Origin of the sequence: Mycobacterium mantenii, from assembly GCF_010731775.1 — a bacterium.
GTDB lineage: Bacteria > Actinomycetota > Actinomycetes > Mycobacteriales > Mycobacteriaceae > Mycobacterium > Mycobacterium mantenii.
The window spans coordinates 4,586,326-4,642,899 of sequence record NZ_AP022590.1 but is presented as its reverse complement, the minus strand read 5'-3'; the positions used below and the strand labels follow the sequence as shown (position 1 = coordinate 4,642,899).

Sequence of the window (56,574 nt, the reverse complement as noted above, 5' to 3'; positions counted from 1 at the left end):
GCCGCGTGGAAAGCAACCTGGGCCGGCGTCGACCCCGACGGGCCGGAGTTCGGGGTGAGCGGTCACGTCGCGTTGCCGCCGCCGTTGACGACGGGCGGTCCGCCGATCTGGATCGGTGGCAACGGCGCGGCCGCGCAACGCCGCGTCGTGGAGGTTGCCGACGGCTGGATGCCGATGGCGGCGTCGGGCGAGATGGCCGCGATCACCCGCGCCCGCCCACTCGAAGACATCGACACGCTTGGCGACTGGGTGGCGAGGGTGAACAAGCGACGGGCGGAGATGGGCCGCGGCACCGCCGACGTCGCCTTCGTCCCGTTCGAAGCAGACCTGCTCGCGAGCGGTGACTGCGAGAGATTCTGCGCCGCAGTGCAACCGCGGCTGGATGCTTACGCCCAAGCGGGCGTCACTTGGATCACCATTGAGCCGGCCAGTCGGAGCTTCAGCGACTTCCGTACCGACATCGATATGCTGAGCTCCCAGTTGATCGACGAATGAAGGGCTCGACGATGGCGCTGCCCGGCCTCGTGCTCGTCCACGGCGGCGAACACGCCGGTGACTGCTGGGACCTCGTCGTCGCCGAATTGCGACGGGAAGAGCCGGAATTGCGCACCCTCGCGGTGGATCTACCGGGCCGCGGCCGCACGCCAGGCGACTTGGCGACCGCCACTATCGGCGAGTGGGTAGATTCGGTCGTCGCCGACATCGAGCGGGAACGTCTGGGCGACATCGTGATCGCCGGCCACTCGATGGCCGGCGTCACAGTCCCCGGCGTCGTCACCAAACTTGGCTCCGCCCGAGTACGCGAGATGGTTCTCGTCAGCGCGTTCGTCCCGCGCCAGGGACAGGCGATCGTCGACACCCTGGGCGGTCCGCTCGCGTCCTTCGCGCGCTTCGCCGCGCGAGGCGGCAGACCGTTCAAGGTTCCAAGCGTGGCCGCGCAGTACGCGTTCTGCAACGGCATGACGAGGCAACAGCGCCGGCTGGCGATGTCGCGGTTGTACACCGAAGCGGCGCGAATTCCCGCAGAACCGGTGGACCGTAGCGGATTTCCCGGCGACGTGCCGCGCACCTGGGTGCTGACCACCCGAGACCGGTGCCTGTCGCAGAGCTCCCAGCACGCGAGCATCGCGGCGCTCGGCGGCGTGCAACGGGTGATCCCCATCGACGCCTGCCACGACGTGATGTTCAGCCATCCAGAACGCCTGGCGCAGATCCTCCTCGAGCGATGCCGCCTGCGAGGGAGCGTCCAATGACAGATTCATCGGCGGATCCATCCGCCTCGGCGCCGACGAGCTTCTTCGTCACCGACGGAAAAGGCTATGTTCCAACCCTTTTGGCGAGAGGACCGTGGGGTCCGTCGCTCAGCGGTAATTACATCGGCGGGTTACTCGGGCGAGCGGTCGAGCAAGAAGTCGACGATGTCGACCTTCAGCCCGCCCGGCTGACGGTCGACCTGCTCAGGCCCGTGGCGTTGCAACCCCTGCAGGTGCACTCTTCGGTGGTGCGCGACGGCCGCCGGCTGCGACTGGTCGACGCGGTCATGACGCAGAACGACGTGATGGTGGCCCGGGCCGGCGGATTGTTCCTTCGCCGCAGCGAGCATGCCGTGGACACGGTGTGGACGTCGCCGGTCGCCATGCCCCCAGTCCCGGCGGAGCCCGATGTGTTGGCGGCCGATGTCCCGATGGTCTTCCACTCGTTCGGCCGAGACCCGGTCGCGGGCAGTCCGGGTGTCGGCGTCAAAGAGTGGCGACACTACGGGCAGAAGTTCGCGTGGATGCGGGAGACCAAGTTTCTCGTCGACGACGAGCCGCTGTCGCCCTTCACTCGCGCCGTCATGGCCGGCGATGTCACCAGTTCGTTGACCCATTGGGGCACCGAGGGACTGCAGTTCATCAACGCCGACTACACGATCACGCTCAGTCGCTTGCCGGAGGGCGTCTACATCGGATTGGCCGCGGTCACGCACTACGGCCACGCCGGCGTCGCGACCGGCGTGGCGACGCTGTTCGACGAAACCGGGCCAATCGGCAGCGGTATGGCAACGGCATTGGCGAACCCCGGATTCACGCCACCGCCGTCAATAGTGTCGACCTGACCGGCGCTCAGGTGATGGCACCTTCGATCTTGAGTTCGATCAGGTCGTGGTCGCCGATGCCCAATTCCCGCAATACCTCGTCGGTGTGTTCGGCGAACATCGGCGCCCGGGTCAGGTGGGCGGCCGCCTCATCGAACTTCACCGGGTTCGCCACCAACCGCTGTTCATTTCCCTGAGCGTCCCGGACGTCGGCGATGCGCCCGTTGGCGACCAGCGATTCGTCATGGGCGACTTCCCAGGCGTCCTGCACTGGAGACCACTGGCCCCTTAGCAGACTCAGCAGCCGCGTGCACTCCCCGAAGGTCCGCGATGCGATGGCGTCGGCGAGCAGCGCGGTGGCCTCATCGGCGTGCGCCGCCAACGACTCGAGCGAGGCGAATCGCTCGTCCACGGCGGCCGCCTCGAGTCCGAAGAGCCGGCAGACGGGAGTCCAATAGCGAGTGGGCTGAAGCATCGAAAGCTGTATGAAGCGTCCGTCCGAGCATCGGTAGGCGCCGGTGAGCGGATTGCCTGGCGCCTGCGTCCGCTGGTCGATCTTCGGCAGCGGACAGCCGTAGAGCATGGCAAGGTTGACGCTGGACTGGTTGGCCCACGCCCCGACCGCCAGCAGCGAGACGTCGATGACCGACGGCTGCCCAGTCGTTTGCCTGCCGTAGAGGGCGGCGGCTACCGCGCCCGCGATGGTGATGCCACCGATGTTGTCGCCGAATGCGCCCGCCGGCATGCCCGTCGGCACCTCGGATTCCGTCGGCGTGACTCCGTCGGCGTTGCCTGCGCGCGCCCAGAACGCCGTCGCGTCGTGCGCTCCCGTCTCGCGGTCGGGACCTTCGCTCCCGAATCCGCTGCCCGCGACGTAGACGATCGACGGATTGATACGCCGTACCTCATCAAGGTCGATCCGCAATTTCGCCCGCGCCTGGGGCAGCAAGTTGGTCAGGAAGACGTCGCTGCGCCGGACGAGTTCCTCGAACACCGGCCGAGTCTGTTTCAACGCCAAGGACAGTCCGACACTGCGCTTACCGCGGTTGGGGGCCTCGATCGTGGGCGAGAACGAGACTCCCGGTGTGGTGGCGGAGCGACCGGCGACCGTGACGAGCCCCCGTTGTGCATCTCCGGTAACCGGGTTCTCGATCTTGATGACGTCGGCGCCCCAGTCGGCGAGGACCGCACCGGCGGTAGGCACGAAGGTGAATTGCGCGACTTCGAGCACGCGCACACCGGTCATCGGTTTCTGCATCTATCCGTCATTCATCGTCGATTCTGACTGGATCCGCAACCACAAACATAGGTTACTAGGTTAGTTTTGTCACGTCATCTGCGCTGAATTCCGCGAGTCGAACATGCTAGGGCCGGTCCGTTCGAGCCATAGTCGCACCGACGCGGATAGGTCGATGACGATGGCGATCTCGCGCCGCTTGCAGTGGTAATGGCCGCCCGGGTCATCGGGTGCGATGCTCTCAATCAGCTCTACTATGTGGCTCCCTCCCCGTCCTAGTGCTCAGCGCCAGACGTCGAAATTCGGGCTGCGCTTCTCGAGGAAAGCGCTGGCCCCCTCGGCCTGCTCACCGCTGGCGAAGAAATCCGGCTTGACGATGGGCAGGTAATCCTTCTCCTGATAATCCCGCATCGGCGCGTACTCCTCGTCGAACGACATCTTGAGCAGTTTGAGCACAGTGGGACTCATCGAAAGCAGTTCGTCTGCCCACCGACGAACTTCGGTATCGAGATCAGCCGCGGGGACCACCGCGTTCACCAGACCCCAGTCCAGGGCCTGAGCCGCCGTGTACCGACGGCACAGAAACCACATCTCTCTGGCGCGCTTGGCGCCCAATACCCGAACAAGATACGAGACGATCCAGCCCTGGGCCGGGCTTGCCACGCGCGGTCCGTTCTGGCCGAATATCGCTGCTTCCGAGGCAATGGTGAAGTCACAGAAGTAGGCCATGTGGTTTCCGCCGCCGATCGCGTAGCCGTTGACCCGGGCGATCGTGGGTTTCAGGCTCTGCCGAATCGCGGCATACACATCCTTGACGTAGTTCTCGAGGCCGCGATCTTCCTCGCCGCGATTCTCCAAAGCTCCGTCGGCCTCCGAGTTGACATCGCCGCCGGCACAAAAGGCGCGCTCGCCTGTTCCCGTGATAACGATGACACCGACTTGCGGATCAGCGCCGGCCTTCGAGATCGCCTCGACCATCTCAAGCAATGTCGTTCGCGTGAATGCGTTGAGCGACTTCGGCCGATTGATAGTTACAGTCGCGACGCGGTCAGTCACGTCGTAGATGATGTCTTCGTAGTCAACCATGTGGGCCTTTCGGTTTGGGGACCAGCCGGTCCAGATGTGTTGGGAGATCGATGTCTATCCGTGCGGTCGCCATCAGGCGGCCCAGCATCATGTACTGACCGATGACCAGGATGAGTTCCACAATCTCTCGGCTGCTGAAGCGCGCCGCGCAGGCCGTGAACGTTTCGTCGTCGGGCGGCGCGCGCAGAACCACCTGCTCGGTGAAGGCCAACACCAGCGCGTCATCGGATTCCGTTACAGCTTCGTATCGCGCCGCGGCGATCCGCGCCGGCTCAACACCGATCTCCCGGGCGATCGCCTCGTGCTGAACCCATTCGTATTCTGCGCCCGGTGTCAGATACGCGACCCGCAGAATCGCCAGTTCGCGCAGTTGGTCGTCCAGCGTGAGATCGGGAAGAGCCGCCAGCCGCTTGGCAATCGCCTCCGGCGCTTCGGCGGCAGCGAGATACGGGATGCGGCTCGCCGGCACCCTTCCTGAGATGGAATCCACTGTTGACGAATCAGCCGGTTAAGCAGGTTGGGTTTGCGCGGCGACCAGTTGGTGCAGCCGGCCTTTGTCCACTTTCCCACCCGGGTTGGTGGGAAGCTCGTCAACCAAGACAAGCTGTTCGGGGAACTTGAATTTGGCGAGGCCCTGCGCGTCAAGGAAAGCCGTAAGGTCATTTAGCGTTGGAGGTTCACCTGCCGGCACGACGACGGCGCAGGCCCGCTCACCCAGCCGATCGTCTGGGACCGGGATGATCGCGACCGCAGCGACGGCGGGATGCTTGATCAGCACGGTCTCCACCTCAAACGGAAAGATGTTCATGCCGCCCCTTAGGATCATGTCCTTAGCCCGCCCCACGATGCGCAGGTAGCCGTCCTGCACGCAGCCCAGATCCCCAGAGCGATACCAGCCGTCGGTGTCCCAGTTCGCCTTGTCGTAGTCGGCTTGATTCAGATAGCCCCACGTGTTGTTGGCACCACGCCAAAACACCTCACCGGTATCCCCCGGTATTACCAAAGTCCCGTCCGGAGCCCGCAGTTCAAGCTCCTCACCCGCACAGATCTTTCCAACGGTATTCCATCGCGCCCACTCAGAATCGTGGACCGTGGTCATCGTGGGCACACCGCCATCGGTGGTGCCGTACACATTCTGCACAACGCAGCCCATCCGCCGCTCGATCTCTTCGGCGACCCGTGGGGGCAAAGGAGCGCCAGCGTTGTTGAAGCGGGTGAAGGCCGACAGGTCCGCGGACTCCAGGTCGAGGTCGAGCATCATGACCAACTGGGTCGGGATGGCGGTGGCGTACGTGACCCGTTCGCGCACAATGAGATCCAGCGCGGGCTGCGGCTTCCAATGCTCCAACATGACACTTGTGGCACCGGTGAGCAGCGGCATCAGAATCGGAAAGACATAGCCGGTGGAGCCCTGTCCGGCGGGCGCGATTGCGCCGGCCACGTCATCGGATGTCAGTTTGAGCGCTGGCGCCGTCTGATGAACGAGGAAGGCGATCATGTCGTTGGCGCTCCACAGCGAGGCCTTCGGCACACCGGTGGTTCCCGACGAGCACATCACATGCGCCGGCTGATCCGGGTCGCACCGCAGCCCGCGTGCGGTCCGGGGATTGATCGGCTCGGCGGCCCGCACGCGCGATTCGAACGAGCCCACCGAACCTGTTCGCGCGTACAGCACTTCACGCAGATCCGGCAGTGTGGGGCGCAGCTCCTCGTGCAGTGCCCGAACGTCGATATCCCTGTCGGACTCGACACTGATCAGCACCTCCGCACCGATCGTGGCGAGCAGTGACCCCACTTCGGCCCGGCGCCACCGGGTGGGCATCGCGACCATGTAGGCACCGATGCGGTTCGCCGCGAGGTTGATCACCGGCAGCAGAGCGCAGGTGGGTAGCTGGGCGGCCACCGGGTCACCGGGACGGACGCCCAGATCCAGCAGAAGTTGGGCGCCGCGTTGCGTGAGATCCGCCAATTCGCCGTAGGTCCATCGGACTTCGCCGTCGATCACAGCCAGCTTCTCGGGATGTGCTGCAACGTGCTCGTCGAACATCTCTGGCAGGGTTTGGTCACTCCAGATACCAGCGTCCCGGTATTTCTGCGCCTGCGCCTCGTCGTGCCAGCGGCGCATCACCCTCGTTCCCGGCATCTAGCGGGCCCCGCCAGGCAACATCTGGTTGCGCATCCGTCCGACTCCCTCGACTTCGGTCTCGACAATGTCGCCCGGTGCCAGATAGCGGGGCGGTTTACGGATGAAACCGACGCCGGCCATGGTCCCGGTAAAGATCAGATCGCCGGGATAAAGCGTGCAGTAAAGCGATAATTCGGCGACAATGTCCGGTACCGAATAGATCATCCGCGATGTGCGCGCGTGTTGCACTTGCTCACCGTTGACCCAGCAGGTGATGCCAGCATCGTCTGGGTTGGGTAGTTCATCCGGTGTCACGAGCCACGGTCCGGTCGGACCGAAAGCCGGGTACGACTTTGCCAGACCCCACTGGCTGGCGGCCATCTGCCGCTCCCGTTCCGAATAGTCTTGGCCCGCCATCACTCCGGCGATGTGATCCCAGGCGTCCTTCTTCGCCACGCGATGCGCTGCTGTCCCGATGACGACGACGAGTTCGGCTTCCCAGTCCACCGTGTCCTTGGGGAGCGGAACGTCGGCGTTCGGCCCGGCGATCGAGGAAGGGAACTTCGAGAAGACCTCCATCACCTCAGGCAGGGTGAAATCGGCCTCTTCGGCGTGGTCCGGATAATTTGCGCCGATCGAGAAAACCTGGCGCGGCCTTGGTGACGGCGCTCCCAGGCTCTGCTCATCGATCGGTTCGGCGGGAAAGTCGACCCCTGAGGAGGCCCAGCGCCGAAACTCCGTCCACCGGTCGTAGACGGCTGCCGGATCGGCTGAAAACAGACCGTTGCTGGCCTTCTCGACGTCGATGCCATCGCCCTCGACAACCAATGTCAACCGGCCACCGAAATTGGCTACACGCACCAGGATTCACCTCCGCGGCCGATTGGCCGATCGATTTGGGCCTTCACAGAATGAAACTGACTTTTCCTTGCGGCCGGAGGTCCTCGCAGTCCAGCGTGGCCCGGCGCTCCCGGATGCGGAAGCGGCCGTCCGCCCCGCGTACCAGCACATGGCGGTACTCACCGGTGAACAGATGTGATGCGCTGCGCCGATACCGGTAGACGACGAAGTTCGACCGCACCTCGAAACCATTCCCGGCGTTGTCGTGGACGCGCACGTTGGTAATCAACCGGCGGGTGCGTGAGCGTGGTCGCTCGACGAACGCCATCTCACTTTCCAGGCGTTCCACCCGCCCCACGATCTGAGGGTAGGAATCGGCGATGATGAAGACGGTCTCGTCAGGAGTGGTGGAATCGATTGCGTCCGTGGATGGTACGAGGTATGAACAGTCCTCGGTCAGCAGCTCTAGCCATTCCGGCAGCTTCCAAGTATCCAGTAACTCGGCCTCGTGATAGAGGAACGATTCGACTTCGTATGCGGTGTCGCGGTCAACCGTCGCCGGGTGGGAAGACAACATCTTGGTCATGACTCCTCGGCTCCGGCCATCGCAGCCGCGTCCACGCCGACAACGTCGGTCTGCCACTGCCGCCAAAAGCCACGTATCTGCTCTTCGTCGGTCATGCTCGGAACGTCCTTGCCTATTCCCTTGGAGACGATGTTCCACTCCGTGCCGCGCACGTGTCCGTAGGCTTCCTGGCAGGCTTCGATGACCTCGTTGTCGTCCGGCGTCGCGAAACCACCCGGACCGAGGAATTCCAGATACCCCTGAATGCGGTGTTTGCGCAGTTCGGAATCCTCGCCGACGGGGGCCAAGCACCAGGCCGTGACATCGGTGTGGTCGACGGCGACCGGGTCGAGCACCCGCAATTGCAGCGACGCGCCGTCGATGATCAAAAGGTTGGGATAGATCAAGATGTTCTTGGAGGTCTGCCCCACAAGTTGGGCGGTCTCCTCGCCGAACTTGTCCACCAGTTCCGCTGCGATGGTATGGACCCGCTGCTGGGCCCGCTCGCTCATCACCGGAGCGGGTTTGGCAACCGACCGGCCGAAAGGCGCCTTGTAGCGCATCATTACGTGTCCGTTGCCCAGGCTCAGGCCTACTCCGTCCAAGCCTCCGCTGAGGTCGTAACCCCGGCTGTTGAGGTAGGCGAAATACGTCTTGTGCACGGCCATGCCGTGGTAGCCGTCGAGACTGTTTTCAACGATGAGCTTCCAGTTACCGCCCATCCGGTAGATATGTGTTCCCTCAACCACTTCCATCTGCCCGGCCAGCGATTGATCGATGATGGAATCCAGGTACGGCAGCACCGGAGCGAGGTAGTCGCGCAACGGCCGGGCGTCACGGTTGAACGTGGCGAAGACGAAGTCCCGGTACACCTCAAACCTGGGCGAATCCAAGCCGAAGTTCGCGGGGTCGAAACTGGGCGGGAACGACGCGCGCTCGGCGACACCGACCAACTCGCCCGAATTCTTGTACGTCCACGCGTGATACAGGCAACGGAACCGCTCGGCATTTCCCTTAGGCTCGCGACAGACCAGCGCACCACGGTGACGGCAGGTGTTGAAGAAGACCCGAAGCTCACCGCTGTTGTCCCGGCACATGATCAGCCGCTCGCCGACCACCGTCCGCGTGACGAAGTCACCGGGCTGGGCCACCTCGGTGGCGTGACCGACGTAGAGCCACTTACTGGCGAAGATCGTCTTCTGTTCGCGTTTCAGATGTTCCTCGTCGGTAAAGACCGACCGATGGACCCGAAAATCCACACCCGGGGTTTCGACGACCAGATCCTTGTATCCGTTGACGGTCACGCGAGCGTCGACCCTCCATTCACGCCGACCACCTGGCCGTTGATGAATCCCGCCTCGTCGCCGGCGAGAAACTCGACGAGAGCGGCGACCTCACTCATCTCCGCAGGCCGGCCCATCGGGATCTGGGACAGGAACCGCTGGGTCAGTTCGGGCTGTTCCCGCAGGAACCGCTCAAATTCGGGCGAGCGGACAGCTGGAGGCGCCACCACGTTGAAAGTGACACCCTGCTTACCGAACTCACGGGAAAGGCTGCCGGCCACCGCATGCACGCCACCTTTGGCGGCGTTGTAGATCGCATGGTCCTCAAGGCCGTTGCGCACCGAATCGGCGCCGATGAAGATCACCCGGCCCTTCCCGGCCTCGAGCATCACCGGGAGCGCGGCCAGCGTCGACCGCAGCGCGGACCACAGGTTGCGGTTGATGGTGGCCTGCAGGGTTTCCTCGGTGTGGCGCAGCGTCGGCCGGATGACGCCGCCGCCGGCGTTGTTGACCAGCACATCGAGGCGACCAAACACCGAGACCGCCTGGGCCACCATCTGTTCGGCCGCTTCCCGGGTGCTCAGGTCACCGACGCTGGTAATGACCGGCGCGGTGTGATCACCCTCGAGCTTGGCGGCCAGTTTGGCCAGGCCCTCGTCGTTGGTGTCGGCCAGCACGAGCGACGCGCCGGCGGTAGCGAATCGCTCACTCAACGCCGTACCGATTCCGCCCGCGGCCCCGGTGACGATGACGCATTTGCCGGTGAATGCGCCCATCTCAGTTGCGCCCCGCCACCTGGTAGACACCGAAGACCTTGTTCGAGGTGAACAGATCGGTCTCGATCATCTCCATCCACTCGGGACGCACACCGAGGTGGTCGACGGCACCGGCAAGACAGAACCAGTTCAGCATCTCGTGCTGCCCGGCCTGCTCGACCTCCTGGAGTGTTACATCGCGCCAGGCGGCCGGCTTGTCACCATGGAGCTGCGCGAACAGCTCCCGGTCCCGGGCCGTGTCGGGGAGCAGGAATCGGCTCGCCTCGTTAAGGAAGGCGTGCGACCAGCTCGATGACGCGACCAGGGCCACCCGTGATTTGCTCTGCAGGCAGATCTCGGCAATTGCCGCACCGAGGTCGAAGCAGCGGGCCGGCGCGGGCGCAGGCGGATCCAATTCAGAGATGTCCTTGGGCATGCTACTCAGATAGGCCAAGCCACCCTTGTGTTTGACCAGTCGACGGCCATAACAGTTGATAGAGAAGAACAACGAGGGATAAGGGAAGCCCTCACCGCTCCAGTCGAGGTAGCGCAAAGTGTTCGCGAACGCGGCCGGCATCGGCCGGTCGGGCAGCGGCCGGTAGCTATAGGCGATATCGAAGCCGCGGCTCAGCAATTCGGTGGTGAGTTTCTTGCCGGCCCGGGCCGCGCCCTTGATCGGGTACGACGTGTCTTCTGGCTCGCCCCAAGCATTCGGCCGGCCCTTGTAGAACGGCCGTTGCCACAGCTGCGTTTCCAGGTCGTCGAAAGCACATACCGCGAAGGGCGGGACGCAGTCCTCGTGGAACAGCTCATACTGATCGTCACCCCAGATCAGCACGACATCGGGTTGGAACTCGTCCAGGGCATCGCGCACTCGTTGGAAGTTCTGTCGCAGTTCTTCGCGGTGGGCTGCCGCCGCGGCCAGGCCGTTGTCGTCGCCCAGTTCGCGCACAAGCAGGCTCGACAGCGCGGCAGGGTCGCGCTTCTCCTCGGGCAGCTCGGGATCCCGCTGCGCCCAGCGGAACACGTCGGCCATTCGCTCGTCGGGTAGCGCCAGCGGCGGGAAATGTGTGGCACCTAATGCCAGTACTGCACCCATGGTCCGGTGATCCTCCTCGATCGCTGTTCAAGCCCTGCGCGAGCAAGGTCGAAGCTAATGCACTGATAATAGAGAAATTACACATTTTATTCAATATGTTCGATTAGCGGGATTGCGTTACCATTGTTGTTAACGAGCACGCCTGTCGAGCCGAACGACGGAGCTCCAAAAAGGAAGGCATAGCGTGGCGACCAGGGCGACCACCGAGGCGAAGATATTCAACGGCGCCTTGCGCGCCCTCGCGCGTCAGGGTCCGAAGAAGCTGGCAATGAGCGACATCGCGGCTGAGGCTGGGGTCTCGGGCGGCACGCTTTACAGGTACTTCAAGAACAAGGAGGACCTTCTCGAGGCGCTCGGGGATCACTTCATGATGAGGTTGCGCGGGATCCTGCAGGACGAAATCGCCGAACAGCCCGATCCGGCGGATCGCCTGCGCGTGGTCCTCGACGTCATGCTGCGCTACTGGCAGGAAAACCCGGCGACTGTCCAGCTGGGCCAACTCGAACCGGGTTTCGTGATCGACTACATCAAGCAGGTGACACCCCAGTTGTCCGCCGTTCTGCGTGACGAATTGGAGCCGGCACTCGCCGACAGTCCGGCGATCCGGCTCGGATTGGCGACGCACGAGGAGATCGTGGATCTTGTTGTGCGGATGGCTTTTTCGCATTACTTCATGCCTGCCAAAGACTATTCGGAGCTGCGTGATCTGCTTGTCGCTCTCGGGGGTGCAGCAGGACTGGAACCGAAGAAAGCCCGGTCCAGGGCCGGCCGCAAGGCCGCAAGCTGATAGTTACGACCGCTTCGCACCGACGACATTGCGCAGCACCCCGATCCCTTCGATCTCAGCCTCCACCACATCGCCTTGCCGGAGGAACCGGCCGTCCTCCATACCGACACCATTCGTAGTGCCGGTGAACACGATGTCGCCGGGCCTCAGCGCTACCCTCGCGACGACATAGTCGAGACATTCGTCAAGACTCCAGATCATCTTCGCCGTCCGATCATGTTGGCGCTCTTCACCGTTCACGCGCAAAGAGATCCCGACATCGATCTGGCCCGATCCGCCGAACTCGTCCTTGGTAGTAATCCACGGCCCCACCGGGGTCGCCCCGGTGAGCGCCTTCATCGTGAACAGGTCCAGCCCGCCCATAGGCGACGGCGCATCACGCGCACTCACGTCGTTGCCGACGGTGTACCCCAAGACGGCGTCGGTGAGGTGCCCGTCAGGCTTGCTCACGGCTCGCGCCATCACCGCCACCAGCTCGACTTCGAAGTCCAACTGGTCCGTGATGGCGGGATTGGCTAGTTCGTCGTCGTGACCGATGATTGCCACCTGCGGTTTGATGAAACCCACTGTGCTTGGCGGCCTTTCGGTGACGCCGAGCTTCTCCAGGTGCGTCCAGTAGTTCATTCCGACCCCCACGACCGTGGACGTCGGGGTGATGGGCGGCAAGAGGCGCACGTCCTCCAGCGCTATTGGTGGGCCAGCGAACTCGAAGGTTGCCCGACCCTCAGCCGCAGCCGAGCCCCAATCGGTGATCTCACCGCCGATGGGCCGCACCGTGCCTTCCCCGGCATCGACCACTGCCCACGAATCATGGTCCTGGAAGCGGATTCTCGCGATTTTCAGGGTGATCCCTCCAACCGTATGTCCACGTGCACTGTCTGTCCGATCGCTCGGTCGAGGAGCCGTGGGTGGACGCGATAGACCAACCCGAAGTCGTTGCGGGTGAACTGCCCCTGCCCGGCGAGGATCGGCCTCGTCCCGCCCCCGTCTCGGATGAATCGCTCCAGCTGAATCCGCAGTGGCAACGGCCGGGTGACGCCCATGAAGGTCAGCTCCCCGTCCAGCAGGAACCCTTGCGGATTGCCGCCGGCGGCATCGGGGCTGATTCCCGTCGAATGATATTCCGCGGTCGGATGGCTCGCAATGTCCAGCAGCGAAGCCGAGCGAATCGCTTTGTCGCGTCCCTTGCTCTTCGTATCGACCGAGCCAAGGTCGATCGTCGCAGCCACCGTCGAATCCGCCGGTTGATCGGCCACGACGATCTGCCCCTCGACCCTCAAGATGCCGCGAACGTTTTGCACGCCAAGGTGCTTGACCCCGAACCTTAGCGTCGACCGGACCGGATCGATCGCCCACGTACCTGCCGCATAACCCGGAATCTCGGTCGCAGAAGACAATTCGTGACCCTGCCTCACAGATAAACGGCGAGGTTCTGCACGCCAAGGGTGGCCTGCTCGAAATAGATTGTGCGCGAGGCGATCTTCCACTCATCACCCACCCGGATGGTGTCCACTCGCCGGGCCGGGAGGAAATCCAGCGCGGGATCGTCGTAGCGGGACCGCAGCAGCAGGATCGAGCTGTATACCTGGTATTCGTTCGGCGTATCGGTCTCATACGCCCTTACCTTGTGCACAATTCGCTGCGTTCGCGACAGCGGATTCTCGGCCCAGGCGCTGTCGGTCTGCGTCATCCGCATGACCTTCAACATCAGGGTCATGATGTTCTCGTTGAAGTGGAACATGTCCGCCTCGTACACGCCCCGAGCGCGGTGATCGCGCGTAGTCCGGACCGGTGCACGATAGATGATGTCGGGCGCAAGCAGACCCAACCAGGCGGTCAGGTCGTCGGAGTCCAGCAGTGCGGACTCGTCTTCCAGGAACCCAACGATCTCGAAGTGACGTGGATCGGTCACCGGGACCCGAGAGCCCCGCGGCGTCGGATAGCTGACACCCGAGTGGGTCTGGGCGTCGATGTCCGGTGTGGCATCTGCAGTCACCACGGTCTCCCTTCCATGAACTCGCTGTAGCGCAGCCAGAAGTTCCACTGCGTGTCATCTTTCGGGAACCCTGCGTACACCTGTCCGGGACCGGGCCAGTCGGCGGGCTTGTTCTCGCCGGTGATCGCCTGATAGCGAAGCTTCTGCCGGCGCCCCAACGCGCCGCGCGCGGCCTGGCTTTGCATCGGCCAGGTGTCGGTGTCGTCGGCCTCGACGAATCCGCTGATCCCGAATGTGGCAGCGGTCATCAGATTCATCGATTCCGCGAGCTCTTTCGGCGCGTCACGCTCCACCAGGCTCCAGTGGAACAACTCGAAGTGGTCCGGCCCTTTCGGAACCCACACCCGCCAGCTGAAGAACGCCGACGGGGTGCCGTCGGGGAACTGGAACGGCATGGCCAATGCGCCGACGTTCGGGAACAGCTGACCTACCTGCGGGGTGAACTGTGTCAACACCTGCAGTTGGCCCTCGTCGAATCGTTGCGGCAAGTCTTCGACCATGTCGGGCGACATGCCCGGCGGTGCCGCCAGCCGCAGCCGTTCTATCGGGGACAGTGCGGTCAGGTTCTTGCCCTTGAGTGCGGTGATGTAGTGCTCTTCTCTGAGGTCGAAGCACCGCACGAAATGGCCTTTGTGGCTGGCGCTCACTCCGGCCATCGCGGGCTCTTCGGCCGCCGGTCCCAACAGCTCGAACTCCTGCATGGACCGGTGCAGCGTCAGGGTGTGGAAGATGTCTCCGGCAAACTGCTCGGCGGCGCACTTCCAGTTGGCGGGGATGATGAAGCGTTGCGGGTGTCCCAGCACCGTCATCCCGCTTCGGGTGCGGTCGAACATCAGGTCCCAGTACCAGGTCATCGGGCCGAGGTACTCGCGCAACGTCGGTGCGTTCTGGTCGAAGGTCACGAAGACCATGCCTGCGTAGAGCTCAACCCGCCCGCGCTGCAACCCGAGTTCGTCCTTGGTCCGCAGGTGGCCTTGCATGGTCTCCCGGGCGATGGGGGCCGCCTGGAAGGCGCCATCGGACTTGTAGACCCACCCGTGGTAGGGGCACTGGAAATTCTTGGCGTTGCCGGCCTCGAATCGGCACACTTTCGCTGCCCGATGGGCGCACACGTTCAACGCGGCCGTAATGCTTCGGTCGGCCGCGCGGCTGATGATGACCTGATCCTCACCGACATACCGCAGGACGTAATCGTCGACGTTGGGGATCTCATCCTCATGGGCCACGGCCGTCCACGCCTTGGCGAACAGGTGTTTGAGCTCCAACTGGTAGAGCTCCGGATCATTGAGGACGCGCAGCGATACCTCGCGGTAATCCTTGTCGATCAGCTCTGACAGCGGGGTCCCGTCCGCCAGGACCGGTCCGGTCCGAGCGTGCTTCACTTCGTCGATAGTCACGACGCTCTCCTTACTTGTTTTCCGACCCGGCGCTGCCGGGCAGTGAGTCGAAGACCGAGGGGTCCGGTGGTCGGGTGTTCAGCCGCGGTACGTGCAGGCCCCCGTCGACCGGGATGGTCGCGCCGGTGATGAAGCGTGCCTCGTCGCTGGCCAGGAACGCCGCCACTGGGGCGATGTCCTCCTCCGGGTCACCCATCCGTCCGCAGGGGATCATCAACGGAACCGCTTCGAGCAGTGCAGGATTGGCGGACGCCATCTCCTCGAAGGCAGCCGATGCAGCGATCGGTGCGATCGCGTTGACCAGGATGTTGTGCCTGGCCCACTGGAAACCGGCCGTGCGGGTCAGAGCCTGCACACCGCCCTTGGCGGTGTTGTAGTCACCATGAACCCAGTTGCCGTTGTCAGCGTCGATCGAATAGAAGTTGATGATGCGTCCACCACCGTGAGCTTTCATGACGGGGAACGCGGTCTGCATCCCCCACCACACGCTCCACAGGGCGACTCCGAGCATCTGCTCGAACATTTCGTCGGTCTTCTGCTCCAGCGGAACTTCCGGGGTCAGCGAAATCGCGTTGTTGACGAGGACGTCCAAACCACCGAAGGATTCCTGGGCGATCGCGATCGCACCTTCGATGTCTGCCTTGCGGGACACGTCGGTCTGGACGAACAAGCCCTCGCCGCCGAGCGTGCCGAGGTCCTCGGCGACCTGCTTACCCGCGTCGGCGTCGAACTCGGCGATGACCACCTTGGCGCCCTCGCGGGCGAACCTGCGGGCGATTCCCCGCCCGATACCCTTGCCAGCGCCGGTGACGACGGCAACCTTTCCGTCCAGACGGGCCACCAGTTACGCCTTGCTCTTCGCGTCAAGGACCTCACGGACGCGCGACCGGAAGTTGGGGTCATGGGTGTGGCTGAAGTTCACGTTGCCGCCCTCACCGTCGAACTCGTGCAGACCGGTGAGATCGCGCTCGGGGTCCGAGAAGTCCACCGCGTAACCGCCTTCGCGGACCGCGACGATCTCCCACCAGTTGCCGTCGGGGTCGGTGAAGTAGAACGAGGTGTCCCCGTGCATGTGGCGCACGTCGGTGATCGTCTTGAGGCCCCACTCGTCCTTGAGCTCGACGAGCCGGTCGTGGGCGGCGTGCACTTCTTCCTCGCTGCCCACGTCGAGGCCATTGTGGGCCAGCATCGGCATGGAGCTCTCCTTGCCGGTCTCCACCACCGCGTAGGCGTGGTTGGTGTTGAGCCGGATCATCATCGAGCGGGCGCTGGGTTGAATCACCTCGAGCCCGAGGACCTCTTCGTAGAATCGCCGTGACCTGGCGATGTCGACGACCTCCAAGGTGCCGTGACCGAGCCGTTGGACCTTCAGCACAGGTTCGCCGGTGAACTTGTCTGTGATTCCGGGCATTACAGGTTCCTTCCTAATTCCTCGCCGAGATGTTCGGGTCGGTCACACGCCGGCTTGCAGTGCTTGCATCGCCGCGGCCATTTGGGCCGAATCCATGTACTCCTCGATGCGTCGGATCCGGCCACCCGAGAGGGAAATGCGCTGAATCGCCGGAATGGCCGCCGTGTCGCCGTTCGGCAGTGTCACCCGCACCACGTGCCGCTGAACGCAGGTATCGTCCGTGAAGTCACGCCCGACGACGTAAAATTCGGCCTGCATTTGGGCCAGCCCCGCGAGGGCGGCAAGTGCTTCGCTTTTCGGTTGTTCTTGTTGGGTGTAGTTGTGCCATACCACTGCGTCGTCGGTGAACAGTGCTTCGCAGGTCGCCTGGTCCCCGGTTGCCAGCGCGGTGAAGAACTTGTCAACGGTGGCCTGCACGTCGTTGTGTTTGTCAGCCATGATTTTCGCCTTCCTTGATCAGACCTGTCACGGCCACACCTTCGGCGTGAAGATCGCCCGCGCGATTCGTTCTGAAATCCGCCATCCTTCAGGAGTTTTGACGTACTTGTCGTGAAACTCCATGACGCGGCCATTTTCCGTCGCATACACCACCGGCTCGCCTTGCTCCGATGGCGGTCCGTGATAGACCATCGAGCAAACCACCGCCTCGGCGGCGTCGTTCCCGACATTGGCGAAGTGGAAATTGGTGACCAGGTGCCGCGTAGTCGCCTTTGGCCGGTCGCGCATGCCCTGGCGCAGCTCGTCGTGGCCGTGGTGGACGTTGCCGGCACGATCGAAAACGGCGTCCGGGGTGAACAGCCCGATCATCGACTCGAAATCGCCTTGGTCCACGTAGTAGGCGAAGTCGTTGTTCAGCCGGACCAGCTCCCACTCGGCCGTCATCGTCTCGGTAGAAGTCATGTGCTCTTCATTCCCCCGAACTCAGATCAGGGCCGACGGCGGGACGTCTTCGTCAACAAGCAGCGCACCGACGATTTGGTAGATCTCCGGGCTCGCCGCCACATGCTGTGCCGCGGTGCGGATATCGCGGAAGCGTCGCTGCAGCGAGGAGCTGCTGTACATGGCATTGCTGCCGGCCAGGCCGAAGGCCTCGTTGACGATCTCCACGCACTCGGTGTGGGCCCGCGCCACCATCGCGCGCTGGCGCACCGCAGCCATCGTTGTGATCGGCTCTCCTGCAACCGCGGCGTCCCACATCAGCTGGGCCTCCTTCTCGGCGAGCGCACGCACGGCCGCCAAGCGGGTGTCGAGCAGACCTAGTCGGAATTGGAAGACGGTGTCCTCGGCCAATCGCATGCCGGGGTTGAACGCCGGCCGCTTGGTCTTGGCGAGCTTGCGCACGTCATCCAGCGCGCCCTCGGCGATGCCTAGCACAACAGCGACGTGGGTGGGCCCCAGCGCCAAGCGGGTCGGTAGCCGGAACATCGGGCTGTCCACACCGGAAGCCCCGAAGAACTCACCGGTGTGGTGCTCGGGCACGAACACGTCCTTGAGCACCAAGTCATTGCTGTTGGTCGCCCGCAACCCCACCGAGTCCCAGGTATCCAGGAACTGGGCCTGCGCCGTCGGCACCACGGCGAGCTTCATCTCGGGCACGCCCATCTCGGTCATCCGAGGCTGCCCGTTGTCCAGGACAATACAGTTGCCCATCACCCACTGGTGCTCGTAGCTCCCGCTGGCCAGTGGCCACTGCCCGTTGACGATGTAACCGCCCTCGGCCGCGACGGCAACACCCTTTGGGGCAAAAGCACCCCGCGCCATGGTGTTTGGGCCATCAGGATAGATCTCGTTGTCGAGCACCTCTTTGGAGAGACGGGCGAATACCGGCGCGAAGTCGGCGCCGATCATCACGGTCCATCCCGTAGAAGCATCCGCCCGCGACACCTCCTCGATTACGGCCATGGCCTCCGGCAGGCTCATCTCCTCCCCGCCGTATTGACGCGGGACGAACATGCGGAAAGCACCGGCATCGGCGAGCCGCTCGAGCAGGTCGGCGGGCACCACCTTGGCCTTCTCGATCTCGTCGGCCCGCTCGGCGATTTCCGGGGTCAGCGCCCGGACGGCTTCGAGCACGGTAGTTGTACCCGCCGCAAAGGTTGTCATGCAGCACCTCCAGGTTGACAAGGTCCGACCCAGTTACCGCCAACGGAGCCGCGGCAGTTATTGAATAAATATGTTTCGTTGCACACTTAACGTATTATGTGTTCCGGATCACCGCGCGGTCAAGTGGCAAGAGCTCGGGGCACTGGCCTGATGCCAGTGGCGGGCGGCACATGGCACTCTGGCACAAGTTGGTCATAGAACACATAATCGTTTCATTCTGTCTCACAAATTCTCGACCTCACCGGTCGGGCCGATCGCGGAGGGACCGTCACCATGGCAGACAATGAGCAGGCCTTGACGATCAGCATCGACCGGTCGAAATGCTGCGGCTATACACTTTGTGCCACTGAGGGGGTCGATGTGTACTCGATCGACGACGAGGGTTATGCCGTCGCACCGGCGAGCGTGCCTGCGGAACTCGAGGATCAAGCCCGCCGTGGTGCGGCCGCATGCCCTGAAAGGGCGATCATTCTCGGCCGACGGGATGCGACCGGCGACGCCACTGACGGCGTATAGCGCGATAGCGACCGAAGAGCTTGCCTCCATACTCCATCGCCCGCCGCCCAAATCGCTTCGATGGTCGGCCGACGTCCGGGTTCCCGCCCGATGTACTTTTTTGGCCACCCTTGCCGCTCGAACCTGAGTCGTTTTATGTTGGGCGTCAGGCAAATCGGAGATATCAAGTCAATAGCATTGATTTGCCGTAAGTCGTCTTGTTTGTGCAACTATGAAGATGTAACCTCGACCACAGTGGTGGGCGCTCCCGACCAGCCGCGCCGCAGCGAGCGCGGTTTCCTTCTGACTTGGCGGCCGCGCTAGACGGGTCAAGTCCTCAACCAAGGACATCGGATATGACGACGACACGCGAGCCGGGCCAGACGCTTGCCGAGTTCGACGAACACCTCAATGAACTACATCTGCGCGGACAATGGCAGTACGACGCGCAGTTGGTGCAACTGACCGACGGTCCGCGTCCCGCCGGTGTGCCTTTCCTGTGGCCACGCGGTTTGGCCGAGCAAGCGCTCGAAGAGATGTGCGTCGTCAGATCCAACGACATCGCTAGGCGCAACTTCACCTTCATCAACCCCGGACCGGGGGTCGACGGGACCACCCCCACCCTCGCCATGGGGATGCAAATCACCTTGCCGGGCGAAATCGCCTGGGCGCATCGCCATTCGATCAACGCACTGCGGTTCGTCGTAGATGGCAGTGCCGACCTCTACACCGCTGTCGACGGCGAGAAGCTCGCGATGGAAGATGGCGATCTCGTCATCACGCCGGCCTATACGTGGCACGACCACCACAACGAAAGCGACAAGCGCGGAATCTGGATCGACATCCTGGACGTGCCGGTGATGGGCTATCTGCGGCAGATCTTCTTCGAGCCCTACGGAGCCAGTACACAGCCTATTCGGGAGAAGCGTGCCGACTTCATCAGCAACCGTTCAGCTCCGGTTCAGCCGGCATGGGAACGCCGTGATGGCTCCCGCATTCCGTTCCGGTACGCGTGGCGCGACGTCAGAGCATCGCTGTGCGACTTCACCGGCTACGAGGGCAGCCCGTTCGACGGGGTGATAATGCACTACGCGCATCCCATCACCGGCGGTCCAACTCTGCCGACCATCGACTGTTTCGCCCAGCTACTGCGTCCGGGGCTGCGGACGCAGCAGCACCGGCACACCTCCAGCGCGGTGTACTACGTGGTTGAAGGCGAAGGCACCACCCATGTGGGTGACCACCGGCTCGATTGGTCGGCAGGCGATTCGTTCGTAGTCCCGAATTGGATGTGGCACCAACACATCAACAACTCGCAAAGCACCGAAGCGGTGCTGTTCTCCGCGACCGACGCCCCGCTTCTCGCCGCGCTGGGAATGTACCGGGAGGAACCGCATGACTCGTTCGGAACCGGTCCTTATCCAGCGGTACCGGCCGACCTGACACGTGGAGGCCAGTCACAATGACCATCACCCGAGCCGACGTCCGAGGGGTGGTGGGCATCGTGCCCACCCCGGCCACCAGTGACGCAGGAAGCTGGCGCGCCGACAACACGGTGAACACAGCCGAGGCCGAGAAGATGATCGAGGAGGTCATCGGCGCCGGCATCGAATTCGTGATGTCCACTGGGACTTTCGGCGAATGCGCGTCGCTCACCCATGACGAGTGGCTCACCTTCACCACCTGCATCGCCAAGGTCATCCGCGGTCGGGTCCCATTCTTCGCCGGTGTCACCACCTTGAATACCCGCGACACCATTTCCCGTGGGCGCGAAGCGATCCACGCCGGTGCCGATGGGCTGTTCGTGGGGCGCCCGATGTGGCTCCCGCTCGACGACGACGCGATCGTGCGGTTCTACGGCGATCTCACAGAGGCACTGCCTGGTGTTCCCTTCGTTGTCTACGACAATCCCGCCGCGTTCAAAGGCAAGATCAGTGTCGAGGCCTACCGGAAATTGGCCGATCTGCCGCAGATCGTGGCGACCAAACACGCCGGCGGGCCGACGCTGCAACGCGATATCGAAGCTGTTGGCGACAAGGTTGCCGTACTGCCCCTCGACAGCGACTGGTATGCCGCGGCAAAGCAATCCCCTGACCTGGCCACCGCCTGCTGGTCGGGCAACGTGGCCTGTGCCCCTTCACCATTGGCGGCACTCTCCAGGGCCGTGCTCTCACGGGACTGGAACGCGGCAGCAGCGATCTCCGAGAAGGTCAACTGGGCGCTGGCGCCGCAATTCGGTGGCGATATGTCGCGCTTCATGGACTACAGCATCCCGGTGGGGCGGGCACGATTCCGCGCCGCAGGGTTGATCGACCCGGGCCCCAGCCGACCGCCCTACACCGACGCTCCCGCCGACATGATCGCCGGCGGCGAGGAAACCGGCCGGCGCTGGGCGCAGCTGGAATGCGAGTACCGCGACAAGCGGTAGCCGCCTGCCGGAATCTCCGGCGTCTGGTTACGTTTGGGTCTTGCTCAGCGCCATCCTAGGTAGCTGTTCGACTTCGTCGAGCGTCGCAGGGGTGTGGCTTCGGCACCGATGAGGCTGAGGAAGAATCGAAATGGCCATCGAACCTACCGCCGCCGATCGACCTCGACGCCGCGCAGCATTCCGCTGTCGTCGCTGAATACCGCGGCGACACGCGGCTTATCAACGTGCAGGTCGTGCCCACCAGGCGCTTGGGCACCGAGTAGCGGGCTGAGCCGTATCGGATGCAGGACAGGCTGTCGACCTTGCGGCGCACCGACCCGGCACCGATCTCCAGCCGCAGCGACGGCAGCGCTTTCAGGACGCGGCGTTCCTCGGCGAGTCGCTCATCGGGCACTGCGCAGATCTCCGCATGCACCACAGCGTTGACCTGCGCACACCACGACGCGGCCTGGCCGTTGAGAGCACGCAGATCAACCATTTCGCCGGCCAGGGCGGCTTCGGTCAGCAGCGGGATCGCGAGGTCGTCCTGGGCGTAGCCGCACAGATGCTCGACGATGCTCTGCGATTGGGGATCGGCAGCGTGGCAGAAATCTGGGTCGAAACCGTAATGGGAGGCCAACCGCACGTAATCCGGTGTCGGGACAACGACATTGGCGACCACACCGCCTTTGAGGCAGCCCATCCGGTCAGCCAGGATCTTGGCCGGAACCCCGCCGATCGCCTCAAAGGGCTCGGCAATCATCGCCAGCGTGGTCGAGACCTTCTCGTCAGCGGCGAAGCGCACGAACCGCCACCGCGAATACGCCAGCACCGCGCAGAACATCATCAAACCCGGTGCGGCTTGGGCCCAGTCCATCACCAGATAGTCACCCGGTGACCACACCGCAGGACGCCGCTGATGCCGGTTAGCGTTGCGCCACAACACTTTCTGCTCGGCCATCACCGGCGGAAGTTACGTGCCGAGTCCTGATAACCGGCCGCACGGGCAATCGGCAACATCCGCTTCGCCGACATCTTGCCCTTCGACTCTCGACCCGAGTCGCGACCGGCTCGACAAACGCATCGACATTGCGTGGTCGCGGTTCCCGTGGCCGCGGTCCGCCTTCCTCGGCACGCTCGATGACCTGCTTGGCCGTCTTATGCGTCGTGCCGCACAGCTCGGCCGCGCCGCGATACGACCCGACCTGGCGATACGCAGAAATGATGTTCATACGCTCCCTTGCAGACTTCAATAGAGCTCCCTGGGCGGTGTGGTGACAGTTGGCGCTATCACCGTCACCGCCCAGGCCCACAGCTCCCGGAAATGACACGCGGGCCCGCAAAGGAGTGGGGACTTCCTACTGGCCACAAACGGGGACCTTCTCATGGCCACGGACATTCATCTGCGCCCTACAGCAGTTCGACAGCATAAGCGACGGGATCGCAAAGCTAATGACGAATGGGTCTGCTGCATGAATAGGTGACACCTTGACCTGACCTACCTGTTGGGTTCCAGTGGTGGTAGCTAACTGACGGCGGTGAGGGTGTCGTTGGCAAAGGATAGTTCGTACTCGATCGGGGTGCGATAGCCCAGCGCGGAATGGCGTCGGCGGCGGTTGTGGAAGATCTCGAGGTAGTCGAAGATCGCGTTGGCCAGCTCTACCCGGGTCTTCCACTTCTGGCGGTCGAGAAGCTCGATCTGCATCGAGGACCAGAAGCTCTCCATCATCGCGTTGTCCAGGCCGTCACCGATCGTGCCGAGCGACGGCACCAGCCCGGCAGCGCGGATCTTCTCACCGAAAACCCAAGAGGTGAACTGGGTTCCATGATCAGCATGGACAATCCCTCCGGCGGCTGGGCGGCGGTTGCGGATCGCCATGTCCAGTGCGTTGACCACCAAGCTGGAGTCAGCCCGCGAGTCGATCGACCAGCCCACGATCCTGCGGCTGAACGCATCCAGGACCGCGCAGCAGTACAGCCACCCTTCACGGGTTCGATGCTGCGTAATGTCGGTTACCCACAACTCATTTGGTGCGAGACGGTGGAACTTGCGATTGACCAGATCATCAGCAGTGACCACGCCGCGTAGCCGCTTGACCCGGACGGGCCCGGGGAGCCCGTAGATGCCGGCGCGGGTCATGAGCACCGATACCGTGCGCGGACACACCGTAATACCCATACCCAGGGTGAGCTCGGCATGCACACGGCGATACCCGTAGGTGCCCCGAGAGGCTACGTGCACTTCGCGGATCAACCCGGTCAACCATTGCCGCCGCAGCGCCGTCGGCGTGGTCGGCGTGCGCTTGTGTTTGTAGTAGTTCTGGCGCGTCACACCGAGAATGAGGCAGCAGCGATCCACGGACGCCCCGGCGTCGACGAGTCGATCGATCACCGGGTAGATCCTTTTGGGCGGGGCTTGTCCTCCCCGAGAAACGTCGCGGCCTGGCGCACAATCGCCAACTCGGTTTCCAGCTCGCGGATCCGACGGCGAGCCGCGCGTAACTCAGTCGATTCACTCGACGGCACACTGACCTGACCTACGGTTTGGTTACGACTTTCGGTTGCCGTTGACAGCATGGGCGGGCTGGAGGAGTGCGGAGTTGCGGGAGCTGCGACCCAATGTGCGGTCCTGGTCGCGCCGACCCGAAGCAAGGAGTCAGCTGGGCGGATCTCGTTGTCGACGGCACAGGCGATCCATGGCCCGTCGCGCGGTCACCGGTCTGCAGGAAAACGATTGCGTTCCGAGGGGCGCAGCTTGGCTCGACCTCCACACATCATGCATTCGGTTGACCAATATCGAGCGACAGCCATCCTGAACCGGCCCCGGCATGTACGGAGACCTGTCGCCTGTTGGCGAGTTCGTCAGTGGCGGCGGCCTTGTCGCGTGGCCGCTCAGTGACGAAGACACTCCCCCGTTAACCACGCCGGGGCACCCACACTGGCTCTAGAGCACCCAATCCGCCGCTCAAGGTAGATGTGATGGCTGGCCTCATTTCGACACGCCATCTCGCGTTCTTCTCCCCGATCCCGGAAGGGCTTGTGCCGCAAGATCATTCAATGTCAATACATCACTGGACCAAACAGGGTGGCTACGCGGGTCTCGGGAGTCGCGGTGCTGTCCGCCGTGGGGGTCGTCGAAGAGGACGGTGCCGTCCTTGGACGCAGCGGTTAGGGCATTCGCTAGAGCACGCCCACCTGGTCGAGGTGCTCAGCTGCCGCTGGTCTCGTTCCCGAAGATCGACGTGCAGTAGTAGTTCTCGCGAAGCAACAGTGCGTCGTCATTGTCTGGTAGCGGCGGTAGTCCGTTGTCGGCCAGCAACTGGCTCAGCGAAGTACGGACCGAACGCCAGCCGTGGCTGTCCAGATAGGTTGCGACATCGTTGCGTTCGCCGTCATAGCCCAATTCGATGGGGTCGAGGTCGAGTCCATGGTCACGCCACCGCTGAGTAGAGGTTCGCAGCATCTCGGCTAGTGCAGCGCCGTCCGGCGCGTTCATAAAAATCTCCGCCGCCAGCCGGCTGCCGACAGTGCTGAGTGCGGTGATGTTGTCCAGCAAGCAGTCCTGAGCCTCAGGCGGCAGGAAGGCGAGCAGACCCTCGGCGAGCCAGGAACTGGGCAGGCTAGCATCGAAACCGGCCTGCACCAGCGCGGTCGGCCAATCATGGCGCAGATCAATCGCAACCGCCCGCAAATCAGCCGTGGGTTCGGCGCCCATGTCGGACAGCGTGGCCACCTTAAATTCGATAACCTGCGGTTGATCAATCTCAAACACCGCCATGTTGGACGGCCACGACAGCCGGTAGCCACGTGCGTCCAAGCCCGAAGCCAAGATCACCGCCTGACGGATGCCTGCAGCGGCCGCATCGGAAAAGAACGCGTCGAAGTAACGGGTGCGCGCCGCCATCATGTAGGTCATACGCTGCAGGCCCCATGGGGCGTTCGGGAGATCAACCTCGGCGGCGTCAAGCTCACCAGTAGCCCACCGGGTGAAGAACTCGATGCCGACTGCGGCCACCAGCGGCTCAGCGAACCGGTCCTCGATCAGCGGATCCTCCGCATTGGCGGCACGGGCCCTGCCCGCAGCCACCATCGTCGCAGTCGCTCCCACACTAGATGCCAGATCCCAGGTGTCGTTGTCTGAACGGTTCATACTTTTGCCCTTTCCACTGCCCTAGTTCCATTCCCATTGCCGGCCGTCACGCCGGGCCGGGTTCATCCATCCCCATTGCCCTCATCAGGTCGATGAAGTCCTGTCCGACCTCTGGTTGCGGCTCACCCAGTTTGGCGGCGAGCATCCTCATGAATGGAGAATGTGTACGGGCAGTGGTGCTTTCGGGAATGCGGCCCAAGCCGATCTGGCGGTCGGCGGCGCGCATGCCGATAATCGCCATCCGCAGGGCGGCCAATACGTCGTACCAGTGCAGGTCTGCGAGCTTGGTCCCCGCATACGTTTCGTACCAAGCGATCGTGGTGGCGCGGTCCGGAAGCCCGGCGAGACGGGACACACCCATTCCGAGGCTGAAAAGATCATCGAAGAACAGCCACCAGGCGACGTCGACCTCGGGTGGGCCAAGAGCGGCCATCTCCCAATCTATTACGGCGCTTACCGTCAGGTCGTCGCGGAACAGCATGTTCGCCGACGTCGGATCACCCCACAGGACCCCAACCGGGGCATCGGTGGGACACTCGCGCATGAGAAAATCGATAGCTGCGTCAGACACGGGGTGTTCCCGGTTGCCGCGCGCCCACCGATACCAATCGGCAACCATGTGCAGGTATTGGTCGAGTCCAGGGGCTCCGCGTGCGGGCTGGTTCAGGAAGTCGAATCCCTGAGTCCAATCAAGTTGGTGGATACGGACAAGCACGTGCAGCCCATTACGCCAGACTGTTCCGCGCTGATCTGTGGGCAGGTCCTTCAACCATCCTTGCACGTTGTAGTTGGGGGCCTGGTGAACGACGCGACCTCCGCACTTGTGCATAACCAGGAAAGGCGCACCGAGCACAGCCCCGTCCCGCTCGATGCCGATCATGCGCGGCACGGGCACATCGGAGCATTCCGCGACGACGCGCATCATCTGGTAAGGGAGATCAAGGTCTGCGTCGAGGAAAAAGTCGCTGCCCTGATTCTGTCGGCGGATGACCAATTCAAGCTCGGTTGGTGTGCCGCCTTGGACGCAGCTTACATCAGCGAAGAAAGTCTGCGCGGAATTGCCGGTGCCAGCGAGAGTGAGTGCGGTGACGCAGATATCGGTTGCCGGTAACTTGTCCGCCAGCCATGCCGCGAGGGCTTGATACGTGTGGTCTGGAGTGATTTCGTTCATGATTTCGCGTAGACCTTCAGTAGCGGGCCGAGCCGGTCGGTCGTCGTTCCGTGCAGCACAATCTCGTCGGCTCCTGCTGCGCGGTACTCATGCAGTCGCGCGGCGACCTGTGCTGCTGATCCGATCGCCGCGCCCGTGGATATCCAGCCATCTGGGACTAGAGAGACCGCTTCAAGTGAGCGGGCGCGCAACTGTTCGGGGGTACCGGCTTGTAGTTCAAGGTTCGCGAAGCGTGGATCTGCCAGGAGTTGGTGCACTGGCGATGGATCCCATCGATTTGCGGTGATGATATGACGGGCTAGGTCCCGCAGGGTGAAGTAGGTTGCGGCGCGAGCACGCACGATTTTGGTGATTTGGTCGTCGCTGCAGTCGGGCGCGACGACGACCTCGGCGTAGATTTTAACCGTCGCCGGATCTCGGCCGGCTTCCTTGGCCGCATCGCGCACCATTGCAACAGACCGGGCGACTCCCTCGGTCGTCAGAAAAGGATGCAGCACTGCACCGTCGAAGTGTGCGCCGGCCAGATGCAGAGAATTCGGCCCGATTGCCGCCAGGATCAGCGGAGGCGCCACGGCGGGAGTGTCAGTCAAACGTATTCGGGGATAGCGGCCGGCTGGGCCGTCATAGGTAACGGTTTCACCGCGCCACAGCGCACGATAGATGTCGGCATAATCCCTGATCGCGGCACCGACCGGCGTGGGGATCCCGAGGTCCCGCCACATGCCCGCTACGTTGCGCCCAAAGCCGAGTATTAGGCGGTTGTCCGACAACGCCTGCAAGGTCGATGCCATTCCGGCCAGAACGACGGGGTGCCGCGTACCGAAGTGCGTGACCCCGGCCACCAGCCTCACGCGTGACGTGTTTTGGGTGAGGGCACCCAGGGTGGCGCCGATCTCTTTGGTTTCCCAGCGTTCAGAAACCCAGACACTGCCCAGGCCGATGCGCTCGCCGATGGCGGCTTGCTGTAGGCCTGGCCGCACATCCGTAATCCGTCCTGGCAGAACGTAAGCGCCCAGCTCCGGAGTTACGCGTTTCGTCCGGCTATAGCGCATGTTCAAGGGAGTGTCGCGCGCGGCCGGCTGGGGCGATACTCCACGCAACCGGTCATCGCCGGTCATACCCTGCGGGCTCTGTCGTGCTCTTCGTGGCGAGTTGTAACTATTACGTTCCGATGACGACGGGACTCTAACAGGCGGAGCCATCGGCGGTGCCGATGGTGCTGTGGTCGGTGTCTGCAGGCGCCGTTGATCGGCGAACTCGTGGTGCGGCGCCTCCGCGTCCTACAACGATGAGCGCCCGACGCATTGAGGGGATTATGAGGGCGTAGAACCTGCGTCTGCATGCCCTCCTGGCTCCACCTGGGACCGTACTCCGTGACGGTGTGATTGAGCCGGTGGGACTGCCAGTTTGGAACGCTGTGACGCATCCTTCGCTCCCCGCGCCGCACGACGGTCGCACCCGAGTCGCCAAACACCGTCGTCGCGCTGTGCACCACGGTGATATTTTACTTTCATAACCAAATGACGTCAAGAGTCGAAGACGACCGTCAACTACCCCGCCGAATCGGCAAGTGGCAGCCCGCCACGTTCAGACAATCTGCCAGCCCTAAATATTCAAAACTCTTTGACCTCAACGGTACCGGGGCCGATATAGTTCAGAAAGATAACATTCTAGACTCCACGCTAGCTACAGGGATACGACTGCAAACGTCGCCCCAGTTTGACGGTGACACACGGAGACGCCCTAACCGGTAGATGTGATGAACGTGCTGCTGGACAGGGAAGAGCTCTGTAGATGATCGAAGTGCACGGCATCGCCCATGTGCGCTGAGCTAACAGATAACCCGGGAATGCTTGACCCAGACCGGTTCAGCGCCGAGTACTTCTCCGAGGCCGGCGAGGGTTGGCAATACGTCCCAATCGGTGGCGGACCGCGGTCTCGGATCCGGGACCACTTCGCCATTCTCGAAGCGATCCTTGCGCTTGACGCCATTATCGGGCGCTTCGAAATCTGCTTCCCAGAACACGAATTCCGCAAGCCGTTCCTTTTACCTTGATAGTCGGTGGATTCGTCCGCGCTCACGGACAAGCGCGAGAACCAGCCACGGCACCCAGAAGGGGCGCCAATGCCGATGTCTAGCTTCCGAATCGGGCTTGCAACCGAGATCTTCAACGCTCGTCATTCGCCGACCGCCTTGGTCCGAGCGGGTTATCTGAGTGCTCTGGCAGCGGCATTGACTCCTTTTGGGTGCCCGACCATCTCAACGCCCTGCTGCCTCGGGCGATCGCCACCCCGCACTATCTCGGCGCGGCTAGGCTCGTACCCAAGGTCGACGCCTACCTCGAACCGTGGACGATGCTCGGGCATATTGCGTCGTGGAATCGCCTGGGGCGGCTACGACTCGGCGTGAGGGTGACCGATGCCGGGCGCCGCAACCCGGCCGTTACCGCGCAGGCGGCTGCCACCTTGCATCTTCTCACTCGCGGACGGGCGATACTCGATCATCCGGTGGCCTCCTTTCTTTTCCGGGTGGTCACGACGCCGGTGGCCGGTAATACGCCGCGGAGTTGCGCAGCTGCCAGATCAATGCGGGGCATAATTCGTTGACCGACTGGGCGATCAGATACGACGCCTGGTATTGGTCTGCGGTCTGGAAGTCGGCTTTGACATCGCCATGATCTGCGCATAGGTGCGGCCCTGGGCGACGTTGTCGCAGATGCCGTGCCCATAGGCCAGTGCGTCGTCGGCATTGGCAAAGTTGTAGCCGGGTCGCACGGTGACGTTGACCAGAAACGCCACCGCATCGGCGTCGGCAAGGGGAGCACTCGGGACGGTGCCGACGCACGCGAGCACTGCAGGTGCCGGCATCAGGCTTGGCCAAGGACTTCGGTGTCTTCACGGCTTCACCACCTGACCTCAGCCCTTAGACCGGATCGAATCCGGAGATCAGCCACCGGTCCCCGATTTTGTCCAGCGTCACCCTGACGCTGGAGGCCATACCGGTGGGAGCGTCGTTGCCGACGATCACGGTCTGATTGACGAAAACCAGCACCACGGCATGGTTGGCAGTCGCCGACACCGACGCCGCAGCGGGCACGCTAGCCGCCGCCGATATCTGCTTTTGCTTGGCCCCGGGGATCACCACATCGCGGGTGAGCGACGTGTATGCGTCCTTGAAACTCCCGGTCAGCCGGTCGCGGACGCCGCCCAGATCCTTGTCGACGGTGTCGGGCTTGTAGGACAGCAGCGCCACCGTGCCGTCGGTTGCCGCGCGCACCGATTCGATACGCGCCTCCTGGGGATCACGCACCAAGGAGTCCAGCCACTTCAGGTAACCCGCCGCCATCGCGAGCAGCAGCGCCAACGCGGGCAGCACCCCGTAGGCCACCACCCGACCCCACCGCGCACCGCGCAAAACCGCCGGACCTTCGGAGCTGCGGTCGTCAGCGTCGTCCTCAGAGTCCCCGATCGGCGCGGGGTCGGCTTCTCCTTGGATGGTCTGCCCTTGGGTCACCGGTTCGGCATCGACCGCGGCGTCCTCCTCGGTGCCGGTCGCGGTGCCGTCGGTGATCTTTGTCTTGCTCATGGCACGCACTCGACGCTGGACACCTTGGCGCCGTCGCCGACCTTTTGCACACTGATGCGCATGCGCCAACGCCGCGGCTGCTGCTCGGCGGCCCCAGCGGTCGAGGTCTTCACCGTCACGGCGACAAGCACCTGAGCCTGATTATTGTCGTCGGACTCCAAGCCGGCCTCGGTGACGGTGCCCTGGGACTTCGAGTGGGCCTGTTTGACCACTTCGCTGAACGCTGGTGAGCGTTTCTTGAAGTCGTCGTAGAACGTCCCGGTGGCCGAATCCAGGATCCGCTGCACATCGGGGTCCGCCTCGGTGTAGCTGGCGGTGGTCAGATTCAGTGCCCCCTGCCGGCCGACCTCCAGGAAGAGTTGGCGCTGCTGTTCGGCCGGATGTGATTGGGGGGCACGAAAACCGAGCCGACCGACGCGAGGCCGGCCAGAGGTACGACGACCATTGATCCGATAGCTAACCCCATCCGAATGCCCGATTCGCGTGGCGTCTCGGGATGCGCGTCACCAAGTTCGGTGACTTTCTCGGGGAATGCCGCATTCTCTTCACCGGCGCCGTCTCTAGCGTGATCTTGGATCGCTGGGTTCTTTCAGTTTCCGGTGGGCGGCATCAGCATCGACTGCCATGTCTGCTCCTTCGGGGCATTGTGTGCCAGGTTGGATTGCGTGTATAGGTGTCCATCCGGCCCTAGGTAGGTCCCAGTGGCTGGGTCGTAAGTCAGGACGGCTATTGGAGGTGGCGCTGGTCCCGGCGACGGTGTGCCCGGCGGTACCGCTAGTTGCGGTATCCCCTGGCCTGACAGGGTTGCGTTCGGGTCGCCCTTCCAGTTCAGACCGTCGTTGAGCGGTACGTATTGCTCGTCGCTTTCACACATCTTCACTGTCGGGGCGCGCTTGCCCGGAACGGTTTCACAGGGCGTATTCCGCACGCCACGCACATTCCAGGGTGAGTCCTGCGGCACTCGGCAATACAGGTCGCCAGCCGGGCGAGGGGGGTAATCCACGTCGCTGGGCACTCGCTGCTGCTGGACCGGGAGGAAGCCGGTGGCGCATGGTGGCGGCAAGTTCAGGTTGAGACTGAAGTCGAGGTAGAACCCTTTATATGGCTGCTTGATGTCCAGGTCAGGAACAAGCCCTCCCGCCATCATGGCGGTTCCTTGGGGCAGCAGTACCAACAACTGCTCGATGTCGTTTCGGTAGGTGATCGCCACCTGATCAACGCTGACGAGGTTGGCGAGCACGATCGGTAGCGTGGGCTGTAACCGCTCAAGTAGCTGTCGGGCCTCGTCGGCGGCTTGGGGACCCTTTTCGAGCACCCCCGCAACGGCCGAGTCCTGTGTTTGCAGCTCCCCTGTCATGGTAGCCAGATTGGCTGTCCATGCCTGGATCGAGCTGGGTGTGTCGGCCTGTGAGTCCAGCACCGGCTGGGATTGGTCGATCAAATTGGTCAGGGGGTCCAGATTCTTCCTCGCGTCGATGGCGAGGGCCGTCGATCCCTTGATGATCCGTCGGATTTCCGGCCCCAGGCCGCCAACGGCGATATAGCTTTCGTCGATCACGGTTTTCAGGTTGTCGCGCGGGAGGGCCGCCAACGCTGTGTTGGTTGTATTTAGTACTGAGTTGATGTCGACGGGCACCGACGTGCGGCTTCGCGGTATCACGTCGCCCTGACGCAACGGCCGGGAGGTGCCGGCGCGCGGCAGCAGCGCGACATATTGTTCGCCGACCGACGATTGGCTATGTACCTGCGCATCGAGATCGGACGGGATGTCGATCCCCGAATTAAGCGACAGCACGGCAGCGACGCCGGTGGTAGTCAGTCGCACGTCTTTGACCCGGCCCACTTCCGTGCCGCGGTAGGTGACGTTGCCGCTTTTGTAGAGTCCACCCGACTCCGGGAGCTCGATGGTCACGGTGTAATGCCCGACCCCGGGTATCAAGTTTTCCGGCTTGATGTAGTCAAACACCGTCACCCAGCCAGCGACGATAGACACCAGCGTGAAGGCGCCCAGTTTTATCCAGATTTGTCTGCTCAACCGCATGTCAGGGACCTTGATCCGCACGGTAGGGGAAGGTCAGCGGGTTGCCTGCGGTGTAGGGGCTGGGCTGCTGGCCAATCGTGCGGCCCCACTGCATTTCCAATTCGGTCAGGTTGCCCTGCCATCGGGTGCCGGTGAACAGCGCCGAGTCAAGCCGGCTCAGCGTCAAGTCGAGCACGAGGGACAGGTTGGCGTACTCGCCGCGGAACCAGTTGGGGATCGTTTCCTTCACCCACGGGAAGGTTCCCAAGAAGCTCAGCGAACGGGTCAGGGCCGGACCCGCGTCGGCCAGCGACTGCAGTACCGGCGCGAGGCCCCTCAACTCCTGGACCAGTGCGTCCTTCGTATGGTTGACCGAGTCGGCGGTCAGCGCGCTGAACTTGCCGAGCCGGTCGACCGCGTCGGCGAGCTTTTTCCGCTCGCCGCTGAGCACTGCCAGAGCGTCGGGGAGGATGCTCAGCGAGCGGTCAAGCACTGGTTTCTGTCCGGCGAGCTGACCAGCCAGCTTGTTTACGCTGTCGGTGGCATTGATGATGTCATCGGTTTGCGCGTTGAGATGGCCGATGAACGCGTCAAGCTGTTGAAGCAGGCTTCTGAGATCGTTCTCACGGCCAGCGAAGGCCTCGCTGAGCGTTTTAGTGATGTCTTGAACCTGACCCAGCCCGCCACCGTTGAGCACCAGCGACAATGTCGCCAACGTCTGCTCAGTCGTTGGATAGCTGCTCGCGGCCGGCAGCGGGATGAGTGAGCCGTTGTGTAGCCGCCCTACGGGCGGGACACCGGTCGGCGGGGCCAGTTCGACGTGCAGCGACCCAAGCAGGCTTGTCTGACCGAGTTTGGCGGTGGCGTTCGCCGGCAGCTGGACGTTGCCGTCGACCCGCATTGTCAGCAGCGAATGCCAGCCCTCACGCTCGATCTTGGTGACATTTCCGACCGTCACATCGCCCACCCGGACGCGGGAGTTCTGTTGGAGATTGGTGACGTCGGGCAGCTGCGCCTTCACCTCAAAGGAGCCGGGGCCACCGCCCGCCGTGCCCGGCAGTGGTAATGAGTTCAACCCTCGCCAGCCGCAGCCCGACAAGCCCATCCCGGCGATCGCCACCAGCACCGCTGCGGTAATGCGCGCCCAGCGCGAGCGTGCCATTATCGCACTCCGGGCGGCACCATCATGCCCGGCAGCCCCGCGGAGGGATTGGTCGTGACCGCCTCGGCAGGCTGCGGTGGCGCGGGGTTGGCCGCCGGTGGCGGGTCTTGAGGCGCCGCAGGCGCCGCCTCAGCCGACGGTGCATTCGGTGCTGGGGGCACCAAGTCCGGACGCATCCAGTCTTCACTGTAGGTGACCTCGTTTGGCCGGGCTCGGGTGCCGACGAACAGGTTCTCCCCGAGCGGGGGGAAGTTGTACTGGCGGTTCTTCATAATCGGCGCCAGGTACTGCACACACAGCTTGGCCGACTGCTCGGCGTTTAGCCGCGACGCCGCCTGCACGGCACCACAGAGGAAGGAGATGGTGCTGGCGAAATTGTTGACCATCAACGCCCCCGACAGGGCGCCCTGGGTGGGCCGCCAAATGTTGGTGTAATTTTGCAGAGCGTTCGGGGCGACGTGCAGGGTTTGCTTGATGTCATCGAGGCTGTCGGTAACAGCCTTGGACAGCGACGCCAACTTGTCCGACGTGATGCCCAGCGCGTCCCGGTTCTCCACCACAAAATCGTGGACATCACCGACGGCAGTATTGAGGTCCTGCACGGCCGCGCCCACCTTGTTCGGGTCATTGGCCAGCAGTCCGGTCACATACGCCAGGTTGCGATTCAACTGCCGCATCAGGCCAGTGCTGCTTTGTAGGGCCGCGACCACGGTCGCCAGGTTCTTCACAGTGCTGAAGATGTCGGTGCTGTGATCGCCGAGGACCGATAATGCTTGGGACAACTTCGTCACGGTGTCTCGGATGTTGGCGCCTTCACCGCGCAGGTTGTCGGCGGCGGTGTTGATGAAGGAACCCAGTGGGGCGACGCCGCCCGGTTCGGCCGGCCGCAGCATCAGCACGAGCTTTTCGAGCTGTGCGCGAACGTCGTCCCATTCCACCGGGACGGCGGTCCGATCCTGCGGAATGACCGCGTTGTTTTGCATCGTGGCTCCGCCGGTATACACGGGTGTCAGCTGGATGGCGCGCGAAGTCACCAGGGACGGGGATAAAATCACCGCCTTCGCGTGGGCGGGCACGTTGTAGTTGCGGTTGTACCAGAAGGTGATCTTGACGCGGTGGGGGTGCGGTTCGATCTTGTCGATCTTGCCGACCGGCACACCCAGGATTCGCACCTCGTCGCCGACAAAGATGCCGTTGCTGTTTTCGAAATACCCTACGATCGTGGTCCGGTCGATCTGACCAGCCTGGCGCACGACCGTCACCAGCCCGGCGGTGAGCAACCCAACCAGCACAGTGGCCAGAACCGCCTTGGCGTTGCGCAATACGGTCATTGTCCGTCCCCTCCGCTCGGCCCAACGAGGGCCGGCATCGGTGCTTCTGCGAGCCCGCCGTCGGGTGACTGCAGCACCGAGGTGGCGGGCGCCGCCGGCGCGGCGGGGCTGGTAACCGGTGGGCGGTCCGGGCGGGGGCCCCCCGGGCGGCGGTTGGGGCAGCGGCGGCCGGTAAGGGTAACGCGGATCGCCAGGCTTACCCGTAATCGCGTCGGGCAGCCTCAGGTTCGGCTCGCCGCCCTGGCCTGTCCGCGGAAACGGCATCGGCAGCGGCGGTGTTCCCGGCTGGCCCACTGGCGGGTCAACGCGCTGTGAGGGGAGCAGCACGTTGGGATCTAGGCCAAGATCTGAGAACGCCGCATCCACGAACGGCTGCACGAATTGCCCTGGCAGCAAGTTGGCGACATAGGCCTTGAAGAACGGGGCTCCCGACACCGCCTCACCCAGCGACATCACGTAGGCGTTGAGCAACTGAATGGATTTCTGCACCCGCTGTTTGCGGTTGTCGACGATTGTTAGGACGCCGTTGAGCTTGTCCAGCGCCGGCCGCAGCTGGGCGCGGTTGTCGGCGACGAACCCCGACAACTGCTTGGCCAGCGCAGAGACGTGGTAAGCAATGGAATTTAGTGCGTTGCTCTGGGTTTGCAGCTCCGCCATGAACGCGTTGGTGCGCTCAATCAGACTGGCGACCTGGCTAGCGCGCTCGGCAAGTACGGCCGTCACTTTGCTGGCGTTGGCGAGCAAGTTGCGAAGCTGCGCATCGCGCCTACCGATCGTCTGGGAGAATCGAGCGACGCCCTGGACCGCGGTCTTCAGCTCCGGCGGGGTGTCCTGAAATGTCTGCGCCAGCGTGGCCAGCGAGTCGGACAGCTGGTCGGTTTTCAAACTGCTGATTGTGGTGGCCAAGTCGCCGAGCGCATCAGGCAGCTGATAGGCCGGTGTTGTCCGTGCGAGAGGAATCGTGCCCGAGAGCTCGCCATCGCCACGGGGCGTGACCTCAAAAACCTTGGTGCCCAGCACGCTTTTGGTCTTGACCGCGGCCTCGGTGCGGTCCCCGAGCCGGATGTCCTTTGCGACGTTGAACTTCACCAGCACTCGCGGCCCGTCGAGCTCGATGGCCGACACCTGGCCCACCCGGTAGCCGAATACTTGCACGGCAGCGCCGGTCCTGAGACCCCCAGCCTCGGCCAGATAAGCTGAATATCCGTTGCCGCCGGACAAAAACGGCAGCTTGTCGTACTGCGTTGCCGCCAGCACTAGCCCGGCGATCACCACGCAGCCGACGGAGCCGACGACGAGGGAATTGCGTTCGGCGAAGGACTTCATCTGGGTGTGCACCGTCCTGTGGGCTGGCCGGCCAGCTTGACGTACACCGGCTGGCCACCCTTGCCGTTCAGCTTGAGCAGCACTTCGCACAGGTAGAACCCGAAGTAGTCACCGTGGAGGCCTTGGCGGCCCAGCTGCTGGTAGGCGTCTGGGAGGGTGTTGAGGAAGTCATCGAAGTACTCGTGATCGGCGACGACGATCCCGCTGGCCCGATCCGTCTGACGCACGGTGTTTTGCAGCGCCGGCCGGGCCTGTTGGAGTAGGTCAGCGATCGACGCAGACGCCGCGTCGATGTAGGCCACGCCGTTGCTGATATCGGTTTTTCGGTCGGCGAGTCCCTTCATCAGTTCCGATAGGGAATCGACGGCCTTTGCGAACTGCCCGCTTTGATCGCCCAGCGACCCCAGCACGATGTTGAGATTGGCAATCACTTGCCCGATCAGGTCGTCTCGGTCGCCCAGCGTGCTTGTCAGTGCTGAAGTCTGCGCCAGAAATGAGCCGATCGTCGCTCCCTGGCCCTGGAACGCCGAAATCAATTGCCCGGTCAGTGCATTCACCTGTTCTGGGTTCAGCGCCTGAAACAGCGGATGGAAACCGCCGATGAGTGCATCGAGGTCCAGCGCCGGCGCCGTCCTGTCCAGCGGGATGGTTTCTCCCGGTTTGAGTTGTTTGACCCCGCCAGCGCCCTCCTCGAGGGCCAGGAACCGGCCGCCGATCAGATTGTCGTAGCGGATCACAGCTTTTGTGCCCTCGGTCAAAATCACCGAGTCGTCGGCGGAGAACTTGACCACCGCGTACGCGCTTTGCTTGATGGAGATCTCTTTGACCTTGCCGACCTCGACGCCTGCAATGCGGACGAAGTCGCCGCTGTGCAAACCGCCTACGTTGCTGAACTCGGCGTTGTAGGTCTTCCCGCTTTGGAAGCGCAGCTGGCCGAAAACCGCGAACAGCGCGAACAGACCCAGCAAGCAGACGGCGACGAAGACGCCGAGCCGCCAGGCGGCGCCGGCGAAGTTGTCTCTCATGGCTTCGTTCCTGATATCTGTGGCGGCGTTGATGGCGGCGCATCGGTTGGAGGCGCCCCAGGTGGTGGTGGATACAGCGGCGTCCCGTCCGGTGCGTATAGCGGCGCTCCATTAGGCGGCGGCCCCGGGTAGGAAATCGGCCCAGGCGCCGGCCCTGGGATGCACTGCCGGATGCTCGGCGGTTCCGGGACGGCCCGGGTGACGGGGAAGTAGTCGGCCCAACAGGGATGCCCGATGCCGGGGTTGGGCCGAATGTCGAGTCCGGTGCCCCAGCCGGTATTGGTGATCAGTTGACGGATCGGATACTTCTTACTGGCGTCGGGCAACGATCCACAGCCCGGCTTGCCGCCGGGTCCTCCCTTGGCGGCAACGACGGGCAGGTTGTCGGGATATTTGTATGGGTCGTCGCCGAGCAGCACCGTGGCGTCAAGAAGCCCCGAGAACCCGTTGGCGCCGCCCATCGCGTCGCGACCCCCGTTGTCGATGAACCATTTGGCGCCGAGTAGCAGGCAGGTGTATTCGGGGTTGTATTTCATCAACAGATTCGTTGTCGGCTCAAGCAGGTTGACCCCGCGGATGAGGTTGCTCCGGTTGGGCCCGATTAGGTTGGTACCGGCGTCCGATAAGCCGATAGTGTTCAGCAGCAGCGCGTCGAGCGCCGATGTATGGCTGGTAATGGTCGAGCTGGTAGTGCTCAATGCCGATAGCGTCGTGAGGATGTTTTGTGCGGCGGCGCTGTAGGCGTCGCTGAAACCGCGCAGCGACCGAAAGTCTTGCTGCATGGTGCTCATTCGGGGATTCAGCGCCATCAGCACCTGGTTGGCGTCGGTGGTGGCCTGCCCGATGGCGCTGCCCTCGCCGCGAAGGCCCTCGGCCAGGGCGCTCAACGTCGCGTTTAGTTTGGCGGGATCGATCTGCTCGAGCACCAAAACCAGATTCTGGAAGACAGTGTTGATCTCGGTGCTGACGGTGCGCGACCGGAGCACCGCTCCGGCGGAGATACGCGTGGCACTGGGATGGTCGGGATAGATCAAATCGACGTATTTGGAGCCGAATACTGTGGAGGCCCTGATCTGAGCTCCGATGTTTGCCGGAATGTTTTCGACCTGATCGGCGTCTATCTCCAGCTGCAGGTTCACCGGTTCCGTCCCCCCGGTCACCGAACCGACCTGACCTACTTGCACTCCGCGCAGTCGCACCTTGCTGCCAGGCTCCATCACCAGCCCAGAGCGGTCAGAGGTCAGCGTTACCGGGACGAACGATCGAAATGCCCCGTTGAACGATGCGCACGCCAAAACGATCAACGCGATGACGACCGCGAAAAGAATGGTCGTCCACCACCCGAGGTGGCGGCCATCTGCCGGGTCTAGGGATTCCATGGCGCTACCCGGACGGAGCGATGAAACCGCACCACACCTACTTCATCGTTGAAATGACGCGGGTGAGCAAACCCATCGAGTGGCCATGCCGCCAGCTCACCAGCGATGTGGCCAGCCAGGTAAGAACCAGAACACGAGATCACCGCTATGCCCCCGAAAAGTGGAAATTGCCGCTCCGCCCGTAAATGGCAAGCGACGCGAACAAAATGACAAGTACCACCGAGACCAGGGAGGTACGCACCGACCGACCGACGGCCTCCCCCACCCCGGCGGGCCCACCCGAAGCGGTGAATCCGTAATACGTATGCACCAGCATCACCACGAGGCCCATCAGAATCGCCAGGAAAAGCGACCAGATGATGTCGGTCGACTGAAGGAACGTGTGGAAATAGTGGTCGTAGACACCGGTTGACTGGCCGTAGACAAATGTTGTGGCGAATCGGGCAGCCAGAAACGACATCCACAGCGCGATGCAATACAACGGGATCACCACAATCACGCCGGCGATGACCCGGGTGGAGGCCAGGTAAGCGATCGAGCGGATTCCTATGACCTCCAGCGCGTCGATCTCCTCGTTGATCCGCATCGCACCCAATTGCGCAGTCGCGCCGGCGCCGATGGTCGCCGACAGGGCAATGACCGCCGTCAGCGGAGTGACGATGCGGCCATTCAGATACGCGGACACGAAACCGGTCAAAGCCTCCACACCGATTCCGCTGAGCGAACTGTATCCCTGGATCGCGACAAGCGAACCGGCCGACAGGGTCAGAAAACCGACGATGCCCACCGTGCCGCCGATGACCGCCAGCGCTCCAGCGCCCAAGCCCATCTGCGCGATCATGCGCAGCGTCTCACCTTGGTAGTCGGTGACGGCGTTCGAGGCGGCGCGTAGCGTTCGGGCGTAGAAACGCGCCTGCGCGCCGATCCGCCGCCACCCGCTAACCCACCCATCCAGTTGCCGCATCAGCCGCGGGAACCGCTGGCTTGCAACGTTGTTGAAGCTCATGCCGTGGCCTTAACACCAACCGCGGTGACAATGACGTCGATGACGAACAGCGACATGAAAGAGAAGACCACCGTTTCGTTCACCGCGTTGCCGACCGCGGCGGGGCCGCCCCCAACCGAAATGCCTTTGTAACAGGCGATCAGGCTGGCGGTCAGACCGAAAAGCCCGGCCTTGATCAAGGCGATCACCAGCTCCGGCGCACCGGTGAGCAGTGTCAGCCCCGCCGCGAAGGCCCCCGGTGTCACGTGTTGGACGAAGACCGAGAAACCAAAACCACCGATGAGGCCGGTCAGGATCACCACCCCCGACAGCAGCAACGAGACGAACGTTGCGGCGAGGACCCGGGGCACCACGAGCGCCTGGACCGGGTTGATCCCGAGCACCCTCAGCGCGTCGAGTTCTTCGCGGATGGTGCGAGCACCGAGGTCGGCGCACATCGATGTCGCGCCGGCTCCGGCAACGACCAACACCGTCACGATCGGGCCGATCTGCGTGACCGTGCCAAGCGCGGCGCCGCTGCCAGAAAAGTCGCCGGCGCCGAACTCGACGAGCAGAATATTGAGCGTGAACACTGTGAGCACAGTGAACGGGATTGACAGCATCACCGTCGGCGCGAGCGACACCCTGGCGACAAACCAGCTCTGCAGGATCAACTCGCGCCCGGCGAACGGTCGCCGCGGCATCTGGAGCAAAGTATCTAGCGCCAGCGCAAAAAAATCGCCAAGGGCGCGAAGGGGTTTGAGGACATTAGGCTGCAACATCAACGCCGCCTTTTCAGCGCGGTTCGCCTGGCGAAACCCCATACAGCCGGGATGATTTTACCGGCCCCAGCGCGCCGATTGCCTCGCGGCACTCCCGCGTTGGGTGCGCACATCGATGCTGGCCACAGCAACCCGGCACAGGGCCAGCGTTGGCGACGAGTGTCACCTGTCGGGCAGAACCGGTGGCAATGTCCGGGCATCCTGTTCGTGTTATTCGCCCGCTGGGGTGCAAACGCCCCGCCGCTGCCCAGGGGTCGGGGATCGGTACACGAATGCGTGAACCAAACGGCGTCGGCCCGACCGCGGTTGTCACACGGCCGGCCGTATCGCCGTACCGCGGCCACGCTCACATCGCTGTCCAATCTCGCTGTCCCCCAATGAAGTTAGCGGAACTCCTATGGATGGCCGATACAATCGGGCCACAAACGATGCCGCATACCGGTGAGTCCCGCCGCCGAGCGCCTTACCCCAGCCCTGCGACCATAGCCCCGTGGTCGATGGCGGCCGCGCTAATCCTCTGCAGCGTGCCAGAAGCGGGAGTGCGGTTTCGTGGAATGCCATCGCAGGTACTTTAATTTCATAACAATAGTTAGGTCAAGGGTTCGGCAAGCATCCCGAAAAGTGCCCGCGAAGCGCCCCCGATGTATCGCTTAAGGATGTCCGCGAAACGGTGATCCTCGGGGCATGGGAAGTGGGCTGTCGATGTCGTCTCGTGCCGAGATCACCGCGAAGTTCGCCAAGGCGTATGTGAAGGCCTCAAAGGCCGATAGGGACAGATCTGGATCAGATGGTGGAGGTCACCTGCTGGTCGCGTGACTATGCGCGCGCCGGTTGAAGGCCGTGACCCGGCCACCGGGGCGGTCCGGCAGATCGCCAAACAGCCTCGCCGGCAGCGCAATCCGAAGTGTTCCTACGATGCGTTAACGGATTCGGCGAAATACACCCCGTCGATTATCAATGCGGCCAGATCCGGCCCGGATAGATCCCGGTGGACAGCTCGGCCGGGCAGGTTTCGGCCATCGCCACGCTGACCCGCTCTGGGATCGCGGGCGCGCTCGCGTCCACGGACTGAATCTGGCTACTCATCTTCATGGTGGTGCCCAAGCTCTCGGCGTTCTTGGCGGAACGCGCGACCCAACCACACGGCACGTCGCGAGCAGGGCACCGCCACCTCCGGTTCCACGAAACTAGAGACACCCTCTGCCTAATCTAACTAGTTACCGATAGTTTCGGTCCGATAACGTGCAAGGTCACAGCTATCCACTCCTGCATCCCGGAGGCATGCTAATGGCGCTACGACCAGATCGGCCGCAGTCGATCACTGAGCAGGTCGCCTTGGCGGCCAACCACGAAGGTCCCGACTTCGATACGACCGTCCTCGGCCTGACTCTGGCGATGGTTCGCACCGCGACGGCCTTCGAGCGTGCACACGCCGTTGAACTCCAGCCGCATGGACTCAACACCGCCCAGCTCAATATCTTGACCGTGCTGGACCGCGCACCCGAACCCGTGACCATGGGCGCGCTGGGTCAGGCGGTGTCGGTTCGCCCTGCCAATCTCACCGGTGTCGTCAACGAGTTAGCCCGGCGTGGTTATGTCGAACGCATCTCCAACCCGAATGACCGTCGCTCGTTCCTCATTCAAATCGGCAAGAAAGGGCGCGCCTTTCTGCGTAAATTCCTACCCGGTCACTGGGCATACTTACACAAGCTGATGGATGGCCTGACCCCCAAACAGAAAGCTCAACTGGAATCCCTACTTGAGCGTTTCCTTGCGTCGATCGAGCAGAACAGCCCGTCCACCACCGATGGTTCCGATTTGCTTCTCTTTCGCGGTCGGGCGCGCCCCAATCGACGTAAAGACCAGGTTGCGTGGTAGAGGTGGTGCCGCGCCAAAGGCAAGATCAGTGTCGAGGCCTACCAGAAACTGGCCGATCTGCCGCAGATCGTGGCGACCAAACACGCCGGCGGGCCGACGCTGCAACGCGATATCGAAGCTGTTGGCGACAAGGTTGCCGTACTGCCCCTCGACAGCGACTGTATGCCGCGGCAAAGCAATCCCCTGACCTGGCCACCGCCTGCTGGTCGGGCAACGTGGCCTGTGCCCCTTCACCATTGGCGGCACTCTCCAGGGCCGTGCTCTCACGGGACTGGAACGCGGCAGCGGCGATCTCCGAGAAGGTCAACTGGGCGCTGGCGCCGCAATTCGGTGGCGATATGTCGCGCTTCATGGACTACAGCATCCCGGTGGGGCGGGCACGATTCCGCGCCGCAGGGTTGATCGACCCGGGCCCCAGCCGACCGCCCTACACCGACGCTCCCGCCGACATGATCGCCGGCGGCGAGAAACCGGCCGGCGCTGGGCGCAGCTGGAATGCGAGTACCGCGACACACGAGAGGCGGCTACGTATCGGCGCCACGGATCGCCATCACCACGGCCTTCGGTTCGGTGAAGAACTCTCGGCTGAAAGTTCCTCCCTCGCGGCCGATTCCGGAATCGCCGACACCACCGAATGGTGCGCGTAGATCACGAATGAAGAAGCAATTGACCCAGACCGTGCCCGCCTCAAGCGCGGCCGCAACGCGGTGCGCACGAGATAGGTTCTCGGTGAACAACATCGCGTTGAGCCCGTAGGGAGTGCCGTTGGCTACGGTGATGGCATCGGCCTCACTGTCGAAGGGCGCCACCACGACAACGGGACCAAAGATTTCCTCGCGGCACAACCGGGCGCCCGGCGGTAGATCGGTGACTACCGTTGGCCGGATGGCCCACCCGTCGCCCAGACCACCCGTACGCATGGTTCCGCCCTCGGCCCCGATGCCGTCGATATAGGAGCGCACCTTCTTCCAATGTGCCTCGGAGGCCAGCGGTCCGATCTGGGTTCCCGCCAGTTTCGGGTCACCTAACGTCAACGATTCCGCGGCATCGACGAACTTCGCCAAAAAGTCGTGGTAGACCTCGCGCTGCACGAACAGTCGGCTGCCGGCCAGGCAGACCTGCCCTGCATTCGAGAACACGGCGCGGATAGACCAATTCACTGCTGTATCGAGGTCAGCGTCCGCGAAGACCAGGTTGGCGCCCTTGCCGCCGAGCTCGAGACTCACCGGGGTCAGGTGCGCCGCTGCGGCAGCGGCGATGACCTTGCCGGTTCCGGACTCTCCGGTGAAGGTGATGCGATCGACGCGGTTGTCCGCTGTCAGCGCGGCGCCTACCGAGCCGGGACCGTACCCGTGGACGACGTTGAGCACCCCGGGTGGCATGCCGGCGCGCAATGCCAGCCGAGCGAGGATCGCCGCCGATGCCGGCGTATCTTCCGCGGGCTTGAGCACAACGGTGTTACCCCACGCCAGCGCGGGAGCGATCTTCCACGTCTCGAGCATCAACGGAAAGTTCCAGGGCGCGATCGCCGCCACGACGCCGGCGGGCTCGAACCGGGTGTAGGCATGGTGCCCGGTGTCCATCGGCAGGACATCGCCGGCGGACAGCCGAGCATGGTCGGCGAAGAAGCGGAAGTTTTGCGCCGACCGTGGAACGTCATTGCCCCTGCTGTCGCTGAGCGGCTTGCCCATGTCGGTGGTATCAGCGAGCGCGAGTTCGTCGGCGCTTTCGATGATCAGATCGGCCAGCCGGTGCAGAACGGCGCCCCGCTCCGCGTACCCCATGCGTGGCCAAGGGCCGTCGTCGATTGCGCGCCGGGCCGCGGTCACCGCTCGATCAACCTCGTCTGGGCCACCCAGCGCCACCTGCGCCCACGGTTGCTGGGTCCACGGATCGATGGTGTCGAAGCGTGCGCCACTGGACGACTCCGTTTCCTCCCCGTCGATCACATGGCGGATCACGTCCATCATCAACCCTTTCGGCGTTCATCGATCGTGACATCACCGGCCGCCCAATGCGTAGCGGGCACCTCGCGGAGCACGACTCGGATACTGTCCCGCGCAGCACCGATCGCAGTCTCCACCGCGTCGGTCAGCCCCGTGATCAAGGCACGTAACTGCTCGGGTGTGCGACCTTCCACCAGCGTCACCTCGACTAGCGGCACGATTCCTCCCCTCCGTCCACGGCGATCGAACCGAGATGGGTGAAGTGCGCGGCGACCTGTGCTCCGGGCGGCACGCTCACTGCGTCAGTCATTCCCCCGGTCAGTACGATCCAGCCCGGCTCGATCGCCAACCCGCGTTCGGCAAGAACATTGGCGGCCAATGCCAGCGCTTCTGCCGGATGACCTTGCACCGCTGCGCCAGTGGCGCGGTCCACCACCCGACCGTCGACCTCGAGACGGCAGGCTTCGGCAGCCAGGTCTAACGAATCCGGCCGCACGCGCACTGATCCCATCACGAACAGCCCCGAGGACGCGTTATCGGCTACCACATCGGGCAGCGTGAACCGGAAATCGCGATAACGTGAATCGATGATCTCGATGCCGGAGTAGACCTGCCCGACCGCGCCCAGCGCCCGGGACGCCGTCATGTCGGGCCCGGCGAGCCGTTCCGCCATCACGAACACAATCTCCGGTTCGGCACGAGGGTGGATGAGCGATTCCCGTGGCAACGGCGCACCTGCCGGGAGCACCATCGCATCGGTCAGCCATGCCACCAGTGGTGAGCTGATACCCATCCGTAATTGTTTTGCACGAGAAGTCAATCCGAGTTTGACGCCGACGAGTCGCTCACCGCGTTCACGACGACGGCGCAGTGCCTCATCCTGGATGCGGTAGGCGGTGGCCAGGTCGAGACCAGTCCACTGGTCACTAAGCGGATCACGCTCGGTCTGGGTGCTTTCCGCCTCGAGGAGTTCGGTCGCCGCCCTCTGAATGTCCCATCCGCCGCCGCTCACCGGCTATGTCCTGACTGACTCGGCACGACACGCACCGAACCGTTCTGGCCGTCGCGCCGCAGCTGCGGTTGTGACACGGTGCGCTGAGTCGGGCCCAGCCACATGTCGATCGAACCCTCCTCGGACAGATTGAATGTGCGCGGCCGCCACGCTGTGTCGTCATAGATCCGCTGCACCCCGAAGGAATACTCGTAGGTCAGGTTCTCGGGTCCGACGAAGTAGACGAAGATCGCCGTCGAGGTCGGATGCCTGCCGGGACCGTGCAGGATGTGCACGTCGTTTCGCTGCAGGAACCGCCAGTTGCGCATCAAGTCGTCGAGGGTGTGTACCTGGAAGTTGATGTGGCAGAGGCCGGGAGCGGCGTCGTTTTGGAACACCGCCAGCTTGTGGTGTACCGGGTCGATGCGCATCAAGCACGCCGCATCGCCGATCCAGTCGGACACCTTGGCATTGAAGAGTGTCGACCAGAATGCGTATGCGGCCCGCACATCGGGAGCATCCAGGCAAAGGTGCCCGAACTCGCAGATCCCGGCCTCTGGACGCCCGAACTGGATCGGTCGCGCCAGTGTGCTCTGGTCGGTCACCAGTTCCACGTGGTTGCCGAACGGATCGTCGAAGGCGATGAACGCTCGGACGTGTCGTTGTCGTGCCTCGTCCGCCGATCCCCGCCGCACCGCGCATCCGTACCTCGTCAGTTCGGCTTCAGCGGCGTCGAGTGCCGCGTCGTCCTTCACCGTGAACGCCGAGGCATGCACTCCAGCCTGTGAGCTCTCGACCAGCGCCAGGCAGTGATGGCGATGGTCGGCTCGCAGATAGGTGATCCCGGGTGCCCGCGCGACAGTTTCCAGACCCACGATGTCGACGGCGAATCGCTCAGCGCGGTCCAGGTCGGTGACCCCGGACCGGACATAGGCGATGTCCTGCAGTTGGATCATCTCCGGGCCTCACTTTCTCGATGCCCCGATGTGGTAGTCGGCACTAACCATTCCTTAGTTGCTGTGTAAATATTTATACTTCTGAACTATAGTGATAGCGGCCACAGCGTCAAGAGCTTGCGGTACAACGATGTAGCGCTGCCGCTTTAGTCACACCATGAAATCTTCAGAACCATGTTCTGCCGCACCGGCTCACGATAGAGTCGTGTCGCGCTAGAGCGGCAAGCACCCCAGGAGGTGGCCGGAGACCCATGAAATCTTCACTGGCTGATAACACCAAGGCAGTTTCGGCATTGCTGGACCGCGACTGGCGCATGCTCATCGGCGACACCGCGGCAGTGGCCAGCCACGGTGGGACGATGGAAATCACTACACCGCATGACGGGACGACCATCGCCCGCGTCCCGTCTGCAAACGAAGCCGACGTCGAGGCGGCGGTATCGGCTGCCACCCGAGCATTCCCGCACTGGCGCGACACCCCCCTTCTTGAGCGCGCGGAGATGATTCGGGCTTTCGCCGCGCGTCTGCGCTCGCGCGCCGAAGACTTCGGATTGCTCGACGCCATCGACGCGGGCAATCCGGTGACCGCCATGGTTGGCGACGTGATGATGGCGGCACGGTGGCTCGACTATCACGCCGGGGTCGCGTTCAGCCTCGCCGGTGCCACGCTGCCCTCGATGACTGGTAGCTGGCTGCTGACCCGCAAGGAACCCTACGGCGTCGTGGGACGGATCATTCCCTACAACCATCCGATATTATTCGCAGCGGCGAAAGTGGGCCCGCCGCTGGTCACCGGCAACACACTGGTTCTCAAGGTACCCGACCAGGCGCCGCTGTCGTCGCTGTTGATGGCCGAGATCGTCCTCGAGTCCTTTCCGCCCGGGGTGGTCAATATCCTGTCGGGAACCGGTGCTGTAACGGGCGATGCCTTGGTGCGGCACCCTGCCGTCAAACGGATCTCGCTGATCGGCAGCGTCGAGACCGGCCAGAAGGTCATGGCGTCGGCGGCATCGGCCGGAATCAAGCACGTCACGCTGGAACTCGGCGGCAAGAACGCGATGATCGTATGCCCGGACGCCGACCCCAACGCCGTCATCGAGGGTGCGGCGTTCGGGATGAACTGCCATTGGAGCCAAGGGCAGTCGTGCGGATCGACCACACGGCTCTTCGTCCACGACTCGCTGCATGACCAAGTCGTCGCCGGTCTGACCGATCGCCTGAAGTCCATCCGCATCGGCCATCCGCTCGACCCAGCCACCGAGATGGGATGCCTTGTCTCACAAGCCCAGTTCGATAAGGTCATGGGTTACATCGAATCAGCCCATCACGAGGGCGCACGACTGGTGACGGGCGGCCGCAGGCCGGAGGGGAACGACTTCGCGAAAGGCTCCTATGTCGAGCCGACGATATTCGCCGACGTCGACATGTCGATGAAGATCGCACGTGAGGAGATCTTTGGGCCGGTGCTGTCGGTGTTGCGCTGGAATGACCTGGGAACAGTCGTCGAGCAAGCCAACGAACTCCCGTTCGGGCTGACCGGGGCGGTGTGGAGCAACGACATCACCACCGCCATTTCGGTGGCCGATCGGCTGGATACCGGCTACGTCTGGATCAATGGGTCGGGCAGCCATTTCCTGGGAGCCCCGTTCGCCGGGCACAAGAACAGCGGAGTCGGCACCGAGGAAGGTGTTGAGGAGTTGGAGAGCTACCTGCAGTCGAAGACGGTCAACATCCCCCTGCATTGACGCCGCCAGCAATTGGAAGGCATTGCGGCACAGTCCCTATGGGGCCTATCAGCACTCAACCCGACTGCTTTACGCTCTGTAATGTACCCGGGAGAAATACCCGATTCGACCTGGAGGCCAGCCGATGCCGCGAGCTCCTCGCACGCCGCCGTCGATCGCCGAGCAGATCACGCGGGCGGCAATCGCGACGAGCCCCGGCTTCGACACCACGGTATTGGTCCTGACGCTGAACATGTTTCGCGCCGCAACGGGGCCTTCTTATGCGCTCACGCCGCAGAACTTTTGCCGCATGGGCTCAACACCAGGCAGCCGAACATCTTGACCGTCTTGGACCGCTCGACCGAGCCTTTGACAATGGGCGAGCTCGGAGAGACGCTGTCCGTGCGGCCGGCCAACCTGACAGGGATGTTCGAGGCTCTGGCCAGGCGTCATGAGGACCGCGCGTTCCTGCGCAAGTTCCCGCCGCGACACTGGACATATCTGCATCGGCTGATGAAAGAACTGACCCTAAGGCAACAGCGTCAACAACCAGTTTCTCCTCGAACGTCTCCTCGAGCCGGTCGAGACCAATGCCCCGTCACCTGTTGCAAATCAGCTTCTTTCGCGGCGTCACAGTAAGCTCAACCAAGTTAAGGAGCAGGTTTCGTCATGATAATTGCCGAACCGACCCGGGCACCGCGCTTAGTCGATGTGCATACCCACGGTCTGCCGCGCGACTTGCCGAACTTCGGACGACGATTCGCCGGCTCATGGCCAGAACTGGTCGAGACCGGCCCGTGCACGGCGGACATCCTCCTGGGTGGCCGGCATTTCCGGTCGATCACGGATCACTGTTGGGACCCGGCCCGACGCCTGGAGGACATGGACGCTGATGGTGTTTCTATGCAGGTGATCTCGCCCATCCCCATCACCTTCTCCTACGGGTTGAACGCCGACGGTGTGGCGGACCTCTCGCGGGTCCAGAACGAGTGGATCGCCGATGTGGCCCGTGATCACCCGTCTCGATTCGCCGGACTTGGCACCGTCCCGTTGCAGGATCCTGCGCGGGCAGCCCAGATGGTGGTCGACATCGTCGGGGATCTCAAGTTGTCCGGTGTGGAGGTCGGGTCGAATGTCGGCGGGCGCAATCTCGATGACCCTGAACTCGACCCGTTTTTCGCCGCCTGCGCGCAAACCGGCGCGCTCATCTTCGTGCACCCATGGAACATGCTTGGCGCCGACCGGCTCAAGAAACACGGACTGGTGAATTCGATCGGCATGGGAGCTGAAACCGCTGCTGCGGCAGCGTCGTTGGTGATGGGCGGTGTCCTCGACCGTCATCCAAACCTCAAGATCCTGCTCGCGCACGGCGGCGGCGCATTCCTGGCACTGCTGCCACGGATCGACCGCATCTGGAAGTGTGTTCCGGACGCCGCCGGCACCAGCGGCCGGCCATCCTCGTATGCCGATCGTTTCTATTACGACTCGCTTGTGTTCGATCCCGCCGCCGTGACCGCACTGATTGCCCGCGTCGGTGCTGACCGTGTTGCCGTCGGCACCGACTACCCGTTTGTCATCGCCGAACGGCCGGCGGGTGCAGCACTGTTCGCAGCTGATCTGCCAGAGCCGGCGACTGAGTCGGTTACTTCAGGGACTGCCGTCACAATGTTGGGCTTGAACTTGGCGTGATGCCCTCATATCCGCGCTGAGCTCAGCGTCGACGGTACGAACACTTCCTCGTAGTCGAGTGGGTGGTCGGTGAATCCCTGCCGATGGGCGTAGTTCAACAGTGACCGGAGACTGATCTCGTTCTCGGACAATCCATATCGGAACGGGTCGCCCAGCACGGCGGCTTCCTCCTCAGCGTAGGCGGACTCCCATACCAGGCTGCTCTTGCATACCGCGGTATCGAGCAGATCGCGCTGGGCGGGCCTGCGAGCCGCCTCGAACGCATCGACCAGGTTGTTGGCGAGCCAGGGGTGAGCGGCGACGAGCTCTCGCCTGACCACGACAACGTGCATGATCGGGATAATCTTCGTCGCTTCGAAATACGCGCGTTCCGCGCTGCGAAAATCCTGCCACAGCCGTTTGATACGTGCGTCACCCCGCAAGTAAGCCCGGGGAGCTCGGGCCGTGATCAACCCGTCGAGGTCACCCCGTAACAGTTGGTTGCTCAACGTGTCGTCGTCGCCGATATGGCTCACCCGGAAGTCCTCCGGGGGGGTGACAGGCACCTTCTCCTGCCGTCCAGCCTCCTCCAAACCTCCTGTCCGCCAGTCAATCGACGTCAAGTCAACACCGTAGTGTTCACCGAGGATGCCACGCATCCACAGTGACGCCGTCATGCTCCACTCCGGGGTACCGACCGTCGTATTAGCCAAATCCGCAGGCTCCGACACGACCGCTTCGGCGTTTACATACACCGAAGCGTGCCGGAAGGCCCGGGACGGAAAGATCGGAAGGGCGACAAAAGCCCTATCGGGGTTCTTCAGGGTCGCCAGATACGCACCCATCGAATATTCAGCGACGTCGAATTCGGCATACTTACCCTGACGCCAGAACAAATCTTCGATAGCTGTGTGCAAGTACCGTAGGCGCACACCTTCGGGCTGTACCTCCCCGGTGTACAGACGCCAGGTGCGATCGTACAACTCCCCACCGTAGGTCAACTCGAGCCGTTGCGACATGTTCACTCCGTTCGCGGATCAATCACGGCAGTAATTCATCGATCTCAGCTTTGGCGGCGAGCAGATTCTCCAGAACGACGTCGCGGAAGTCAGTGTCCATCCTGCTCACCGGTACGGACGCAGCGAGCGCGAACGAGCCGCCCCTCAGGGGCACCGCAATCGAGACGACGCCTTCCTCACCTTCCTCGTCGCTGGTGGCGAATCCGCGACGACGCACGGTGGCAAGTTCGGATTGCAAAGCTTTCTTTGACTTAATGGAGCGCCGTGTCAGCTGGGCAAGATTAGTATCGGGATACAGCGCGTCAAGTTGCTCGTCAGTGAGCGCAGCCAGCAGCGCCTTGCCCGTCGACGTGCAATGAGCCGGCATCGCCACGCCTAGGCGAGCCGAAACCCGCAGCGCCTGAGAACTTTCGATGGAGTCAACAAAATCTACCTGCGCGCGGTCCAGTCGCCCCAGGTGCACCGTTTCCCGCAGATCCGCATTCAATTTCTCCAGGACAGGCCGCGCACGGACCCGGATGTCGAGGCGACCAACCACGCTGAAGGCCAACAAGTCGAGGCTGGGACCGGACCGATACGCCTTTGTCCGCGGATCCTGGCGAACCAGTCCGCGGTAGGCCAACATCGCCAGGAGGCGGTGAGCCGTCGAACTGGCTACTGAAAGATGACTGCTGACCTCCGTGAGCCGGATCTCGGACCGCTCAACCAACATCATCAACGCACGCAACGCGTTGTCGACCGATTCGATTGGGTACTGCGGTACGGGCCCATATTCGCGCGCAGCGACGGCATCGTTTGTTTCGGTCACCCCTACGACCTCCTGACGGCGATTCACGCGACCCTGGATGCCTACTGCCGGGCGCTCGCCGTGGCACCGGCCTGCGGCAACTGTTCGAGCTCGTGCAGAGCCGCCGCGGCGGTGGTCTCAGCGCCGATCAGTCTGCGGCAAATCAAGATAGCCTTCGGCCAGTTGACGGTCACGGCGCCTCGGAGCAGCCCGCTGTCGTCGCTGTAGATTGCTGCAGCACGCGGCTTCTCACCGTTCAGGTCGCCGATGATTCGCAGCAGTTCGGCTCGACCTGGCCGCCCGGCGATCTGGATCTTCCAGTCGTACTGGTCGCTCCAGACGTACTCCGTCGGGGCATACGCGCGCAGCTCATCGGGGTGCGCGATGTTGTGGGCTACGCAAGCCGCCTGCTCGGACGCGTTGGTCCAGTGCTCAACCCGGACATCTTCTCGATGCCGCGGATGGTGCCAACGGGCCACGTCACCCACCGCGAAGATATCGCTGTGATCGACTGCGCGGCAATACTCGTCGCACACCACCCCGTCGTCGATGAGCAGTCCCGACGATGTCAGCCAGCCGTCGTTGGGACGGGCGCCGATACCGACGACGACGGTGCTTGCCGGTAACACGTCGCCGCCGGTCAACTCCACGTAAAGCTGTCCGGCGGTGCCCTCGATCGCCTCCACGCCTTCACCGAAGCGGGTATGTACGCCGTGGCGATGGTGCAGGTCGGTGAACATGACCCCGAGTTCCTCGCCCACGACCCGGCCGATCGGCGCGTGCAGCGGGTCGACGATCGTGACGTCTCGGCCCGCCGCGTGAGCGGTTGCCGCCACTTCTGCGCCGATGAATCCGCCGCCGACCACCACCACGGGACCCGATGACGAGGCGAGGTCGCGGGCCAGTCCCCGGCTGTCGTCGAGTGTGCGGACAACGTGCACGCCGGATTCGACCGGCCATGGGGACGGCCTCGCGTCAGCGCCGCTGGCCACGACAAGGACGTCGTAGGGCACTCGGGTGCCGTCGGCGAGGACGACTTTCCGATCAGCGACATCGAGGCGTTCCGCGGCACTGCCGAGGCGTAGCTCGATGCCGGCGGCCTCGGCGTCGTCCGCCGTCAACAGTCTCACCCTGTCCTCATCCCACGCGCCGGCGAGGAACTGCTTGGAGAGCGGCGGCTTGTCGTATGGGAGTTCGGTTTCCTTGCCGATCAGCACGATGCGACCGTCAAATTCTTGCGTTCTCAATGCGCGTGCAGTACGCACCCCGGCGACCGAGCTTCCGACAATGACAACGGTCCTGCCGGCCATCAGCGCGGCCCCTCCGAGACGTTCTCCTGCACCGGGTATCCCCTGCGGCTCCTGGCATTCGGCTTCAGATTCGGCAAGGCATCCCCTGTGTCTTCACTGTGATCGGGCGTCATCGCCGCTTCTTCGGCGCCCCGGCGACACTCATCCCGCCGTCGGAGTGAACGACACCGCCGGTGATGCCGCGGGATCGATCCGATGCGAGAAAGACATAACTCCAGGCGTGATCTTCGCCGCTCAGTGCGACCTGCAACGGCACGCGCGCAGCGAGTTCCCCGGCCCGCTCGGCAGTATCGGACATGCGGCGCTCGGCTGATCCGAGGCTCGCCACGCCTCGCAGGTCGGTGCCCAACGTCCCGCCGGGTGCGATCCCGTTCACCCGGACACCAGGGGCCAAATCATGTGCCAGCGCGGTCACCAGGCCGCGGACAGCGAATTTGGAAGCAACGTAGAGCACTCCACCGCGGCCCGGGTAGTAGGCCGACGTGGATTCGGTCAGCAGAACGACGGCGTGCTCGGACTGACGCAGCGCCGGGAGGGCGGCCTTGACCGAATGCAGGTGACTCTTGACGTTGACGCGAAAGATCTCGTCGAACGCGTCGTCGACAAGGTCGGCGTCCAGATCCTCGATGCTGCGGTAAAAGTCAAACACGCCAACACAATTGACCAAGATGTCCAGTCCGCCGAATGCCTTCACCGCGGCTGCGACGGCCCGATCGTTCGAGATTCGGGTGGTTGCGTCGCCGATCGTCGTGACCACCTCGGGATGGGTGGTCGACAATGCCGCGCATTTGTCGGGATCGCGCTCCAGGACCGCTACCCGGGCACCTTCGCCCAAGAAAGCGTCGACAATGGCCTTGCCGATTCCGGAGCCGGCCCCGACGACAAGCGCCCGGCGACCCTCGAGCCAGCCCGTCATGCCCGGCCTGACGTTGTGTCCCCGGATTCGTCGGTGACCAGCGACCCGAACGGCTGGCCGATCATTGCCGAAAATGTGGCCGTGGCCTGCCAGGTCAGCGCTTCAAGTTCCAATGGGCACAACGAAACCCATTGCCCGGATTTCAGTGATTCGATCAACAGACGTGACCCGTTGCGCGTCTGCAAGCGGGCGACCCGAACCTCCGCGAACTCGTTGCCAATCGTGATCGGTTCGCCGGCAATATCTTCCGGGTGGACCGTGTCAGTCCCTGATCGCCCCGGCTGCTGCGGATAAGCTGTCATAGGAAGATCGCCAGATTCTGCATTCGGATCACCGACTCGTCCACCAGAATGGTCCGGCGGGCCAGCTTCCATTGCTCACCCTCATGGCGCAGGAGGTCCTCGCGACCCGCGGAGAGAAAGGCTCCTTCTCGAACGTCACCCCTGCTACGGAAGAGGAGAGTTGCAGACTCGACCACCAGATGATCGGAATCCTCGGTGGCAAAGGTGCGCACATTCGACAGGTGGTGCCGCAGCCGCGACGGCGGATCTTCGGTCCACGCATGTTCGGTGAGGAATCGCGCGACCCTGCGAGACAGTGAGTACTTGTCTTCATCGAAATGAGCCATGCCCGGAGATGTGTCGTATCCCGCACCAAGGGCGGTGGTCACCCGAACCGGCATCAGGTAGTGAATGTCGTCGGCGAGCGTGTCCAGCCAGTCGGTGTAGGCCTGCGCGTCGAGTAGATAGGTCTCGTCGACCAGCCACCGGTGAGCCAACAGATGGCGTTCGTCATCGAAGCGTAATGTGCTACCGCTGCGGGCAATTCGGGATGCATGGGCCCCGAGTCGCGAGGCAGCCGAATGGGTCTCGCGCTGCCTGCTAGCCGTTGCACCCCGATCTGATGTTGTGGTGTCAGTACTCACCGGCGCACCACCTTGTCGACGGCGGCTGGAAAGCTGCAGATTTCGGAGCCTTCTGCTGCGGCCTCAACCGGGCTCTCGAGGTCATCCGCCCAGCGCCGCAGCAATTCTCGCTGATTGAACTCACTGTAGCCCTTCCGCGCGATACCTGGTCCGGAGAACTGTTCACGCGTCAGTGGCGGAGCGACCTCGGTGCCGTCTTCCAGCAGACCCATTCTGCTGTTGAGCAGTAATCTGCGGGCCATGGAGCCGGCCGCCGTGTTGGTCAGCGACACCCAGTTCTCCACGTCATCCTGCTCAAACATGCCGGTGCTGCCGAAACACATCAGATAGGCCTTGTAGGAGAGTGCCTTGAACTGCTCTGGCGCCTCTTTGTCGACGGCGAACCAAGACAGTATTTCGGTCTCATCCTCGCTAATCGGCTGCCACTGCCGCAGGGTGATGAACGGGAGCACATCATCGGAATCTGCGACCTTCGGCCAGTTGTGCACGAAAGAAAGGTTGGGATACAGGGACGCGGCGCTGAACATGAACCCGTCTTCGCCGATTATGTTGAGCTGCTCGGCCGTCCAGGACTGCTTCATCCGGGTGATCATGTCCTCGGGGTAGCCGACGTAGCTCAGACGCTGCTCGAGCGGGCCCTCCGGCAGTTTGTATGTGGTTCCACCGCCGTTTCCTGCCCAATAAAGCGCGCCTTCCTTGCGTTTTTGGGCACTGGGCTCGCGGAACAGGCCGATTTCCACGACCGACGTATGCGTGTGCGGCGTGTGGTACATGTCGCCCGCGAAGTTTTCAGCACCGATCTTCCAATTCGCCTTGATCCGCCAGCGCTGGGGCCCGCGCAGTTCGATGCCGCTGTGGCTTTGCCTTGTGTAGAAGTCCAGATAGAAGCGGAAGTCACCGAGATATTCTTCCAGCGGCGGGGCCGTCGCGGCTAAGCTGACGAAGATCATTCCGTTGTAGATACCGATGTTTGGCGCCGGCAGCAGTCGTTTGCCCTTGCGCCTGAATCCGGCCTCCCCGCCATAGGCATCGTGGTGGAACGGCAATCCGGCGATCCTGCCGTCGTTGCGGTAGGACCAGCCGTGATACGGGCAACGAAAATGCGAGGTGTTGCCCATCTCGGCCCGGCATACTTGCATCCCCCGGTGCAGACACATATTGAAATGCGCGCGCACCTGACCTTCTTCGTCGCGAATGATGATGAAGGAATCGTCGAGAATCCGGCGCACCACGTAATCACCCGATTGGGGGATCTCTGATTCGTGCCCAACGAAGATCCACGCCCGGTTGAAGATCCGCTCCTTCTCGAGTTTGAAGATCTCACAGTCGTTGTAGATATGCGCCGGGATCATCCCTCGCCGTACGTCATTGAGAACGCTTGACAGCTGTGTCATAGCCACCCTTCCTAAGACCCGGCGCTCCGGTCCTCTGTTCTACAGAGTTGATCTCTGTAATGTAGAGGGCTTAGGAGCGTGCGTCAACGGGTCACAGCCCAAGCGACCGGGCGATGATCACCTTCATGACCTCGCTGGAGCCACCGTAGATTCGGGACACCCGGGCATCGGCATAAGCCCGCGCGATCGGATATTCCATCATGTAGCCGTAGCCGCCGTGCAACTGCAGACAGCGGTCGATCACTCGGCCCTGCAGTTCGGTGCAGTACAGCTTGACCACGGCCGCATCTGCCGCCGAGAGCTTCCTGTCCTCATGAACCAGCAGGGCCCGATCGAGCAGTGACTGACCGGCCTCGATTTCGGTGGCGCAGGCTGCGAGTTCGAACTTGGTATTCTGGAACGACGATACTGTCGTCCCGAACGCTTTGCGGCCCTTGGTGTATTCGATGGTGTCCTGCAAAGCCTTGGTCGCGGCGGCCT

At 63.2% G+C, this 56,574-nt stretch carries 54 protein-coding genes and 5 pseudogenes (2 of these 59 cut by a window edge); 12 read left to right on the top strand and 47 right to left on the bottom strand.

What is annotated here, in order from left to right; all coding sequences use genetic code 11:
- The 3 genes in view from G6N50_RS21030 to G6N50_RS21020 are tightly spaced (at most 11 nt apart) and all read left to right on the top strand, a layout consistent with a single transcriptional unit that may run on beyond the window.
- Positions 1-495, top strand: the 3' portion of a protein-coding gene (locus G6N50_RS21030) for a TIGR03619 family F420-dependent LLM class oxidoreductase (protein WP_179970042.1). The gene continues 450 nt to the left of window position 1, outside the view; only the last 495 of its 945 coding nucleotides appear in the window; its start codon lies off the left edge, out of view; it ends in the stop codon at positions 493-495.
- An 11-nt stretch (positions 496-506) separates the two neighbouring features.
- Positions 507-1,253 (top strand): alpha/beta fold hydrolase, encoded by a 747-nt coding sequence (locus tag G6N50_RS21025; protein WP_083094577.1) that lies wholly within the window; start codon positions 507-509, stop codon positions 1,251-1,253.
- Positions 1,250-2,098: a thioesterase family protein gene (locus tag G6N50_RS21020; RefSeq protein ID WP_083094468.1), complete on the top strand. Its 849-nt coding sequence runs from the start codon at positions 1,250-1,252 to the stop codon at positions 2,096-2,098. Before G6N50_RS21025 ends, G6N50_RS21020 begins: the two co-directional genes overlap by 4 nt.
- A 7-nt stretch (positions 2,099-2,105) precedes the next feature.
- Here G6N50_RS21020 and G6N50_RS21015 read toward each other — a convergent pair whose 3' ends face one another.
- From G6N50_RS21015 to G6N50_RS20975, 9 genes are all read right to left on the bottom strand, one after another.
- A complete protein-coding gene (locus tag G6N50_RS21015) occupies positions 2,106-3,335 on the bottom strand; it encodes a CaiB/BaiF CoA transferase family protein (RefSeq protein WP_083094469.1) in 1,230 nt (409 codons plus the stop codon).
- Positions 3,336-3,596: 261 nt separating this feature from the next.
- Positions 3,597-4,400: an enoyl-CoA hydratase-related protein gene (locus G6N50_RS21010; RefSeq protein WP_083094470.1), complete on the bottom strand. Its 804-nt coding sequence runs from the start codon at positions 4,398-4,400 to the stop codon at positions 3,597-3,599.
- Entirely contained in the window at positions 4,393-4,869 is a 477-nt protein-coding gene (locus G6N50_RS21005; RefSeq protein ID WP_232068808.1) for a carboxymuconolactone decarboxylase family protein, read from the bottom strand. The genes G6N50_RS21010 and G6N50_RS21005 overlap by 8 nt, the downstream gene beginning before the upstream one ends.
- Positions 4,870-4,908: 39 nt before the next feature.
- Positions 4,909-6,543, bottom strand: coding sequence for an AMP-binding protein (locus G6N50_RS21000; RefSeq protein WP_083094472.1), 1,635 nt, complete (start codon positions 6,541-6,543; stop codon positions 4,909-4,911).
- Entirely contained in the window at positions 6,544-7,386 is an 843-nt protein-coding gene (locus G6N50_RS20995) for a fumarylacetoacetate hydrolase family protein (RefSeq protein ID WP_083094473.1), read from the bottom strand.
- Positions 7,387-7,429: 43 nt separating this feature from the next.
- Positions 7,430-7,951 (bottom strand): aromatic-ring-hydroxylating dioxygenase subunit beta, encoded by a 522-nt coding sequence (locus G6N50_RS20990; protein ID WP_197748033.1) that lies wholly within the window; start codon positions 7,949-7,951, stop codon positions 7,430-7,432.
- The gene (locus G6N50_RS20985) at positions 7,948-9,234 is read right to left on the bottom strand and encodes an aromatic ring-hydroxylating oxygenase subunit alpha (protein WP_083094474.1); all 1,287 of its coding nucleotides are present in this window, start codon (positions 9,232-9,234) and stop codon (positions 7,948-7,950) included. The genes G6N50_RS20990 and G6N50_RS20985 overlap by 4 nt, the downstream gene beginning before the upstream one ends.
- Complete coding sequence (locus G6N50_RS20980; protein ID WP_083094475.1) at positions 9,231-9,989, bottom strand: SDR family NAD(P)-dependent oxidoreductase; 759 nt, start codon at positions 9,987-9,989, stop codon at positions 9,231-9,233. Before G6N50_RS20980 ends, G6N50_RS20985 begins: the two co-directional genes overlap by 4 nt.
- Before the next feature lies 1 nt (position 9,990).
- Positions 9,991-11,067, bottom strand: coding sequence for a class III extradiol ring-cleavage dioxygenase family protein (locus G6N50_RS20975; RefSeq protein ID WP_083094476.1), 1,077 nt, complete (start codon positions 11,065-11,067; stop codon positions 9,991-9,993).
- Between the two features lie 184 nt (positions 11,068-11,251).
- On the opposite strand from G6N50_RS20975, the gene G6N50_RS20970 reads away from it, so the two are divergent.
- Complete coding sequence (locus G6N50_RS20970; RefSeq protein WP_232068807.1) at positions 11,252-11,854, top strand: TetR/AcrR family transcriptional regulator; 603 nt, start codon at positions 11,252-11,254, stop codon at positions 11,852-11,854.
- A 3-nt stretch (positions 11,855-11,857) separates the two neighbouring features.
- Here the strand turns inward: G6N50_RS20970 and G6N50_RS20965 are convergent, their stop codons facing one another.
- From G6N50_RS20965 to G6N50_RS20925, 9 genes are read right to left on the bottom strand one after another with little or no spacing between them, the layout of a single operon-like run.
- The gene (locus tag G6N50_RS20965; RefSeq protein ID WP_408632527.1) at positions 11,858-12,682 is read right to left on the bottom strand and encodes a fumarylacetoacetate hydrolase family protein; all 825 of its coding nucleotides are present in this window, start codon (positions 12,680-12,682) and stop codon (positions 11,858-11,860) included.
- Between the two features lie 11 nt (positions 12,683-12,693).
- Positions 12,694-13,251: a YceI family protein gene (locus G6N50_RS20960; RefSeq protein ID WP_232068805.1), complete on the bottom strand. Its 558-nt coding sequence runs from the start codon at positions 13,249-13,251 to the stop codon at positions 12,694-12,696.
- Positions 13,252-13,265: 14 nt separating this feature from the next.
- On the bottom strand, positions 13,266-13,850 hold the full coding sequence (locus G6N50_RS20955; RefSeq protein ID WP_232068804.1) for an aromatic-ring-hydroxylating dioxygenase subunit beta: 585 nt from the start codon (positions 13,848-13,850) through the stop codon (positions 13,266-13,268).
- The gene (locus G6N50_RS20950; protein WP_232068803.1) at positions 13,847-15,247 is read right to left on the bottom strand and encodes an aromatic ring-hydroxylating oxygenase subunit alpha; all 1,401 of its coding nucleotides are present in this window, start codon (positions 15,245-15,247) and stop codon (positions 13,847-13,849) included. Before G6N50_RS20950 ends, G6N50_RS20955 begins: the two co-directional genes overlap by 4 nt.
- A 10-nt stretch (positions 15,248-15,257) precedes the next feature.
- Complete coding sequence (locus tag G6N50_RS20945) at positions 15,258-16,088, bottom strand: SDR family NAD(P)-dependent oxidoreductase (protein ID WP_083094480.1); 831 nt, start codon at positions 16,086-16,088, stop codon at positions 15,258-15,260.
- A gap of 3 nt (positions 16,089-16,091) precedes the next feature.
- On the bottom strand, positions 16,092-16,658 hold the full coding sequence (locus G6N50_RS20940; protein WP_083094481.1) for a VOC family protein: 567 nt from the start codon (positions 16,656-16,658) through the stop codon (positions 16,092-16,094).
- 42 nt (positions 16,659-16,700) lie between these two features.
- Positions 16,701-17,096: a nuclear transport factor 2 family protein gene (locus G6N50_RS20935; RefSeq protein WP_083094482.1), complete on the bottom strand. Its 396-nt coding sequence runs from the start codon at positions 17,094-17,096 to the stop codon at positions 16,701-16,703.
- A gap of 27 nt (positions 17,097-17,123) precedes the next feature.
- Positions 17,124-17,558 (bottom strand): nuclear transport factor 2 family protein, encoded by a 435-nt coding sequence (locus G6N50_RS20930; protein ID WP_083094483.1) that lies wholly within the window; start codon positions 17,556-17,558, stop codon positions 17,124-17,126.
- A 21-nt stretch (positions 17,559-17,579) separates the two neighbouring features.
- Positions 17,580-18,761, bottom strand: coding sequence for an acyl-CoA dehydrogenase family protein (locus tag G6N50_RS20925; protein ID WP_083094484.1), 1,182 nt, complete (start codon positions 18,759-18,761; stop codon positions 17,580-17,582).
- Between the two features lie 273 nt (positions 18,762-19,034).
- On the opposite strand from G6N50_RS20925, the gene G6N50_RS20920 reads away from it, so the two are divergent.
- The 3 genes from G6N50_RS20920 to G6N50_RS20910 all read left to right on the top strand — a co-directional run bounded on the left by G6N50_RS20920 (position 19,035) and on the right by G6N50_RS20910 (position 21,684).
- Positions 19,035-19,277 carry a ferredoxin gene (locus G6N50_RS20920; RefSeq protein ID WP_083094485.1) on the top strand — a complete coding sequence of 81 codons (243 nt, stop codon included), beginning with the start codon at positions 19,035-19,037 and terminating at the stop codon, positions 19,275-19,277.
- A gap of 335 nt (positions 19,278-19,612) precedes the next feature.
- On the top strand, positions 19,613-20,722 hold the full coding sequence (locus G6N50_RS20915) for a cupin domain-containing protein (protein ID WP_083094486.1): 1,110 nt from the start codon (positions 19,613-19,615) through the stop codon (positions 20,720-20,722).
- Positions 20,719-21,684 (top strand): dihydrodipicolinate synthase family protein, encoded by a 966-nt coding sequence (locus tag G6N50_RS20910; protein WP_083094487.1) that lies wholly within the window; start codon positions 20,719-20,721, stop codon positions 21,682-21,684. Before G6N50_RS20915 ends, G6N50_RS20910 begins: the two co-directional genes overlap by 4 nt.
- A 217-nt stretch (positions 21,685-21,901) precedes the next feature.
- On the opposite strand, the pseudogene istA reads toward G6N50_RS20910, so the two are convergent.
- The 5 genes and pseudogenes from istA to G6N50_RS20885 form a co-directional block, all read right to left on the bottom strand.
- Positions 21,902-22,916: pseudogene (gene istA / locus G6N50_RS20905) on the bottom strand (IS21 family transposase); the annotation flags it as partial.
- 272 nt (positions 22,917-23,188) lie between these two features.
- Positions 23,189-24,183 (bottom strand): annotated as a pseudogene (locus G6N50_RS20900) (IS3 family transposase); the annotation flags it as partial.
- 688 nt (positions 24,184-24,871) lie between these two features.
- Complete coding sequence (locus tag G6N50_RS20895; RefSeq protein WP_083094489.1) at positions 24,872-25,813, bottom strand: SAM-dependent methyltransferase; 942 nt, start codon at positions 25,811-25,813, stop codon at positions 24,872-24,874.
- 46 nt (positions 25,814-25,859) lie between these two features.
- On the bottom strand, positions 25,860-26,984 hold the full coding sequence (locus G6N50_RS20890; protein WP_083094490.1) for a phosphotransferase family protein: 1,125 nt from the start codon (positions 26,982-26,984) through the stop codon (positions 25,860-25,862).
- On the bottom strand, positions 26,981-28,102 hold the full coding sequence (locus tag G6N50_RS20885) for a TIGR03857 family LLM class F420-dependent oxidoreductase (RefSeq protein WP_197748032.1): 1,122 nt from the start codon (positions 28,100-28,102) through the stop codon (positions 26,981-26,983). Before G6N50_RS20885 ends, G6N50_RS20890 begins: the two co-directional genes overlap by 4 nt.
- A 731-nt stretch (positions 28,103-28,833) precedes the next feature.
- Here G6N50_RS20885 and G6N50_RS20880 point away from each other — a divergent pair.
- Positions 28,834-29,040: a hypothetical protein gene (locus G6N50_RS20880; RefSeq protein ID WP_083094492.1), complete on the top strand. Its 207-nt coding sequence runs from the start codon at positions 28,834-28,836 to the stop codon at positions 29,038-29,040.
- 75 nt (positions 29,041-29,115) lie between these two features.
- Positions 29,116-29,483, top strand: a pseudogene (locus G6N50_RS20875) (LLM class flavin-dependent oxidoreductase); the annotation flags it as partial.
- A gap of 34 nt (positions 29,484-29,517) precedes the next feature.
- Here G6N50_RS20875 and G6N50_RS20870 read toward each other — a convergent pair.
- The 12 genes and pseudogenes from G6N50_RS20870 to G6N50_RS29770 all read right to left on the bottom strand — a co-directional run bounded on the left by G6N50_RS20870 (position 29,518) and on the right by G6N50_RS29770 (position 41,666).
- A pseudogene (locus G6N50_RS20870) lies at positions 29,518-29,852 on the bottom strand (DUF732 domain-containing protein).
- Positions 29,853-29,907: 55 nt separating this feature from the next.
- Positions 29,908-30,570, bottom strand: coding sequence for a hypothetical protein (locus G6N50_RS20865; protein WP_232068802.1), 663 nt, complete (start codon positions 30,568-30,570; stop codon positions 29,908-29,910).
- Positions 30,567-30,857: a hypothetical protein gene (locus G6N50_RS30155; RefSeq protein ID WP_179970041.1), complete on the bottom strand. Its 291-nt coding sequence runs from the start codon at positions 30,855-30,857 to the stop codon at positions 30,567-30,569. Before G6N50_RS30155 ends, G6N50_RS20865 begins: the two co-directional genes overlap by 4 nt.
- A gap of 302 nt (positions 30,858-31,159) precedes the next feature.
- Positions 31,160-32,611: an MCE family protein gene (locus tag G6N50_RS20855; protein ID WP_083094493.1), complete on the bottom strand. Its 1,452-nt coding sequence runs from the start codon at positions 32,609-32,611 to the stop codon at positions 31,160-31,162.
- A 1-nt stretch (position 32,612) separates the two neighbouring features.
- The gene (locus G6N50_RS20850) at positions 32,613-33,752 is read right to left on the bottom strand and encodes an MCE family protein (protein ID WP_083094494.1); all 1,140 of its coding nucleotides are present in this window, start codon (positions 33,750-33,752) and stop codon (positions 32,613-32,615) included.
- Positions 33,752-35,083 (bottom strand): MCE family protein, encoded by a 1,332-nt coding sequence (locus G6N50_RS20845; protein ID WP_083094495.1) that lies wholly within the window; start codon positions 35,081-35,083, stop codon positions 33,752-33,754. The genes G6N50_RS20850 and G6N50_RS20845 overlap by 1 nt, the downstream gene beginning before the upstream one ends.
- Positions 35,080-36,409 (bottom strand): annotated as a pseudogene (locus G6N50_RS20840) (MCE family protein). The gene G6N50_RS20845 and the pseudogene G6N50_RS20840 overlap by 4 nt, the downstream one beginning before the upstream one ends.
- Entirely contained in the window at positions 36,406-37,434 is a 1,029-nt protein-coding gene (locus tag G6N50_RS20835) for a virulence factor Mce family protein (protein ID WP_083094496.1), read from the bottom strand. Before G6N50_RS20835 ends, G6N50_RS20840 begins: the two are co-directional and overlap by 4 nt.
- Positions 37,431-38,813 carry an MCE family protein gene (locus tag G6N50_RS20830; protein ID WP_083094497.1) on the bottom strand — a complete coding sequence of 461 codons (1,383 nt, stop codon included), beginning with the start codon at positions 38,811-38,813 and terminating at the stop codon, positions 37,431-37,433. The genes G6N50_RS20835 and G6N50_RS20830 overlap by 4 nt, the downstream gene beginning before the upstream one ends.
- 145 nt (positions 38,814-38,958) lie before the next feature.
- Complete coding sequence (locus tag G6N50_RS20825; RefSeq protein WP_083094498.1) at positions 38,959-39,819, bottom strand: ABC transporter permease; 861 nt, start codon at positions 39,817-39,819, stop codon at positions 38,959-38,961.
- Positions 39,816-40,580 carry an MlaE family ABC transporter permease gene (locus G6N50_RS20820; protein WP_179970172.1) on the bottom strand — a complete coding sequence of 255 codons (765 nt, stop codon included), beginning with the start codon at positions 40,578-40,580 and terminating at the stop codon, positions 39,816-39,818. Before G6N50_RS20820 ends, G6N50_RS20825 begins: the two co-directional genes overlap by 4 nt.
- A 954-nt stretch (positions 40,581-41,534) precedes the next feature.
- Positions 41,535-41,666 carry a hypothetical protein gene (locus G6N50_RS29770; protein ID WP_264028585.1) on the bottom strand — a complete coding sequence of 44 codons (132 nt, stop codon included), beginning with the start codon at positions 41,664-41,666 and terminating at the stop codon, positions 41,535-41,537.
- Positions 41,667-41,867: 201 nt separating this feature from the next.
- Here G6N50_RS29770 and G6N50_RS20810 point away from each other — a divergent pair, with 201 nt between their 5' ends.
- A complete protein-coding gene (locus G6N50_RS20810; protein WP_083094500.1) occupies positions 41,868-42,458 on the top strand; it encodes a MarR family winged helix-turn-helix transcriptional regulator in 591 nt (196 codons plus the stop codon).
- Between the two features lie 524 nt (positions 42,459-42,982).
- Here the strand turns inward: G6N50_RS20810 and G6N50_RS20805 are convergent.
- The 4 genes from G6N50_RS20805 to G6N50_RS20790 are packed head-to-tail and all read right to left on the bottom strand — an operon-like array spanning position 42,983 to position 46,351.
- A complete protein-coding gene (locus tag G6N50_RS20805; RefSeq protein ID WP_197748031.1) occupies positions 42,983-44,428 on the bottom strand; it encodes an aldehyde dehydrogenase in 1,446 nt (481 codons plus the stop codon).
- Complete coding sequence (locus G6N50_RS20800; RefSeq protein ID WP_083094502.1) at positions 44,428-44,622, bottom strand: 2-hydroxymuconate tautomerase; 195 nt, start codon at positions 44,620-44,622, stop codon at positions 44,428-44,430. Before G6N50_RS20800 ends, G6N50_RS20805 begins: the two co-directional genes overlap by 1 nt.
- A complete protein-coding gene (locus tag G6N50_RS20795; protein ID WP_083094503.1) occupies positions 44,613-45,416 on the bottom strand; it encodes a 2-keto-4-pentenoate hydratase in 804 nt (267 codons plus the stop codon). Before G6N50_RS20795 ends, G6N50_RS20800 begins: the two co-directional genes overlap by 10 nt.
- Entirely contained in the window at positions 45,413-46,351 is a 939-nt protein-coding gene (locus G6N50_RS20790; RefSeq protein WP_083094504.1) for a VOC family protein, read from the bottom strand. The genes G6N50_RS20795 and G6N50_RS20790 overlap by 4 nt, the downstream gene beginning before the upstream one ends.
- 251 nt (positions 46,352-46,602) lie before the next feature.
- Between G6N50_RS20790 and G6N50_RS20785 the strand changes: the two genes are divergently transcribed.
- Both G6N50_RS20785 and G6N50_RS20780 read left to right on the top strand, forming a co-directional pair.
- Positions 46,603-48,096 carry an aldehyde dehydrogenase family protein gene (locus tag G6N50_RS20785; RefSeq protein ID WP_083094505.1) on the top strand — a complete coding sequence of 498 codons (1,494 nt, stop codon included), beginning with the start codon at positions 46,603-46,605 and terminating at the stop codon, positions 48,094-48,096.
- Positions 48,097-48,744: 648 nt separating this feature from the next.
- Positions 48,745-49,764 (top strand): amidohydrolase family protein, encoded by a 1,020-nt coding sequence (locus G6N50_RS20780; protein WP_083094506.1) that lies wholly within the window; start codon positions 48,745-48,747, stop codon positions 49,762-49,764.
- Between the two features lie 5 nt (positions 49,765-49,769).
- On the opposite strand, the gene G6N50_RS20775 is transcribed toward G6N50_RS20780, so the two are convergent.
- From G6N50_RS20775 to G6N50_RS20740, 8 genes are all read right to left on the bottom strand, one after another.
- Positions 49,770-50,762 (bottom strand): substrate-binding domain-containing protein, encoded by a 993-nt coding sequence (locus G6N50_RS20775; RefSeq protein WP_232068801.1) that lies wholly within the window; start codon positions 50,760-50,762, stop codon positions 49,770-49,772.
- A 22-nt stretch (positions 50,763-50,784) separates the two neighbouring features.
- On the bottom strand, positions 50,785-51,570 hold the full coding sequence (locus G6N50_RS20770; RefSeq protein ID WP_232068800.1) for an IclR family transcriptional regulator: 786 nt from the start codon (positions 51,568-51,570) through the stop codon (positions 50,785-50,787).
- A 41-nt stretch (positions 51,571-51,611) separates the two neighbouring features.
- Positions 51,612-52,796: an NAD(P)/FAD-dependent oxidoreductase gene (locus G6N50_RS20765; protein WP_232068799.1), complete on the bottom strand. Its 1,185-nt coding sequence runs from the start codon at positions 52,794-52,796 to the stop codon at positions 51,612-51,614.
- Positions 52,797-52,968: 172 nt separating this feature from the next.
- A complete protein-coding gene (gene hcaB / locus G6N50_RS20760; RefSeq protein WP_083094508.1) occupies positions 52,969-53,775 on the bottom strand; it encodes a 3-(cis-5,6-dihydroxycyclohexa-1,3-dien-1-yl)propanoate dehydrogenase in 807 nt (268 codons plus the stop codon).
- The gene (locus G6N50_RS20755) at positions 53,772-54,077 is read right to left on the bottom strand and encodes a hypothetical protein (protein WP_083094509.1); all 306 of its coding nucleotides are present in this window, start codon (positions 54,075-54,077) and stop codon (positions 53,772-53,774) included. Before G6N50_RS20755 ends, hcaB begins: the two co-directional genes overlap by 4 nt.
- Positions 54,074-54,601, bottom strand: coding sequence for a 3-phenylpropionate/cinnamic acid dioxygenase subunit beta (locus G6N50_RS20750; RefSeq protein ID WP_232069010.1), 528 nt, complete (start codon positions 54,599-54,601; stop codon positions 54,074-54,076). The genes G6N50_RS20755 and G6N50_RS20750 overlap by 4 nt, the downstream gene beginning before the upstream one ends.
- 95 nt (positions 54,602-54,696) lie before the next feature.
- The gene (locus tag G6N50_RS20745) at positions 54,697-56,094 is read right to left on the bottom strand and encodes an aromatic ring-hydroxylating dioxygenase subunit alpha (RefSeq protein WP_083094511.1); all 1,398 of its coding nucleotides are present in this window, start codon (positions 56,092-56,094) and stop codon (positions 54,697-54,699) included.
- A 91-nt stretch (positions 56,095-56,185) separates the two neighbouring features.
- A protein-coding gene (locus G6N50_RS20740; RefSeq protein WP_083094512.1) for an acyl-CoA dehydrogenase family protein crosses the window boundary here: on the bottom strand, positions 56,186-56,574 show its end. 754 nt of this gene lie beyond the right edge of the window; 389 of the gene's 1,143 nt are visible here — the last part of the coding sequence; the start codon falls outside the window, past its right edge; its stop codon occupies positions 56,186-56,188.

Excerpts from the sequence above, each read along its gene's own strand:
- G6N50_RS21025 (WP_083094577.1), top strand. The coding sequence starts at position 507 with ATGGCGCTGCCCGGCCTCGTGCTCGTCCACGGCGGCGAACACGCCGGT.
- G6N50_RS21020 (WP_083094468.1), top strand. The coding sequence starts at position 1,250 with ATGACAGATTCATCGGCGGATCCATCCGCCTCGGCGCCGACGAGCTTC.
- G6N50_RS21015 (WP_083094469.1), bottom strand. The coding sequence starts at position 3,335 with ATGCAGAAACCGATGACCGGTGTGCGCGTGCTCGAAGTCGCGCAATTC.
- G6N50_RS21010 (WP_083094470.1), bottom strand. The coding sequence starts at position 4,400 with ATGGTTGACTACGAAGACATCATCTACGACGTGACTGACCGCGTCGCG.
- G6N50_RS21000 (WP_083094472.1), bottom strand. The coding sequence starts at position 6,543 with ATGCCGGGAACGAGGGTGATGCGCCGCTGGCACGACGAGGCGCAGGCG.
- G6N50_RS20990 (WP_197748033.1), bottom strand. The coding sequence starts at position 7,951 with ATGACCAAGATGTTGTCTTCCCACCCGGCGACGGTTGACCGCGACACC.
- G6N50_RS20980 (WP_083094475.1), bottom strand. The coding sequence starts at position 9,989 with ATGGGCGCATTCACCGGCAAATGCGTCATCGTCACCGGGGCCGCGGGC.
- G6N50_RS20975 (WP_083094476.1), bottom strand. The coding sequence starts at position 11,067 with ATGGGTGCAGTACTGGCATTAGGTGCCACACATTTCCCGCCGCTGGCG.
- G6N50_RS20940 (WP_083094481.1), bottom strand. The coding sequence starts at position 16,658 with ATGCCCGGAATCACAGACAAGTTCACCGGCGAACCTGTGCTGAAGGTC.
- G6N50_RS20935 (WP_083094482.1), bottom strand. The coding sequence starts at position 17,096 with ATGGCTGACAAACACAACGACGTGCAGGCCACCGTTGACAAGTTCTTC.
- G6N50_RS20930 (WP_083094483.1), bottom strand. The coding sequence starts at position 17,558 with ATGACTTCTACCGAGACGATGACGGCCGAGTGGGAGCTGGTCCGGCTG.
- G6N50_RS20925 (WP_083094484.1), bottom strand. The coding sequence starts at position 18,761 with ATGACAACCTTTGCGGCGGGTACAACTACCGTGCTCGAAGCCGTCCGG.
- G6N50_RS20920 (WP_083094485.1), top strand. The coding sequence starts at position 19,035 with ATGGCAGACAATGAGCAGGCCTTGACGATCAGCATCGACCGGTCGAAA.
- G6N50_RS20915 (WP_083094486.1), top strand. The coding sequence starts at position 19,613 with ATGACGACGACACGCGAGCCGGGCCAGACGCTTGCCGAGTTCGACGAA.
- G6N50_RS20910 (WP_083094487.1), top strand. The coding sequence starts at position 20,719 with ATGACCATCACCCGAGCCGACGTCCGAGGGGTGGTGGGCATCGTGCCC.
- G6N50_RS20895 (WP_083094489.1), bottom strand. The coding sequence starts at position 25,813 with ATGAACCGTTCAGACAACGACACCTGGGATCTGGCATCTAGTGTGGGA.
- G6N50_RS20890 (WP_083094490.1), bottom strand. The coding sequence starts at position 26,984 with ATGAACGAAATCACTCCAGACCACACGTATCAAGCCCTCGCGGCATGG.
- G6N50_RS20885 (WP_197748032.1), bottom strand. The coding sequence starts at position 28,102 with ATGACCGGCGATGACCGGTTGCGTGGAGTATCGCCCCAGCCGGCCGCG.
- G6N50_RS20880 (WP_083094492.1), top strand. The coding sequence starts at position 28,834 with ATGCTTGACCCAGACCGGTTCAGCGCCGAGTACTTCTCCGAGGCCGGC.
- G6N50_RS20865 (WP_232068802.1), bottom strand. The coding sequence starts at position 30,570 with ATGAGCAAGACAAAGATCACCGACGGCACCGCGACCGGCACCGAGGAG.
- G6N50_RS20855 (WP_083094493.1), bottom strand. The coding sequence starts at position 32,611 with ATGCGGTTGAGCAGACAAATCTGGATAAAACTGGGCGCCTTCACGCTG.
- G6N50_RS20850 (WP_083094494.1), bottom strand. The coding sequence starts at position 33,752 with ATGGCACGCTCGCGCTGGGCGCGCATTACCGCAGCGGTGCTGGTGGCG.
- G6N50_RS20845 (WP_083094495.1), bottom strand. The coding sequence starts at position 35,083 with ATGACCGTATTGCGCAACGCCAAGGCGGTTCTGGCCACTGTGCTGGTT.
- G6N50_RS20835 (WP_083094496.1), bottom strand. The coding sequence starts at position 37,434 with ATGAGAGACAACTTCGCCGGCGCCGCCTGGCGGCTCGGCGTCTTCGTC.
- G6N50_RS20830 (WP_083094497.1), bottom strand. The coding sequence starts at position 38,813 with ATGGAATCCCTAGACCCGGCAGATGGCCGCCACCTCGGGTGGTGGACG.
- G6N50_RS20825 (WP_083094498.1), bottom strand. The coding sequence starts at position 39,819 with ATGAGCTTCAACAACGTTGCAAGCCAGCGGTTCCCGCGGCTGATGCGG.
- G6N50_RS20820 (WP_179970172.1), bottom strand. The coding sequence starts at position 40,580 with ATGTTGCAGCCTAATGTCCTCAAACCCCTTCGCGCCCTTGGCGATTTT.
- G6N50_RS29770 (WP_264028585.1), bottom strand. The coding sequence starts at position 41,666 with ATGAGTAGCCAGATTCAGTCCGTGGACGCGAGCGCGCCCGCGATCCCA.
- G6N50_RS20810 (WP_083094500.1), top strand. The coding sequence starts at position 41,868 with ATGGCGCTACGACCAGATCGGCCGCAGTCGATCACTGAGCAGGTCGCC.
- G6N50_RS20805 (WP_197748031.1), bottom strand. The coding sequence starts at position 44,428 with ATGATGGACGTGATCCGCCATGTGATCGACGGGGAGGAAACGGAGTCG.
- G6N50_RS20790 (WP_083094504.1), bottom strand. The coding sequence starts at position 46,351 with ATGATCCAACTGCAGGACATCGCCTATGTCCGGTCCGGGGTCACCGAC.
- G6N50_RS20785 (WP_083094505.1), top strand. The coding sequence starts at position 46,603 with ATGAAATCTTCACTGGCTGATAACACCAAGGCAGTTTCGGCATTGCTG.
- G6N50_RS20780 (WP_083094506.1), top strand. The coding sequence starts at position 48,745 with ATGATAATTGCCGAACCGACCCGGGCACCGCGCTTAGTCGATGTGCAT.
- G6N50_RS20775 (WP_232068801.1), bottom strand. The coding sequence starts at position 50,762 with ATGTCGCAACGGCTCGAGTTGACCTACGGTGGGGAGTTGTACGATCGC.
- hcaB (WP_083094508.1), bottom strand. The coding sequence starts at position 53,775 with ATGACGGGCTGGCTCGAGGGTCGCCGGGCGCTTGTCGTCGGGGCCGGC.
- G6N50_RS20755 (WP_083094509.1), bottom strand. The coding sequence starts at position 54,077 with ATGACAGCTTATCCGCAGCAGCCGGGGCGATCAGGGACTGACACGGTC.
- G6N50_RS20745 (WP_083094511.1), bottom strand. The coding sequence starts at position 56,094 with ATGACACAGCTGTCAAGCGTTCTCAATGACGTACGGCGAGGGATGATC.